The sequence below is a fragment of the Stenotrophomonas sp. YJH_SMC_119 genome (genome assembly GCF_059368315.1).
Map to the genome: position 1 here is coordinate 54878 of NZ_JCAFRP010000009.1, position 57151 is coordinate 112028.

At 67.9% G+C, this 57151-nt stretch carries 51 protein-coding genes (1 of these 51 only partly in view); 21 read left to right on the plus strand and 30 right to left on the minus strand.

The window, feature by feature from the left end; translation table 11 throughout:
- Positions 1-79: 79 nt before the first annotated feature.
- The 5 genes from AC5P6S_RS14500 to AC5P6S_RS14520 all read right to left on the minus strand — a co-directional run bounded on the left by AC5P6S_RS14500 (position 80) and on the right by AC5P6S_RS14520 (position 3164).
- Positions 80-1105 (minus strand): NAD(P)H-dependent glycerol-3-phosphate dehydrogenase, encoded by a 1026-nt coding sequence (locus tag AC5P6S_RS14500; RefSeq protein ID WP_005407597.1) that lies wholly within the window; start codon positions 1103-1105, stop codon positions 80-82.
- 20 nt (positions 1106-1125) lie between these two features.
- Positions 1126-1644 carry a protein-export chaperone SecB gene (gene secB / locus AC5P6S_RS14505; protein WP_004153553.1) on the minus strand — a complete coding sequence of 173 codons (519 nt, stop codon included), beginning with the start codon at positions 1642-1644 and terminating at the stop codon, positions 1126-1128.
- Between the two features lie 99 nt (positions 1645-1743).
- Positions 1744-2181, minus strand: a complete 438-nt coding sequence (locus AC5P6S_RS14510) for a rhodanese-like domain-containing protein (RefSeq protein ID WP_060380899.1) — start codon at positions 2179-2181, stop codon at positions 1744-1746.
- A 57-nt stretch (positions 2182-2238) separates the two neighbouring features.
- Positions 2239-2664: a hypothetical protein gene (locus AC5P6S_RS14515; protein ID WP_005407594.1), complete on the minus strand. Its 426-nt coding sequence runs from the start codon at positions 2662-2664 to the stop codon at positions 2239-2241.
- Positions 2665-2696: 32 nt separating this feature from the next.
- Positions 2697-3164, minus strand: a complete 468-nt coding sequence (locus AC5P6S_RS14520; RefSeq protein ID WP_005407593.1) for a YiiD C-terminal domain-containing protein — start codon at positions 3162-3164, stop codon at positions 2697-2699.
- 35 nt (positions 3165-3199) lie between these two features.
- On the opposite strand from AC5P6S_RS14520, the gene AC5P6S_RS14525 reads away from it, so the two are divergent.
- From AC5P6S_RS14525 to AC5P6S_RS14535, 3 genes are all read left to right on the plus strand, one after another.
- Positions 3200-4009, plus strand: a complete 810-nt coding sequence (locus tag AC5P6S_RS14525; protein ID WP_065183497.1) for a uroporphyrinogen-III synthase — start codon at positions 3200-3202, stop codon at positions 4007-4009.
- A 104-nt stretch (positions 4010-4113) separates the two neighbouring features.
- Positions 4114-5091, plus strand: a complete 978-nt coding sequence (locus tag AC5P6S_RS14530) for a uroporphyrinogen-III C-methyltransferase (protein ID WP_012478740.1) — start codon at positions 4114-4116, stop codon at positions 5089-5091.
- Positions 5092-5097: 6 nt separating this feature from the next.
- The gene (locus AC5P6S_RS14535) at positions 5098-6393 is read left to right on the plus strand and encodes a heme biosynthesis HemY N-terminal domain-containing protein (RefSeq protein ID WP_065183496.1); all 1296 of its coding nucleotides are present in this window, start codon (positions 5098-5100) and stop codon (positions 6391-6393) included.
- Positions 6394-6498: 105 nt separating this feature from the next.
- Here AC5P6S_RS14535 and AC5P6S_RS14540 read toward each other — a convergent pair whose 3' ends face one another.
- A complete protein-coding gene (locus tag AC5P6S_RS14540; RefSeq protein WP_012478738.1) occupies positions 6499-7794 on the minus strand; it encodes an acetyl-CoA C-acetyltransferase in 1296 nt (431 codons plus the stop codon).
- Positions 7795-7887: 93 nt separating this feature from the next.
- Between AC5P6S_RS14540 and AC5P6S_RS14545 the strand changes: the two genes are divergently transcribed.
- The gene (locus AC5P6S_RS14545; RefSeq protein ID WP_005407588.1) at positions 7888-8775 is read left to right on the plus strand and encodes a hypothetical protein; all 888 of its coding nucleotides are present in this window, start codon (positions 7888-7890) and stop codon (positions 8773-8775) included.
- Positions 8776-9268: 493 nt separating this feature from the next.
- Here AC5P6S_RS14545 and AC5P6S_RS14550 read toward each other — a convergent pair whose 3' ends face one another.
- The 11 genes from AC5P6S_RS14550 to glnA all read right to left on the minus strand — a co-directional run bounded on the left by AC5P6S_RS14550 (position 9269) and on the right by glnA (position 21563).
- A complete protein-coding gene (locus tag AC5P6S_RS14550) occupies positions 9269-9895 on the minus strand; it encodes a superoxide dismutase family protein (RefSeq protein ID WP_005411864.1) in 627 nt (208 codons plus the stop codon).
- 31 nt (positions 9896-9926) lie between these two features.
- On the minus strand, positions 9927-10496 hold the full coding sequence (locus tag AC5P6S_RS14555; RefSeq protein ID WP_012478734.1) for a superoxide dismutase family protein: 570 nt from the start codon (positions 10494-10496) through the stop codon (positions 9927-9929).
- A 93-nt stretch (positions 10497-10589) separates the two neighbouring features.
- Positions 10590-12038, minus strand: coding sequence for a nitrogen regulation protein NR(I) (ntrC, locus tag AC5P6S_RS14560; RefSeq protein ID WP_005411863.1), 1449 nt, complete (start codon positions 12036-12038; stop codon positions 10590-10592).
- A complete protein-coding gene (locus tag AC5P6S_RS14565) occupies positions 12031-13092 on the minus strand; it encodes a two-component system sensor histidine kinase NtrB (protein WP_049459769.1) in 1062 nt (353 codons plus the stop codon). Before AC5P6S_RS14565 ends, ntrC begins: the two co-directional genes overlap by 8 nt.
- A 170-nt stretch (positions 13093-13262) precedes the next feature.
- Positions 13263-15308 carry a TonB-dependent receptor gene (locus AC5P6S_RS14570; RefSeq protein ID WP_495204647.1) on the minus strand — a complete coding sequence of 682 codons (2046 nt, stop codon included), beginning with the start codon at positions 15306-15308 and terminating at the stop codon, positions 13263-13265.
- A gap of 104 nt (positions 15309-15412) precedes the next feature.
- A complete protein-coding gene (locus tag AC5P6S_RS14575; RefSeq protein WP_005411860.1) occupies positions 15413-15727 on the minus strand; it encodes a hypothetical protein in 315 nt (104 codons plus the stop codon).
- 108 nt (positions 15728-15835) lie between these two features.
- A complete protein-coding gene (gene mltA, locus AC5P6S_RS14580; protein WP_495204648.1) occupies positions 15836-17002 on the minus strand; it encodes a murein transglycosylase A in 1167 nt (388 codons plus the stop codon).
- A gap of 67 nt (positions 17003-17069) precedes the next feature.
- The gene (locus AC5P6S_RS14585; protein WP_060380146.1) at positions 17070-17816 is read right to left on the minus strand and encodes an N-acetylmuramoyl-L-alanine amidase; all 747 of its coding nucleotides are present in this window, start codon (positions 17814-17816) and stop codon (positions 17070-17072) included.
- Positions 17817-18039: 223 nt separating this feature from the next.
- Positions 18040-19470 carry an ammonium transporter gene (gene amt / locus AC5P6S_RS14590; RefSeq protein ID WP_495204649.1) on the minus strand — a complete coding sequence of 477 codons (1431 nt, stop codon included), beginning with the start codon at positions 19468-19470 and terminating at the stop codon, positions 18040-18042.
- Positions 19471-19491: 21 nt separating this feature from the next.
- Positions 19492-19830, minus strand: a complete 339-nt coding sequence (locus AC5P6S_RS14595) for a P-II family nitrogen regulator (RefSeq protein ID WP_004134334.1) — start codon at positions 19828-19830, stop codon at positions 19492-19494.
- A 323-nt stretch (positions 19831-20153) separates the two neighbouring features.
- A complete protein-coding gene (gene glnA / locus AC5P6S_RS14600) occupies positions 20154-21563 on the minus strand; it encodes a type I glutamate--ammonia ligase (protein WP_005407550.1) in 1410 nt (469 codons plus the stop codon).
- Between the two features lie 223 nt (positions 21564-21786).
- Here glnA and AC5P6S_RS14605 point away from each other — a divergent pair, with 223 nt between their 5' ends.
- The 3 genes from AC5P6S_RS14605 (at position 21787) to AC5P6S_RS14615 (ending at position 24092) form a co-directional block, all read left to right on the plus strand.
- Positions 21787-22581: an undecaprenyl-diphosphate phosphatase gene (locus AC5P6S_RS14605; protein ID WP_024956253.1), complete on the plus strand. Its 795-nt coding sequence runs from the start codon at positions 21787-21789 to the stop codon at positions 22579-22581.
- Between the two features lie 73 nt (positions 22582-22654).
- Positions 22655-23482 carry an META and DUF4377 domain-containing protein gene (locus AC5P6S_RS14610; RefSeq protein ID WP_065183492.1) on the plus strand — a complete coding sequence of 276 codons (828 nt, stop codon included), beginning with the start codon at positions 22655-22657 and terminating at the stop codon, positions 23480-23482.
- 142 nt (positions 23483-23624) lie between these two features.
- The gene (locus tag AC5P6S_RS14615; RefSeq protein ID WP_111197143.1) at positions 23625-24092 is read left to right on the plus strand and encodes an META domain-containing protein; all 468 of its coding nucleotides are present in this window, start codon (positions 23625-23627) and stop codon (positions 24090-24092) included.
- 85 nt (positions 24093-24177) lie between these two features.
- On the opposite strand, the gene AC5P6S_RS14620 is transcribed toward AC5P6S_RS14615, so the two are convergent.
- The 9 genes from AC5P6S_RS14620 to AC5P6S_RS14660 all read right to left on the minus strand — a co-directional run bounded on the left by AC5P6S_RS14620 (position 24178) and on the right by AC5P6S_RS14660 (position 33146).
- Positions 24178-24789 (minus strand): YbhB/YbcL family Raf kinase inhibitor-like protein, encoded by a 612-nt coding sequence (locus AC5P6S_RS14620; RefSeq protein ID WP_005407546.1) that lies wholly within the window; start codon positions 24787-24789, stop codon positions 24178-24180.
- Between the two features lie 10 nt (positions 24790-24799).
- Positions 24800-26869 (minus strand): tetratricopeptide repeat protein, encoded by a 2070-nt coding sequence (locus AC5P6S_RS14625; RefSeq protein ID WP_012478722.1) that lies wholly within the window; start codon positions 26867-26869, stop codon positions 24800-24802.
- Positions 26870-26925: 56 nt separating this feature from the next.
- Positions 26926-27915, minus strand: coding sequence for a YheT family hydrolase (locus AC5P6S_RS14630; protein ID WP_024956257.1), 990 nt, complete (start codon positions 27913-27915; stop codon positions 26926-26928).
- Positions 27916-27967: 52 nt separating this feature from the next.
- Positions 27968-28759, minus strand: coding sequence for a lysophospholipid acyltransferase family protein (locus tag AC5P6S_RS14635; protein ID WP_024956258.1), 792 nt, complete (start codon positions 28757-28759; stop codon positions 27968-27970).
- Positions 28760-28878: 119 nt separating this feature from the next.
- On the minus strand, positions 28879-29313 hold the full coding sequence (locus tag AC5P6S_RS14640; protein WP_005407542.1) for a hotdog fold thioesterase: 435 nt from the start codon (positions 29311-29313) through the stop codon (positions 28879-28881).
- 10 nt (positions 29314-29323) lie between these two features.
- Positions 29324-31372, minus strand: coding sequence for a phospholipase D family protein (locus tag AC5P6S_RS14645; RefSeq protein ID WP_099472833.1), 2049 nt, complete (start codon positions 31370-31372; stop codon positions 29324-29326).
- On the minus strand, positions 31369-31986 hold the full coding sequence (locus tag AC5P6S_RS14650; protein ID WP_005407540.1) for a YceI family protein: 618 nt from the start codon (positions 31984-31986) through the stop codon (positions 31369-31371). The genes AC5P6S_RS14645 and AC5P6S_RS14650 overlap by 4 nt, the downstream gene beginning before the upstream one ends.
- A 4-nt stretch (positions 31987-31990) precedes the next feature.
- A complete protein-coding gene (locus AC5P6S_RS14655) occupies positions 31991-32467 on the minus strand; it encodes a SixA phosphatase family protein (protein WP_005407539.1) in 477 nt (158 codons plus the stop codon).
- Positions 32468-32516: 49 nt separating this feature from the next.
- Positions 32517-33146 (minus strand): nucleotide-binding protein, encoded by a 630-nt coding sequence (locus AC5P6S_RS14660; RefSeq protein WP_049419310.1) that lies wholly within the window; start codon positions 33144-33146, stop codon positions 32517-32519.
- A gap of 123 nt (positions 33147-33269) precedes the next feature.
- On the opposite strand from AC5P6S_RS14660, the gene AC5P6S_RS14665 reads away from it, so the two are divergent.
- On the plus strand, positions 33270-34754 hold the full coding sequence (locus AC5P6S_RS14665) for an AAA family ATPase (protein WP_005411847.1): 1485 nt from the start codon (positions 33270-33272) through the stop codon (positions 34752-34754).
- Positions 34755-34874: 120 nt separating this feature from the next.
- Here the strand turns inward: AC5P6S_RS14665 and AC5P6S_RS14670 are convergent, their stop codons facing one another.
- The gene (locus AC5P6S_RS14670; RefSeq protein WP_005407536.1) at positions 34875-35510 is read right to left on the minus strand and encodes a tetratricopeptide repeat protein; all 636 of its coding nucleotides are present in this window, start codon (positions 35508-35510) and stop codon (positions 34875-34877) included.
- Between the two features lie 171 nt (positions 35511-35681).
- On the opposite strand from AC5P6S_RS14670, the gene AC5P6S_RS14675 reads away from it, so the two are divergent.
- From AC5P6S_RS14675 to AC5P6S_RS14685, 3 genes are all read left to right on the plus strand, one after another.
- Positions 35682-39368, plus strand: a complete 3687-nt coding sequence (locus AC5P6S_RS14675) for an indolepyruvate ferredoxin oxidoreductase family protein (protein ID WP_100443437.1) — start codon at positions 35682-35684, stop codon at positions 39366-39368.
- Positions 39369-39529: 161 nt separating this feature from the next.
- The gene (locus AC5P6S_RS14680; RefSeq protein ID WP_005407534.1) at positions 39530-39787 is read left to right on the plus strand and encodes a helix-turn-helix domain-containing protein; all 258 of its coding nucleotides are present in this window, start codon (positions 39530-39532) and stop codon (positions 39785-39787) included.
- Between the two features lie 3 nt (positions 39788-39790).
- On the plus strand, positions 39791-41113 hold the full coding sequence (locus AC5P6S_RS14685) for a type II toxin-antitoxin system HipA family toxin (RefSeq protein WP_111189290.1): 1323 nt from the start codon (positions 39791-39793) through the stop codon (positions 41111-41113).
- Here AC5P6S_RS14685 and AC5P6S_RS14690 read toward each other — a convergent pair whose 3' ends face one another.
- Complete coding sequence (locus AC5P6S_RS14690; RefSeq protein WP_012478716.1) at positions 41114-41728, minus strand: DUF938 domain-containing protein; 615 nt, start codon at positions 41726-41728, stop codon at positions 41114-41116.
- 687 nt (positions 41729-42415) lie between these two features.
- Here AC5P6S_RS14690 and AC5P6S_RS14695 point away from each other — a divergent pair.
- The 9 genes from AC5P6S_RS14695 to AC5P6S_RS14735 are packed head-to-tail and all read left to right on the plus strand — an operon-like array spanning position 42416 to position 54764.
- Entirely contained in the window at positions 42416-44047 is a 1632-nt protein-coding gene (locus AC5P6S_RS14695) for a TldD/PmbA family protein (RefSeq protein WP_012478715.1), read from the plus strand.
- Positions 44048-44077: 30 nt separating this feature from the next.
- Positions 44078-45712 (plus strand): TldD/PmbA family protein, encoded by a 1635-nt coding sequence (locus tag AC5P6S_RS14700; protein WP_005407530.1) that lies wholly within the window; start codon positions 44078-44080, stop codon positions 45710-45712.
- 21 nt (positions 45713-45733) lie between these two features.
- Positions 45734-47068, plus strand: a complete 1335-nt coding sequence (locus AC5P6S_RS14705) for a TldD/PmbA family protein (protein ID WP_005407529.1) — start codon at positions 45734-45736, stop codon at positions 47066-47068.
- Positions 47068-47775 (plus strand): DUF4159 domain-containing protein, encoded by a 708-nt coding sequence (locus AC5P6S_RS14710; protein ID WP_005411842.1) that lies wholly within the window; start codon positions 47068-47070, stop codon positions 47773-47775. Before AC5P6S_RS14705 ends, AC5P6S_RS14710 begins: the two co-directional genes overlap by 1 nt.
- 16 nt (positions 47776-47791) lie before the next feature.
- On the plus strand, positions 47792-48775 hold the full coding sequence (locus AC5P6S_RS14715) for an AAA family ATPase (RefSeq protein ID WP_065183489.1): 984 nt from the start codon (positions 47792-47794) through the stop codon (positions 48773-48775).
- Positions 48776-48782: 7 nt separating this feature from the next.
- Positions 48783-49679: a DUF58 domain-containing protein gene (locus AC5P6S_RS14720; protein WP_495204650.1), complete on the plus strand. Its 897-nt coding sequence runs from the start codon at positions 48783-48785 to the stop codon at positions 49677-49679.
- Positions 49676-50797, plus strand: a complete 1122-nt coding sequence (locus tag AC5P6S_RS14725) for a BatA domain-containing protein (RefSeq protein WP_495204651.1) — start codon at positions 49676-49678, stop codon at positions 50795-50797. The genes AC5P6S_RS14720 and AC5P6S_RS14725 overlap by 4 nt, the downstream gene beginning before the upstream one ends.
- A complete protein-coding gene (locus tag AC5P6S_RS14730) occupies positions 50794-52959 on the plus strand; it encodes a hypothetical protein (protein ID WP_495204652.1) in 2166 nt (721 codons plus the stop codon). Before AC5P6S_RS14725 ends, AC5P6S_RS14730 begins: the two co-directional genes overlap by 4 nt.
- The gene (locus tag AC5P6S_RS14735; RefSeq protein ID WP_414498361.1) at positions 52956-54764 is read left to right on the plus strand and encodes a hypothetical protein; all 1809 of its coding nucleotides are present in this window, start codon (positions 52956-52958) and stop codon (positions 54762-54764) included. Before AC5P6S_RS14730 ends, AC5P6S_RS14735 begins: the two co-directional genes overlap by 4 nt.
- A 59-nt stretch (positions 54765-54823) precedes the next feature.
- On the opposite strand, the gene AC5P6S_RS14740 is transcribed toward AC5P6S_RS14735, so the two are convergent.
- Together AC5P6S_RS14740 and AC5P6S_RS14745 are read right to left on the minus strand one after the other, a co-directional pair.
- Positions 54824-55498: a hypothetical protein gene (locus AC5P6S_RS14740; RefSeq protein ID WP_414498362.1), complete on the minus strand. Its 675-nt coding sequence runs from the start codon at positions 55496-55498 to the stop codon at positions 54824-54826.
- Positions 55499-55538: 40 nt separating this feature from the next.
- On the minus strand, positions 55539-56057 hold the full coding sequence (locus tag AC5P6S_RS14745) for a hypothetical protein (RefSeq protein WP_062606887.1): 519 nt from the start codon (positions 56055-56057) through the stop codon (positions 55539-55541).
- A 211-nt stretch (positions 56058-56268) separates the two neighbouring features.
- Between AC5P6S_RS14745 and AC5P6S_RS14750 the strand changes: the two genes are divergently transcribed.
- Positions 56269-57151, plus strand: the 5' portion of a protein-coding gene (locus tag AC5P6S_RS14750; protein WP_414498363.1) for a DEAD/DEAH box helicase. Its footprint extends 1607 nt past the window's final position; the window shows 883 of its 2490 coding nt (coding positions 1-883); its start codon is at positions 56269-56271; its stop codon lies beyond the right edge, outside the window.

Consider the following 57151-nt stretch of genomic DNA (forward strand, 5'->3'; position numbering starts at 1 on the left):
GGGGTCCGTCGTAGATCCACGCCATGTGTGGATGGCACGGGCACAAAAAAACCCCGGCACGTAGCCGGGGTTTTTCGATTCACTTGAACAGCGTGTCCGGGTATTCCGGTTTCTGTTCCCGCGCCAGCAATGCGCGCAGGCCTTCTTCCGGCGTCTGCTCACCATGCAGCACGGCACGCACGCGGTCGGAGATCGGCAGGTCGATGCCATGGCGGCGCGCCTGTCGCATCACTTCGTCGGCGGTCTGCACCGATTCGACCACCTGGCCGATTTCGCGCACGGCATCCTGCAGCGTCTGGCCACGGCCCAGGGCCAGGCCCAGGCGGCGGTTGCGCGACAGGTCGCCGGTACAGGTCAGCACCAGATCGCCCAGGCCCGCCAGGCCCATCAGCGTTTCCGGCTTGGCACCGATGGCAGCGGCCAGGCGCAGCATCTCGTTGAGGCCACGGGTGATCAGGCCGGCACGGGCGTTGAGGCCCAGCTGCATGCCATCGGCCACGCCGGTGGCCACGGCCAGCACGTTCTTCATCGCGCCGCCCAGCTCGGCACCGACCATGTCGTCGCCGGTATAGGCGCGGAACGCCGGGCCATGCATCGCCTCGGCCACCGTCTGCGCGAACTCGGGCACGTCGCCGTGCACGGTGATCGCGGTCGGCAGGCCCTGGGTGACTTCCTTGGCGAACGACGGCCCGGTGACGACGGCCAGCGGCACGTCCTCACCCAGCACTTCGCGCGCCACTTCATGCAGGAAGCGGCCCGAACCGGGTTCGAAGCCCTTGGTGGCCCAGGCCACGCCGGCACCGGCCGGGCGCAGCGGCGCCAGCGCACGCACGGTTTCGCCGAAGGCATGCGAGGGGGTCACCACCAGGATCCAGGCCGCGCCCTCCACCGCCGACGCCAGGTCGGTGGTGGCACGCAGGCTGTCCGGCAGCGGGATGCCCGGCAGGTAACGCGGGTTCTCGTGGCGCTGGTCGATGGCTTCGACCACGGCAGCATCGCGCCCCCACAGCACGGTCGGATGACCGTGCCGTGCGAGCAGGCTGGCCAGCGCGGTTCCCCAGGAACCGGCGCCAAGCACGGCGATCTTGTCAGCGGTAGTGCTCATCCGTGACGTCGCGGCAGGAATCAGGCGTTGCCAGCCGGCTCGGAGTCAGCCAGCGACGGTGCGTCGCCCTGCTCCTGGCGCTGGCGCAGGGTTTCTGCGTACAGGCCTTCGAAGTTGATCGGCTGCAGGAAGAACGGCGGGAAGCCGCCGGCCTGGATCAGGTCGCTGACCAGCTGGCGCACGTACGGGAACAGGATATTCGGGCACTGGGTGCCGAGCAGCACGTCGATCGACTGCGGGTCCAGGCCGACCAGGCCGAACACGCCGGCCTGCTTCACTTCGGCCACGTAGGCGGTGCGCTCACCGGCCTGGCAGGTCAGGGTCACGGCCAGCACGACTTCGAAGGCGTTCTCACCCAGGCGCTGCACCTGCTGGTTCAGGTTCAGCTGCAGCTCCGGCTGCACCTGGTCATTGAAGATGGTCGGGGCGTTCGGCGACTCGAAGGAGACGTCCTTGACGTAGATCTTCTCGACGGTGAAAGCGGGGCCGGTGGCGGCATCGACCGGCGCAGCAGCGCCGTTGGTGATCTCTTCGGACATTTCCAGTAACTCCAATGAATGCAATGAAAACGATGGTCGAATTACTGCGATGGGGGCGGGATCAGGCCCATACAAGGCCGGATCCGCCACCTGCGGCAATCAGTTGCGGCCCTTGACCAGCGGCAGCTCGGCCTGCTGCCAGGCGGGAATGCCGCCGTCGAGCACGTAGACCTTCTCGAAGCCGGCCTTCTTCAGCGCCTTGGCGGCGGTTTCCGAGGCGTTGCCGCTGCGGCACACCAGCACCACCGGCGACTGCTTGGCGTGGGCCACCAGCTTGTTGTCCGGGCCGAAGGCACTGGCCTGGGCGTTGCGGCTGCCGGCAATGTGGCCCTTCTCGAAGTCACCGCTGGCCGACAGGTCGACCACCACCGTGCCGCCCGCGTTCATCAGCTGGGTCAGTTCGGCGGGCTTGATGCCCTTGAAGCCCCGGAACAGGCGGCGGATCTCGGTGACGATGATGGCCACGGTCAGGCCGACCAGGGCCGCGGACAGCATCGGGTTTCGGCCTGCAAAGGCCAGCAACTCTTCGTAATTCACTCAGGTCACGGGTCGATTAAGCGGGCGCCGATTGTCGCACAAGCCGGACGCGGCCCGTCACTGCCCCTTCCACAGGTCCGGCAGGCCGGCGGTCTGCCACCAGCGCTTGGCCTCCGGATCCCAGCGCCAGCGCTCGACCACCATCACGGTGCGTTCGGCCTGGGTGTTCTGGTTGATCACCCCGATTTCGACCCGGCGCTCGACCAGGCCGCCTTCCAGCGCCGCGCTGCTGCGCTCGCGGTAGGACGACACGCGCAGCTGCGCGTAGCGGTTGAGCTCGAACTCGGTAGGCGGCTTTTCCTTGCGCAGCTTGGGGTCCAGATAGCCGATGGCATCGTCCATGCTGCCCCAGCGGATGGTGGCGCCGTAGGCGATCTGGGTCTCTTCCAGCAGCTTGCGCTGCTTGCGGCTCAGGTCGTCGGCCGAAGCCACGGCGCTGACCAGCAGCAGGGAACACATCAGGAACTGGATGAGGCGGCGCATCGGTGGTTTCCCCAGAACGTCAGCCTGCCATCCTACCCTTTGGCGAAGGCAACAAAGCGACCGCTGAACTCTGCGGCAGGCTTGCCATCGGCACCGGGCTGGGTGGCGATGATGCTGATGCGGGCCTTGCGGCGCTGGCGGAAGGTGTTCAGGAAGGCGTCCCAGCCGGTGGCCTCGGCCGCTTCGGCGTGGGCGTGCAGGTCTTCGTAGACCGGCGCCAGGTAGCGCAGGTTGCTGTCGGCCACGTAGACCTCGGCATCGTGGCCGGCCAGGCGCAGGCGCAGGCTGACCAGCGCCCAGCCGGACAGGGTCAGCACCGAGGCCAGGCTGCCACCGAAGGCGTTGCCCTTGTCGTTGACATTGGCGGCCAGCGGCGCGGTGATGCGCAGCACGCCATCGGCATAGCCGTCGAGCTGGATCTGCATGGCGCGGACCGCCGGCATGCAGTCCAGCACGTCCTGCAGGGCGGCCAGCGAGGAAGTCAGAGCATCAACGGACATCGGAGCAGAGACCACGACAACGAAGGGCCCGCATAATGCAGGCAATGGCCGACCATACGATACCCACTGGCGCCGCCGGTTCCGAGCCGGGCTGGACCTTCATTTCGCTGCGACCGCAGGGCCAGAATTCCGCGCTGCGCCGCGCCGTTGCTGGGCTGGGCGGGCATGTGGTGGCCCTGCCACCCTGGCGCCTGCAGCGCTTGAACGGCATGCCAGTGGTGCGTCAGCTGCAACGCGCGCTGAACTGCGATCGGGTGGTGTTCACCAGCCCGGCCGCCGTGACCGCGGCCGCCACCCTGCTGCCACTGGCCGAGGCGCAACGCAGCCCGTGGCTGACCGTGGGCGAAGGCACCGCGCGCGCGCTGCGGGCGCAGGGCGTCGGCGAGGTGCATGCACCGCAGCGGATGGACAGCGAGGGCCTGCTGGCGCTGCCGGTGCTGGCCGAGGCGCGGGGCCTGCGCATCGGACTGGTCACCGCGCCCGGCGGACGCGGGCTGATTGCTGCACACCTGCAGGCCGCAGGCGCCACGATCGAACGTGCCGATGTCTACCAGCGCCGCCTGCTGCGCCTGTCGCCCCGCACGCTGGTTCGATTGGCGCATTCAGCGCAGCCGTGGGTGCTGGCGGTGAGCAGTGGTGAGGCGTTGCTGCATTTCTGGCAGCAGCTTCCGCCGGCATTGCAGCAACGCCTGCAGGCCCAGGCCACCGTCGTCGTGGCCAGCGAACGGCTGGGCGATCAGGCGCATGCACTGGGGCTGCAGCGCGTGGTGCGCGCGGCCGGGCCCACCACGGCACAGCTGGTGGCCGCTGCACACGCCACGCTCACCGTCCCGGCAGCGACCTGAACAGGGACGTGGGTCACGCTTGCCGCTGTGGTCGGCAACAGTGATGCTGTGCACAACGCGGCCTGCCGGATCCTGACCGGCGACGTTGCCGACAAGGAAGCCCCATGAACGAGACTCCGCCCGTTTCCCCGCCCCGTCGACCCGTGCGCTGGCTGCTGCCGCTGGCCGGGGTGGTCGTGCTTGGCGTGGGCGGCTATGCCGGCTGGTACGTCTGGCAGCAGCAACAGCACGAACAGGAAGCGCAGGCACAGACCATGGCCGTGCAGCTGCAGGGCCTGGAGGCGACGCTGGATGCACTGCGCCGCGACCAGCGCGCGACCAGCCAGCGGCTGCAGGATGCGGCGACCACCAACCGCGTGCTGCGCGACGAGATGCTGGGCCTTTCGCAGCGCAGTGCGCTGCTGGAAGAGAACCTGGCCAAGCTGGCCGACAGCGCCAACCAGGGCCGCCAGGCGGTACAGCGCGATGAGGCCGAACTGCTGCTGACCCAGGCGGCGCAACGGCTGAATTATGCCGACGATGTGGAAGGCGCGCGCCGCCTGTATGCACAGGCCGCCACCGCGCTGGCCGATCTGCCCGACAGCGATGGCCTGAACCTGCGCCAGGCATTGGTGCAGGAGCGCGATGCACTCGATGCGCTGGGCGCCGGCCCGCGCGTGCAGTCGCTGCAGCGGCTGGATGCCTTGGCCAGGGCATTGCAGGGGCTGCCGTCGCAGGTGACCGGCAACGCTGCAACCGACACCGCAAAACCGTGGTGGCAATCGACGCTGGCCCCGTTCGTGGACATCACCCCGAGCCGCCAGAATGGCCCGCTGACCGCCGCCGAACGTCGCAATGCCGACGACGCCCTGCAGCTGGAACTGACCCTGGCGCGCGCCGCGATCGAACGCGGCGACCGCACGGGCCGCGATACCGCACTGGAACGCGTAGAGCACTGGGCACAGCGGCGTTGGCCGGATTCACCGGCCCTGCGCGCGCAACGTGCTGAACTGAAGGCCTTGCGCGAGCTTCCGCTGCAGGCCAGCAACACCGTGCTTGGCAGCACCCTGCAGCAACTGCGCACCCAGACCGACCGGAGGTAATCCCGCATGAAACCCCTGCAATCCCTGGTTGTGCTGTTGCTGGCGGTGGCCATCGGCGTGGTGGCCGCGCAATGGCTGGGCGCCGATGACCTCAACCGTTTCGGTGAAGTGACCCTGCGCTACGGCGGTTACGACTACCACAGCAACCTGCCGAAGGTGGCGCTGTTGTCGGTGATCGCAGTGCTGGTGCTGTGGCTGGTGTGGAGCCTGATTGCCGCACCGTTCCGCGCCTGGGGCCGCTACCGCCGCAAGCAGGGCCGGGTGCGCCTGATCGACGGCCTGCAGGCCTACGAGCACGGCCAGTGGCAGCGTGCCGAGAAGCTGCTGGATGGCGCTGCCAAGGACCCGGAAGTGAGTGCGGTGGCGCTGGCCAATGCCGTGCGCAGCGCACAGGCACGTGCTGACGGCCCCGCCGGTGAAGCGCTGTTGCAGCGTCTTGGCGAGAGCGATGCCACCCTGCAGGCGCTGCTGCGCGCCGAACAGCTGCTGGCGCGCGATCTGCCGGTGGATGCGATCAACGCATTGGACGTGGCGGCGATCCAGCCGCTGCCGCCGCGCGGCCTGTGGCTGCGTACCGAAGCGCTGGCGCGTGCCGGCCGCGCACACGAGGCCTATGGCCAGCTGGGCGCGCTGCGCCAGAGCAAGGTACTGCCGGCCGAATCGAACAGCGAACTGGAAGCCCGCCTGGCCGCACAGGCGCTGCTGGAAGCGGCCGATGTCAACGCATTGGCCGCACAGTGGGAAGCCACGCCGAAGGCGTTGCGGCCGACCCCGGACGTGGTGGGCGCCTATGCCAGCCGTGCGGTGGCCCTGAACTGGGATGAGCCGGCGCTGCTGGCGCTGGAACAGGCGTTGGACCAGCGCTGGGACGACGAACTGGTGGCGCTGTACGGCCGCCTGCCGGCCGAGCGCCTGGCAACCCGCCAGGCCAACCTGGCGCGCTGGCGCAATGTGCATGATGGCTCGGCCGCACTGCATCTGGCGCAGGGCCGCGTCGCCCTGGCCCAGCAGCAGTGGGATGCCGCCGATACGTTCCTGCACGAGGCCATCGCCGCCGGCGCCGGTGCCCCGGCGTGGGAGGCACTGGGTGAACTGTTCGCGCAGCGTGGCGAGCACGCGCTGGCCGCGCAGTGCCTGGCCAATGCGCTGCGACTGCAGCGCGGCGAGGACAGCGTGGCGCTGGTGCGCGGCAGCGAGGCGCCACTGCGTGCCACGGTGGAAGAGCAGCCGATCGCGGTGCAGCCCCCGGTGTATGACGCCAACGAAGAGCGCGACGAGTTCGGCAACCCGCGGTTGCCGTGAAGCATGCCGACCAACGGTCGGCACCCACCGGACAAAAAAACGCCGCCCACAGGGCGGCGTTTTCGTACCAGCGCTGCCGGCCAGCGGCCGGCACTACCGTGATGCTCAGCGTTCGACGATCGCCACCACGCCCATGCCGCCGGCGGTGCAGATCGACACCAGCGCGCGGCCACCGCCGCGTTCGGCCAGCTGCTTGGCTGCGGTAGCAATCACACGTGCACCGGTGGCGGCGAACGGGTGGCCGGTGGCCAGCGACGAGCCCAGCAGGTTGATCTTGTCCGGGTCGATGCGGCCCATCGGTGCATCCAGGCCCAGGCGGTTGCGGCAGTAATCCTCGCTCTCCCACGCACGCAGGGTGCACAGCACCTGTGCAGCGAAGGCCTCGTGGATCTCGTAGATGTCGAAGTCCTGCAGGGTCAGGCCGTTGCGCTTGAGCATCTCCGGCACGGCCACGGTCGGTGCCATCAGCAGGCCTTCGCCATGCACGAAGTCCACCGCAGAGACGTGCGCATCGCGCAGGTACGCCTGCGGCTCATGGCCGTGCGCACGCGCCCACTCTTCACTGGCCAGCAGCACCGCGGCGGCGCCATCGGTCAGCGGCGTGGAGTTGGCGGCGGTCAGGGTGCCACGGCCGGAGACCTTGTCGAAGGCCGGCTTCAGCGTGGCCAGCTTTTCCAGCGAGGTATCCGGACGCAGGATGTTGTCGCGCTCGACGCCACGGAACGGTGCGATCAGATCGTTGAAGAAACCGCGCTCATAGGCAGCGGCCAGCTTCTTGTGCGAGGACACCGCCCACTCGTCCTGCGAGTCGCGCGAGATGTTCCATTCCTTGGCCATGTCCTCGCAGTGGTCGCCCATGCTCTTGCCGGTGCGCGGCTCGGCCACGCCCGGGAACTCGGGCTTGAGCTCGGAGAACTTGAAGCCGGAAGTGAGCGCGCGGATCTTGTCGCCAGTGCTCTTGGCGCGGTTGGCGGCCAGCAGGCGCGCGCGCAGCTTCTTGCCGTAGACGATCGGCACGTCGGAGGTGGTGTCCGAACCGCCGCCGATGCCCGATTCAATCTGGCCCAGCGCGATCTTGTTGGCGACAGTGATGATGCTGTCCAGCGAGGTGCCACAGGCGCGCTGCAGGGTGATGCCCGGGGTCAGCGGCGACAGGCCGGACGACAGCGTGGCTTCACGGCCCAGGTTCCAGTCGCTGGAGTGCTTGATCACCGCACCCATCGCCACTTCACCCAGCTGCTGGCCGTGCAGGCCGAACCGTTCGACCAGCGCGCCCAGCGTACGGACCGACATGCCGAGGTTGCCGACATCCGAATACGCGGTGTTCTGGCGGCAGAACGGAATGCGGACGCCACCGAGGATGGCGACGGGACGAGCGTTGGGCATGGAGATACCTGGCATGGATGAGGGTGTCTGCAACATGGCCTGCACGGCGGAGCAGGCATAATGGAGCCAAGTGTAGCTGCCGCCCTGTGATGGGCCAACCGTGGAACCATGAGCAAACCCGACCCCGCGATGAATGCCCTTGGCGTGCTGGCCCTGGAACTGGCCGGCGGTGAAATCCCCCGCCAGGCGGTACTCAGCGCCGAACAGGCCGGTGAACTGGCCGATCGCGTCGGCCGCGACCTGTCCAAGCTGGTGCCGCAGGTGGCCGAGCTGGACCTGGTGTTCGCCGCCGCCCATTTCGACCCGGCCGAAGTGCTGCGCCCGGGCTGGCCGATCCACCGCCGCCTGGAAGAACTGCAGATGCGTGCCCCGGGCCGCAACCAGGGCCCGCGCCTGCTGGCCTTTGGTACCGACGCCCAGGGCGACGTGCCGCTACCGTTCCAGGCCGACGCCAGCCTGGTGGGCGGCGGCCTGCGCGTGGTGCCGTTCCTGCTGACCGGCAGCGACGTGGCGACGACCAATGCGGTGGCCGAGGCGCTGGAAGACACGCTGCTGGCCAACGGCATGGCCCATGCCGACACCGCGTTGATGGCGCAGAACACCTTCGGTGCCCGCATCGAGCACGCGCGCTATTTCACTGTGAATGATCTGGCCGCGATGATGTCGATGCAGTACGACAACCAGGGCCTGGCTGCGCTGTGGCCGCTGATCGAGACCGCGATCATGGCCCCCGGTGAAGACGAATGGCTCAACGCCGCGCCCGAGCCGCTGCTGCGTTACACGCATGGCGAAGCACGCATGGCGCTGTTCGATCCGGCCGGCTGGTGCGCGCACTACGATCACGGCAAGAACGATTGCGACCGCCTGAAGGGCATCTACGAGCAGTTCCTGATGCGCCAGCGGCAGATGGCCGCGGTGCTGGAAGCGCATGGCGTGCCGGTACTGTTCGTGCACTGCGAGGCCGGCCAGGACGCGCGCGAGCTGCTGGCGCGCTGAAGGCGGGTAGTGCCGGCCGCTGGCCGGCAACATCCGGATCTACGATTGCCGGCCAGCGGCCGGCACTACCGATCAGGAAAAACGCCGGCTTGCGCCGGCGTTTTCCGTTTCAGCAGAAATAGCCGCAGTGCTGTTCGTGCACTGCGAGGCCGGCCAGGACGCGCGCGAACTGCTGGCGCGCTGAAGACGGGTAGTGCCGGCCGCTGGCCGGCAACCTCCGCATTTGCGATTGCCGGCCAGCGGCCGGCACTACCGATCAGGAAAAGCGCCGGCTTGCGCCGGCGTTTTCCGTTTCAGCAGAAATGGCCGCAGTGCTGTTCGTGCACTGCGAGGCCGGGCAGGACGCGCGCGAACTGCTGGCGCGCTGAAGACGGGTAGTGCCGGCCGCTGGCCGGCAACATCCGGATCCGCGATTGCCGGCCAGCGGCCGGCACTACCGATCATGAGAAACGCCGGCTTGCGCCGGCGTTTTCCATTTCCAGCAAAAGCGCGCTTACGGCGCCTTCTGGATCACCGCACACGCCAGGCGCGCGCCGGCGTTGCCGGTCGGCTGGGTCTTGTAGTCATCCGCATCGGCGTGGACGATCAGGCCACGGCCGATGATGTCGAAGTCATCACCCTTGCCGATGTTGACGTTGCTCGACACCGGGCCGTCGATGGTGGCCACGCCCTTGTCGTCGGCCTTGATGTTGGGCATGTCGCCGCCGTGGTGCGGATCGGTGGCGACATTGCCGTGATCCTGCTTGCCCGGGTTGAAGTGGCCACCGGCACTCATGCCGTCCGGGGCGCTGCAGTCGCCCTTCTCGTGAATGTGGAAGCCGTGCTCGCTGCCCGGCTTCAGGCCGCTGATCTGGCCGGTCACGTGGACCTTGCCATCGACCACCTTGAAGGTGACGCTGCCCTTGGTCTCGTTGCCCTGGGTCGGTGCCAGCTCGGCGCTGGCCGTAGCATCGGCAGCCGGTGCAGCCGCCGGGGCCGGCGTTGCAGCCGGTTCGGTGGTAGCACCGTCGGCCGGCGCGGCCGGCGGGGTTTCAGCCTGCGGCGCGGCCGGCTGCTGGTTGCAGGCCGCCAGGCCCAGCGCAGCAATGGCTGCGAACAGCGAAGTGTGGATCAAGCGCATGGAATCTCTCCCTGGATGATGCCTGCAGTGATCAGCGGACAACCCGGATCACGCCACAGGCGATGCGGACGCCGGCATTGCCGGCGGGCTGGCTGCGATAGTCGTCGGCGTTGGCATGCACGACCAGTGCACGTCCGGCGATATCGGTGGCGGCGCCTCCGCCAAGGGTAACGCCCTTGAGGTGGATATCGACGTTGGCGCGGCCCTGGGCGTCGGCACGCAGATTGTCCATGTCGCCCAGGTGGTGCTTGCCGGTGCCGGCGCGGCCATGCGCAGCGCCACCGGGATTGAAGTGATTGCCGGCACTGCTGGCATCCACCGCACTGCAGTCGCCGCGCTCGTGGATGTGGAAGCCGGCCTGCTGCATCGGCTGCAGGCCACCGATCAGGCCGGTGATGTGGATACCGCCGGGCTCCACCATCAGTGCGATGCGGCCACTGACAATGCTGGCCGAGGCCGGCGCAATATTGGCCTCGCCCTGCTTCGCTGCGCTGACCACGGTCGGCGGCGGCGGAGTAGGTTCGGTCTTTTTCGGCGCGCTGCCGCAGGCAGACAGCAGCACGGCGGCGGACAACGGCAGGATGGCAAAGGACAGACGCATCAAGGACTCCTTGCAGATGACACTAAGCGTTGCATCGTCCATGAACGATCAACAGTTCGGCAAGCGGGCGCGAGGATCGCGTGCAGGGGCCGTTCAATGGCCCCCGCGGCGGCGTCCGGCGCCCAGCTTGCGGGTAAGGGTATTGCGGCCAAGGCCGAGGCGGGCCGCGGCTTCGGCACGGCGGCCGTGGGTGATCTGCAGCGCGGCCTCCAGCAGGGCATGGTCGACCCGCTCGCGCACCTGCGCGTGCAGCCCTTCCACGCCTTCGGCCAGCTGACGGCGTGCCCATTCGGCCAGCAGCGCTTCCCACTGCCCTGGATCGGCGCTGGTGGTGCTGCTGCGACGACCGCGCGTACGGTTGAGCGCGGTATCGACGTCGGCCACGCCGATGGTGTCGGCGGCCGCCAACGCCGCCATCCGCCAGCACACGTTTTCCAGTTCGCGCACGTTGCCCGGCCAGTCGTGTTCGCGCAGCGCCTGCAGTGCGGCCGCGGTCAGGCGCTTCGGCGGCGTATCCAGCTTGCGCGCGGCGGCGGCCAGGAACGTACTGGCCAGCTGTGCGATGTCCTCGCGGCGCTCGCGCAGCGGTGGCAGCTGCAGGCGCACCACGTCGAGGCGGTGCAGCAGGTCGGCGCGGAACTTTCCTTGTGCAACCAGCCCTTCCAGGTCCTGGTGGGTGGCGGCGACCACGCGCACGTCGACACGGATCAGTTCACGGCCACCGACGCGGAAGAACTCGCCCTGCGCCAGCACGCGCAGCAGCCGGGTCTGCAACGGCAGCGGCATGTCGCCGATCTCATCCAGGAACAGTGTGCCGCCATCGGCCTGCTCGAAGCGGCCGATATGGCGGCGCTGCGCGCCGGTGAAGGCGCCGGCTTCGTGGCCGAACAACTCGCTTTCCAGCAGCTCGGACGGGATTGCAGCGGTATTGAGCGCGACGAAGGGCCCCTGCGCGCGCGGTGATTCGCGATGCAGCGCATTGGCCACCAGCTCCTTGCCGGTGCCGGTCTCGCCGGTGATCAGCACCGCCAGCGGTGCCTGCGCCAGGCGACCGATGGCGCGGAACAGCGCGCGCATCGGCGGGGTATCGCCCACCAGTTGCGGCGGTTGGTCGCTATGCGCTTCGGCCGCAGGTGTGGCCGCTGCCAATGCCGGTGCGACGGCCGGCAGCACCCGTTGCGCCAGTGCCACCGCATCGTCCAGATCGAACGGCTTGGACAGGAATTCATGCGCACCACCGCGGAACGCGCCGGCCGTGCTGGCTACATCGGTATAGGCCGACATCACCACCACCGGCAGCTGCGGCAGCGCGGCCTTGAGCTTGTCCAGCAGCACCAGGCCATCGTCGCCGGGCATGCGCACATCGGTGAACAGCAGCGCCGGTGGCGGGCCTTCGCTCAACGCCTGCAGGGCGGGTGCGGCGCTGTCGAAATCGAGGACCTGGTAGCCCGCCTCGCGCAGCGCGGTGCACAGCACGAAGCGCACGGCCCGATCGTCATCGACCACCCAGATGCGCTGCGGGGACGAAGAAGACTCAGACATCGCGCGGGGCCTCCTCGGCCGGGGCGGCGCCGCTGACGATCGGCAGCAGCAGAGTGAACACGGTATGGCCCGGGCGCGAGCGGTAGGTCAGCGTGCCGCGATGCTCGCGCGCCACCTGCTGGGCCAGCGCCAGGCCCAGGCCAGTGCCTTCGGCACGGCCACTGACCAAGGGCAGGAACAGGTGTTCAGCCAGTTCCTCCGGCACGCCACGGCCGTCGTCGGCGATTTCCAGGCGCAACGCCAGCGTGTGCAGCTGCTCGGCGATGCGCACGCCATGCTCCACGCGGGTACGCAGGGTGATGTTGCCGGCGCCGGCCTGGATCGCGTTGCGCACCAGGTTCCAGACCGCCTGGGTGAGGCGGTCGGCGTCACCATGGAATTCGGGGATGCTGGGGTCGTAGTCACGCTGCAGGCGCACCGCCCAGCCGGCTTCGCTCTCGGCCAGGCGCAGCACGCGTTCCAGCGCGGCATGGATGTTCAGTTCGGCATGCGGCGCGGCCGGGGCCGGCGACAGCAGCTGGTCGAGCAGGCCGTTGAGGCGCTCGATCTCCGAACCGATCAGTTCGATCAGCTCACGTTCGCTGGCGTCGCGCTGCGCCGCACGCCGGGCAAGCAGCTGGGCCGCGCCCTTCAGCCCGGCCAGCGGGTTGCGCAGCTCGTGGGCCAGGCCCTTCAGCGCCGCACTGAGCGCGCTGGGCAGCGCCTGGGTGGGATCGAGTCCTGGGAACTCATCAACCGGATGCGCCTCCAGCAGCCAGCCGCCATCGTCGCGGCGGCTCATCCAGCCCTCGGCGAAGCGCGGCGCCTCGCCGGGCACCGCCAGCGCCAGCCGGTTCAGGCGCAGGCTGTCGCGCTCGTCGCGGGCCAGGAAATGGGCCAACGCCTCGCCCTGCACTTCCAGGGCGGCCAATGGCCGACCCAGCAGGCGCCGGACGCTGACACCCAGCCAGCGGGCGAAGGCCGGATTGCAGCCGGCAATGCAGCCATCGGCCCCGGCCCAGGCCAGCGGCGTGCCCAGGGCATCGAGGGACGGCGGGGGAGAGGGGTCGGACATTGCACCAATGTAGTGCAAAACGCTGGTGTGGGGTCAGAGCCCTTTCCGCGCGGAAAGGGATCTGACCCCTTGCGCTGCGGGGTCCGGGGTCGGATCCCTTTCCGTGAGGAAAGGGCTCTGACCCCTGCCGCAGGTCGAGCAAGCTCGACCACTACCAGATGCGTGGCCGGTTACAGCTTCATGTTCAGGCCGACGAACACGCTGCGGCCCGGGGCCGGCGAGAACATCGGGCGGGCGCTGTCCCAGAAGAAGCTGTCGTACCAGACGTAGGCGTACTGGCGGCCGGTGACGTTCTTCAGCTGCAGGTCCACGCTGAAACGCGGGGTGAGCTGATAGGCAGCACTGAGGTCGAGCACGGCGAAGCCACCGAACTTGCCGGCCACGTTGCGTTCTTCCAGATAGTAATCGCCCTGTGCACGCGCCTGCAGGCCCAGCCGCAGCGCATCAGCGGCGCGGTAATCCACACCCAGATTGCTGATATGGCGCGGGGTGGCAGCCACTTTGCGGCCCTGCAGGGAAATGCCGGCATCGCGGTCGTCGCGGGTGATCTTCGCTTCCTGGTAGGCGTGCGAGGCCCAGACCGTCCAGTCGTCGCCCAGTTGCAGGCTCAGCTGCGCATCCACCCCGCGTCGGCGGGTCTTGCCCAAGGTGACCGTGGTGCCGGTGGCCGGCATGTTGGATACCTCGTTTTCCGCGTCCTGCTGCCACACCGCCAGGCGCGCCTGGGCGCCATGGAACGGCTGGAACTTCAGGCCCAGCTCCATGCCGGTATTGGTGGACGGCTGCAGCGGCGCCTGCCCCGGGGTGAGATAGGCCGGTGCGGTGGAGCCGGTCAGCACCTGGAAGGTGCGGCCCCAGTTGGCATAGACGTGGGTGGTCTGGCCCAGGCTGTGGATGACGCTCAGCTTGGGCTGACCGATGGTGCCGTAGTCCTGCAGGCGTCCGCGGACGCCGTTCATCAGGTGCGTGCTGCCACTGAAGCGATCGATACGATAGGCCGGCACGATCTTCCACGCCTCGGCGGGCCGGTAGATGGCCTGCACGTAGGCGCCCCAGTTGTCGAAGCTGTGGCGGTCGTCGTTCTGCACGCGCGCCGGCGGCTGGCTGTAATCGGTCGGTTCGGCGTAGGCGTAGCGCTCGCGGATATAGCCGTTGTCCTGCTGCTCGTAGTTCAAGCCGCCTTCGACGGTAAGCGCGGGGCTGGCCTGCCAGGTCAGCGTGCTGAACAGGCCAGTCTGGCGCTCATCCCACACGCGGCGCTGACGCGGCAGGTTGCCGGTGGGCAGGTCGCTGAAGGTCACGCGGCGGTCGTCTTCATAGCGGTTGTAGTAGAGCCGCGTGCCGAAGGTGAGTGCGTCGGACAGCTTCAGGTCGACGTGCGCGGCGATCTGCCGCATGTCGCGGTCATCGCCATCATTGCCGTTGCGCAGCTCGCTGCCACGGCGGTGCGTGCGCAGTTCCCCGGCGGTCATGAAGCCGGGTTCGTCGGCCTCATGGTGATAGGCGCGCGCGGTCAGGCCCACGCGCAGCCCTTCGTCCAGCGTGCCGAAGAACCACTTGCCGCCCAGCGAGTACTTCCTGGAGGTGTCGTGGTCGCGATAACCATCGCTGGCCTGGGTGCCGACGAAATAGTTCTGCGCGAAGCCATTGGCTTCGCGGCCAACCGCCAGCTGTGCATCACGGGTGTTGTAGCTGCCGTAGGCCAGGCGCGCATCGGTGTAGCTGCCGCCTTGGCGCGTACCGAAGTTCACGTTGCCACCGATGTTGTGCAGCCCATAGCGCGGGTCGTTGGTCCCGCGCACCACTTCGATGTAGCTGATGTCCAGCGGGAACAGCATGTCGATGAAGCGCTGGTTGCCGCTGTTGACGTTGCTGGGGATGCCGTCGATGAGGGTCTTGATGGCGTTGAGGTAGCCCTCGCCGTTGAAGGCGCGGAAGCTGACCTTGCCCGATTCGGCACCCTGCCGGGTTTCGGTGAGCTGGATGCCGGGCATCTGCCCAAGCAGTTCCCAGCTTTGCGAAACGTTGCGGTTTTCGATCTGGTCTGCACCCAGCACGTCCACCGAGGTCAGCACCTGGTGCGCACTGAGCTGGCCTTCGCCGTGCTGGTGCACCTGCACCTTGCCGAGGGTGAGCGCGGCGTCGGCCGACTGCGCGAAGGCTTCAGGGGCGAACGGTGCGGCCGCCAGGGCGGCCACAAGCGTGGAGGTCTTCATGGGAAGGAGGCAGTTGCGGTGAAATGTAATCATATAACATTTCACATGCCCGCTTCTGCAGCGTCGAGCAAGGCTCGGCGCTACAAGGGCGGATGCCGGGGGGATTACACCGGGTAACCGGTCGCTTCCCGTGCCTTCTTCCAGGCGGCTTCGAATTCACGCGCGGAGATTTCGTCGTCCTCGTCGAAATCCAGGAACGACACCGGCTGGTCGGCCAGCAGGAAACGGTCATCGCTGTGGGCGTGCTCGTCGGCCCAGACCATCTTGGTGCCGTAGATTTCCACCTGCCGCACGATCTTGTCGCCGCGCGCTTCCATCAGCACGTTGCCCTTGCCCAGGCCCGATTCGGCCCAGTGCTTGTAGTACTTCTTTGCGGCGGATTTCGCGCCGGGTTTTGCGTTGTGCTTTGCGTAGGTCATTGCAGGGGTCCTGGCCGCAGGCGCGGCCGGAAAGTTCGGAATGGCGCCATTATCAGGCATCCGGGGCCAGAGCCCTTTCCTTTGGAGAGGGATCCGCCCCCTGCTGGTTCAGTTCGGCAGGGGCACGCCCTTCGGCCACAGCATCCAGATGTTGCCCTTCTGCTTCATGTCGCCGGCCAGCTTGCCGGCGGCATCGCCACTGCCCCAGTACAGGTCGGCGCGCACCTCGCCGGCGATGGCGCCGCCGGTGTCCTGCGCAGCCACCGGGCGTACCACGGGCGTGCCATCGGGGCGCGTGGTCGACAGCCACAGCAGGCTGCCCAGTGGCACCACGGTACGGTCCACCGCCACGCTGTAGCCCGCGGTGAGCGGCACGTTCAGTGAACCGCGGGGGCCTTCCGGGCTGTCCGGATTGCGCACGAAGAACACGTAGCTGGGATTGCTGCGCAGCAGTTCCGGCACGCGCGCGGGATTGGCCCGGGCCCAGGCGCGGATCGCGTCCATGGTGACGTCTTCCTTCTTCAGCTGGCCCTGGTCCACCAGCCAACGGCCGATCGCGCGGTAGGGGTGGCCGTTCTGTTCCGCATAGGCCAGCCGCACCTGCTTGCCATCGGCCAGGCGCACGCGGCCGGAGCCCTGGATCTGCAGCAGCTGCAGGTCCATCGGATCGGTCAGCCAGGCCAGCACCGGCGCCTTGGCGCCCTTGGCCGCGATGGTACCGGCGTCGTCATAGGGCTTGAGCACCTTGCCTTCGACGCGCCCACGCAGGCGCTTGCCCTTCAGTTCCGGGTAGAGGCTGTCCAGCTGCACCACCACCAGATCATCCGGCGTGCCGTAGACCGGCACCGTCGCCTTGTCGGTGCGGGTCAGGCTGCCGGGGTAGATCGGCTCGTAGTAGCCGGTGATCAATCCGTCGGCCTGATGGCCACCGGCACGCAGCGCATAGGCATCGAGGTCGCGCTGCAGGAACTGGCGGATCGCGGCCGGGTCCTTGTCTGACACCGCTACGGCGGTGGCGCAGGGTTTGGCCCAGACCGCATCGTTCTTCAGGCGGGTGCAGCTGCTGCGCCAGGCAACGAAACCGGCCTGCAGATCGCTGTCGGAGACGGGTGGCAGCGCGCTCCATGCAGCCTTGGCATAGGTCGCTGCAGGCGGCATGGTGGGCGTGGGCGCTTCAGACCCGGTGCGGGGGGCGGTGGTGGCGCAACCGGCGAGCACGGCCGCTGCCAGCAGGATGCAGTGCCTGCGCTTGACGAAGGTGGCGGAATCGATCATGCCGCCATGGTGGAGGGCGGGCCGCTGGGCGGCAACCCGGCGCGGGGTCAAGCGTTCATGCGCGGGGTCACGGCGTCTGCAGCAGCAGCGAGTACAGGATGCGCGCGTCTTCGGCATCCAGCGTCTTCGGCAGGTCGTCGCGGCCACGGAAACGGCGGTGGAAGGCGGCGACGGTGGCCTCGCGGTTGTCCAGCGGATAGCCAAAGCGGGCCAGCGCATTCCACGCGTCGAAACCCTCTGGCGCAGCACCGTCGGCCGCGCGCGGCCACACGCCAAAGCCGGCCTCGGCCAGCTGCTGCCAGGGGAAGAAGCGGCTCGGATCCTGCTTGCGCGTCGGCGCCAGGTCGGCGTGGCCGATCACCTGGCGCGGCGGGATGTTCAGGCGCGAGGTGAGGTCGCGCAGCAGCACGATCAGCGATTCGATCTGCGCCGCACTGAACGGGCTGCGGCCATCGTTGTCGAGCTCGATGCCGATCGAGGCCGAATTGAGATCGGTGATGGTGCCCCAGCGCCCGGCGCCGGCGTGCCAGGCACGGCGCTCATCGGCGACCAGCTGGTAACGATGGCCGTCGGCACCGACCAGGTAATGTGCACTGACCGGTCCACCGCTGTTGGCCGTGCGCAGCGTATGCAGGCTCTGCTGCACCGACTTCTGCTCGGTGTGGTGGATGACGATGATGACAGGCGTGCGCGCGTTCTGGTTGGGTGATGGCACCCAGGTGGCGAGCGGGTTGCGGGTTTCCTGCGGCGCGGAGGCACAGGCAGCCAGCAGCAGGCAGGCCGAGAGCATCAGGACAGTGCGGATCGGGTGCATGGCCTGATTGTGCGCGATCAGGCGCGATGATGCATGTCACAAGGAAGATTCGGTAGGTCCACGCCAGGCGTGGATGCGCCACTCCGGCTGTGCCACCAACGGTCGGCACCCACCAGAGCAGACCCCGTGCCAAGCAAGCTTGGTACCTACCAGAACGAGGACAGTGGAAGTGCCGACCAACGGTCGGCACCCACAACATCAATGCAATAGCTCTGCCGCTACTTCAGGCCTCGTAGGCAGTTTCGCCGTGCGAAGTCACATCCAAGCCGGTGCGTTCGGCCTCTTCGGTCACGCGCAGGCCGACCACGACCTTGACCACCAGCAAGATGACCGCGGTCACCACCGCCGACCACACCACGGTGAGGCCGACGCTGACCACCTGCACCCACACCTGGTGGGCGATATCCAGACCGGCCTTGGTACCACCCAGCGACTGTGCACTGAACACACCGGTGAGAATCGCGCCGACGATGCCGCCGACACCATGCACACCGAACACGTCGGCAGTGTCGTCCACCTTCAGCAGGCGCTTGAGGCCGGTCACGCCCCAGACGCAGACCACGCCGGCGACGAAGCCGATGATGATCGCGCCGAGTGGGCCGACCGTGCCACATGCCGGGGTGATGCCGACCAGGCCGGCCACCGCACCCGAAGCAGCGCCCAGTGCCGATGGCTTGCCCTTGCTGATTGCTTCCACCAGCGTCCAGCCGAGCACGGCGGCGGCGGTGGCCAGCACGGTGTTGAGGAAGGCCAGCGAGGCCACGGTATCGGCTGCGGCAGCGGAACCGGCATTGAAGCCGAACCAGCCCACCCACAGCAGCATCGCGCCGATGTAGGTGAACGGCACGTTGTGCGGCTTCAGCGCGGTCTGGCCGTAGCCCAGGCGCTTGCCGACAAACCAGGCAGCCACCAGGCCAGCAACGCCCGCATTGATGTGGACCACGGTGCCGCCGGCGAAATCGATCGCGCCCAGCTCACCCAGGTAGCCGCCCCCCCAGACGATGTGGGCCATCGGGATGTAGCTGAGGGTGAACCACAGCGCCGAGAACAGCAGCACCGCGCGGAACTTGATGCGCTCGGCGAAGGCACCGACGATCAGCGCGGTAGTGATACCGGCAAAGGTCGACTGGAACGCGACGAACAGATAGTCCGGCAGGCCCTTGATCGGTGTGTTGCCGACCGACTCGGGGGTGAAGCCCTTGAGGAAGGCGAACTCGGTGAACGACCCGAAGAACGGATTGCCCGCGCTGAACACCGCGCTGTAGCCGTAGGCCACCCACAGCAGCAGCACCAGCGAGAACACCACCAGGATCTGGCTGAGCACCGACAGCACGTTCTTCGAACGCACCAGGCCGCCGTAGAACAGGGCCAGGCCCGGCACGACCATCAGCAGCACCAGCAGGGTGGAGGTGAGCATCCAGGCCACGTCGCCATGATCATAGGCGGCGGCCGCTTCGGCCACGGCCGGCGCAGCGGCTGCAGCTGCAGTGTCCTGCAGCGGTTCAACGGCCACGCTTTCGCTCGGCAGTGGCGACACCTGCGCCTGGGCGTGGGCATTGCCCGGCCAGGCACCCGCGGCCAGCGCACTCAGCAGCATCAACAGCCACACGACATGGAACCGGGCTTGCCACCCGGTGAGAAGGCGCATCTTCATGGGGGAGTCTCCGGAAAGGGGTTACAGCGCGTCGGCACCGATTTCGCCGGTGCGGATGCGGATGACCTGTTCGACGGCGGTGACGAAGATCTTGCCGTCACCGATCTTGCCGGTGCCTGCCGACGATTGGATCGCTTCGATCACCGCATCGGCACGCTCGTCGGTGACTACGGTTTCGATCTTGATCTTGGGCAGGAAATCGACGACGTACTCGGCGCCGCGATACAGCTCGGTGTGGCCCTTCTGGCGGCCGAAGCCTTTCACTTCGGTCACGGTAATGCCCGACACGCCTGCGTCGGACAAGGCCTCGCGGACCTCGTCGAGCTTGAACGGCCGGATGATGGCGGAGATCAGTTTCATGCGCATGTCCCGATGGTGGATGGGGCCAGCGCGCCAGCGCGCGTTGGCATCAGGCAACCAGCGGCCATCACTGTGATGGCCGTGGCTGTTGCACCGGACACGTACAGGGCCGGGACGGCCGTGCCTCTCTCCTTGCACGACCGACGCGGGAGGGAGGGCGGCCCTGGTCGTGTATCCGGTCTCTCTCTTGCCCCTGGATCAGGGGTCAGAGCCCATTCGTAAACGAACTGGATCCGACCCCGATCTGACCGCGGCTCCCCAGCCGCGAAAACGGAAGCGATGGCGGCGGGTGGGAGGGGGAAGCCCACCGCCATCGCATCCGGTCAGCTGGCGTAGTACAGCTGGTACTCCAGCGGGTGGGTGGCCGCGCGGAACTTGGTCACTTCCTGCATCTTCAGCGCGATGTAGCCGTCGATGAAGTCATCGCTCATCACGCCACCGGCCTTCAGGAACTCGCGGTCCTTGTCCAGCGCTTCCAGCGCCTGGTCCAGCGAGGAGCAGACCTGCGGGATCAGCTTCTCTTCTTCCGGCGGCAGGTCGTACAGGTCCTTGTCGCTCGGTGCGCCCGGGTCGATCTGGTTCTTGATGCCGTCCAGGCCGGCCATCATCAGCGCGGTGAAGGTGAGGTAGCCGGACTGGATCGGGTCCGGGAAGCGCATTTCGATACGGCGCGCCTTCGGGTTGGAGACCCACGGAATGCGGCACGATGCCGAACGGTTGCGGGCCGAATAGGCCAGCATCACCGGCGCTTCGAAGCCCGGCACCAGGCGCTTGTAGCTGTTGGTGCCCGAGTTGGCGAAGGCATTGATGGCCTTGGCGTGCTTGAAGATGCCGCCGATGTACCACAGCGCCAGCTGGCTCAGGCCGCCGTAGCCGTCACCGGAGAACAGGTTGGTGCCGCCCTTGGACAGCGACTGGTGCACGTGCATGCCGCTGCCGTTGTCGCCGACGATCGGCTTGGGCATGAAGGTGACGGTCTTGCCGTTGCGGTGCGCGACGTTCTTGATCACGTACTTCATGCGCAGCAGTTCGTCGGCCTTCTGCACCAGGGTGCTGAACTTGGTGCCGATCTCGCACTGGCCGGCGGTGGCCACTTCGTGGTGCTGCACTTCCACTTCGATGCCGACCTGTTCCAGGGTCTTGCACATCTCGGCGCGCAGGTCGTGCAGGGTGTCGGTCGGCGGAACCGGGAAATAGCCACCCTTCACGCCCGGACGGTAACCGCTGTTGGCGCCGTCGTACTTGGCGCCGCTGTTCCAGGCGGCTTCTTCGGAATCGACCTTGAAGAAAGTGTTGCCCATTTCATTGGCGAAACGGACCGAGTCGAAGATGAAGAATTCCGGCTCCGGGCCGAAGAACGCGGTTTCGGCAATGCCGGAGGACTTCAGGTAGGCCTCGGCGCGCTTGGCGATGCCGCGCGGGCAACGGCCATACGGCTGCATGGTGGCCGGGTCGAGGATGTCGCAGCTGATCACGATGGTCGGATCGGCGTAGAACGGGTCGACGTAGGCGCTGGCGGTATCCGGCAGCAGCACCATGTCCGACTCGTTGATGCCCTTCCAGCCGGCGATCGAGCTGCCATCGAACATCTTGCCTTCTTCGAACAGCGACGGTTCGACGATGCTGACCGGGAAGGTCACGTGCTGCTCGACACCACGCATGTCGACAAAGCGCAGATCGACGAATTCGATCTGGTTGTCCTTGATCAGCTTCTCAACGTTTTCCACGGACATCGGTACGACCTCGGATGGGGATGAATGCCTGCTGAGGTAGAGCAACGACCGTGCCAACTTTTCAGATGCCGCAAGTCATTGATTTCATGAAGGCCGCCCCGTGCGGGTGCAGAACGCGGCGCACCAAACGAGTGCACCAACCACCAGACGCACCCGTTTGGTGCAGCGCGGATCGTCTATCCTCTCGCCCTTCTTCCTTCCGCCGCGCGTGCACGCACCGTCCATGTCCGACCTGCTCTCCGCCCTGCTGCTGGGCATCCTCGAAGGCTTGACCGAGTTCCTGCCGATCTCCAGCACCGGCCACCTGCTCATCGCCCAGCACTGGCTGGGTGCCCGTTCGGACTTCTTCAACATCGTCATCCAGGCCGGCGCCATCGTGGCCGTGGTACTGGTGTTCCGCCAGCGCCTGCTGCAGCTGGCCACCGGCTTCAACCAGCGCGGGAACCGCGAGTACGTGTTCAAGCTGGGCGCGGCGTTCCTGGTCACCGCGGTGGTCGGCCTGGTGGTACGCAAGGCCGGCTGGTCGCTGCCGGAAACGGTCAGCCCGGTGGCCTGGGCGCTGATCATCGGTGGCGTCTGGATGCTGCTGGTGGAGGCCTACACCGCGCGCCTGCCCGACCGCGACCAGGTGACCTGGACGGTGGCGATCGGCGTCGGCCTGGCGCAGGTCGTGGCCGGCGTGTTCCCCGGCACCTCGCGCTCGGCCTCGGCCATCTTCCTGGCCATGCTGCTGGGCCTGAGCCGCCGCGCGGCCGCCGCCGAGTTCGTGTTCCTGGTCGGCATTCCCACCATGTTCGCCGCCAGCGCCTACACCTTCCTGGAAATGGCCAAGGCTGGGCAGCTGGGCAGCGAGAACTGGACCGACGTGGGCGTGGCCTTCCTTGCCGCGGCCGTCACCGGCTTCGTCGTAGTGAAGTGGCTGATGGGCTACATCAAGTCGCACAGGTTCACCGCCTTCGCCATCTACCGCATCGCGCTGGGCGCGGCACTGCTGCTGTGGCTGCCTTCCGGCAGCTGAACAGCACCGGGGCATGGCAACCCCGTTGCCGGCCCTACCCCGTTTCCCCCACGGTTCCCCAAGGAGAATCACCATGAACCGCAAGCTCACCCTGCTCCTCCCGCTGGCCCTGATGGCCGCCTGCAGCCAGACCCCGGCACCGGCCGGCACCGGCGGCGACGACGTGGCCCCGGCCGCGGCCAAGGCAGCAGACCAGCAGACGCTGGCGCACCTGGATGCGCAGCGCCTGCAGAGCCAGCACTGGCTGCTGCAGCAGGCCACCGGCGCCGACGGCAAGCGCATCGACGCGCTGTTCGCCCGCGAGGACAAGCCGGTCACCCTGGACTTCGCTGATGGCCGCCTGTCGGTCAGCAACGCCTGCAACCACATGGGTGGCGGCTACACCCTGGCCGACGGCAAGCTGACGGTCAGTGCGATGGCCTCGACCATGATGGCCTGCAACGACAAGGCGCTGATGGCGCTGGACGAGGCCGTGTCGAGCCGCCTGCAGGGCGAGCTGAAGGCCGAGCAGGATGCCGATGGCAAGCTGACGCTGACCAACGCCAAGGGCGACGTGCTGGTGTTCAACCCGGAACCGACCGCTGAAACCCGCTACGGCGGCGCCGGCGAAACCGTGTTCCTGGAAGTGGCTGCGAAGACCGAGAAGTGCTCGCACCCGCTGATCCCGGACTACCAGTGCCTGCAGGTGCGCGAAGTGAAGTTCGACGACAAGGGCCTGAAGCAGGGCGAGCCGGGCAAGTTCGAGAACTTCTACGGCAACATCGAGGGTTACACCCACGAAGACGGCGTGCGCAACGTGGTGCGCGTGAAGCGCTACGAGGTGAAGAACCCGCCGGCCGATGCGCCGTCGCAGGCGTACGTGCTGGACATGGTGGTCGAGTCGGCCATCGAGAAGAAATAAAACGATGGAAGGGCGGCCGAGAGGCCGCCCTTCTTCATGGTCGGTAGGGCCGGCCGCTGGCCGGCTGCCCTGCGCCGCACTGCCAACACACGGATGCTGCCGGCCAGCGGCCGGCACTACCCGGATGCATCGGGAGATCGGCATGAAGCACGTCCCCGTCCTCATCATTGCTGCGCTGCTGGTCATGTCCGCGAATGTGGCCGCTGCCAGCACGCCCAGCACCGATCAGCTTGAAGCACACCTGTGGCAACTGGTGCGTGCCACCAACGCGCAAGGAAAGCGCATCGACGCGTTGTTCGTCCGCGGTCGCGCGCCCTACACACTGCGCTTCCAGTCCGGTTTCATGAGCGAGTTGAACCTGTGCAACCACGTCAGCAACGAGTACCGGCTGCAGGGCAACCTGCTGATCCTGCGCAACAGCGTGCAGACCACAGCGCTATGCGTCGATCAGAGACTGCCCACGCAGCAGAAGCTCGCCGGAAAGCTGATGCACGGCGAAGGCTCGGCACCGACGCTTGCGCTTGACGACTGCGGCGCGCTGGTGCTGCGCAACGCGAGAGGCGACACCGCAGGGTTCGAACCGGTGGCGCTGCAAGCGGATGGAAGGTAGAGCCGGCCGCTGGCCGGCATCTTCCCTGTGTTGCCGCCGTTGCCTGCGGCAGCCGGCCCGCGGCCGGCTCTACCCTGTGTGCTGCTCAGCCCAGCGCCGGGTTCAACGTGTAGGTGCCGTGCAGTGCGGCTTCGGCCAGCACGTGGCCGTGCATGGCGCGGTACGCATCGGCGGCGGTGAAGCGCTGCGGCAGGTCCAGCGACGCCACGTCCAGCGCGAATACCCGGAAGAAATAGCGGTGCATGCGCTCGTCGTTGAACGGCGGATATGGGCCGTCATAGCCCAGGTAATCACCGGCCATGTCCGGGTTGCCCGCGAACCAGCCGGTGAAGTCGTTCAGGCCCTGGCGGCTGCCGGCCGGGCCGGCGGGTGCGGGCTTGCCCTTCACCACGAAGCCGTCGCTGCAGCTGCCAGCGGCGATCTCCTGCACCGTGGCCGGGATATCGGCCATCACCCAGTGCACGAAATCGCAGCGCGGCTGGTCGCGCGGCACGCTCATGTCGCTGCGGCCAACCGTCTCCGGCACGGTCGGTACGTCCGGGTCCACGCATACCAGCAGGAACGAACGGGTGCCGGCCGGCGCCCCGCTCCAGGCCAGGTGCGGGTTGCGGTCCGGGGCGAAACCGTTGGCGTCGCCCGCGGCGAACTCACGATCGATCGGTGCGCCGTTGGTCAGGCTGTGGCTGGTCAACTGCATCGGACTCTCCTCACTCTTCCGGGTAACCCAGGCGCACCGCAACCGGGGTGAGCTGGGCGAAGGCGGCGCTCATCACGTCGCGGTAGTTGCGCCAGTGGCCGGCCGGCAGGCGCGGGGCTCCCAGCTGTGCCGCCGGCGGCATCGGCCGCTCGAACAGGCGGCCCAGCAGTTCGGCCATCGCCTGCGGATCGTTGCCGATCTGGTCGATGCGCAGCAGCACGTGCGGGTACAGGTCGTCCTCATGCAGCGTGGCGATCTGGGTCAGCGCGCGGGTCAGCCATTCACTGGCTTCGGCCAGCGACGTCATCGCCAGCGGCGCGGCGGCACCGTAGGCCACCCAGTCCAGCAGCATGTCGCGCGGGTCGCGCAGCACCAGCACCAGGCGGCCCTGCGGCAGCTGCGGGCGCAGCGCCCACAGCAGGGCGTTGTCCCACCACAGCAGCCAGTCGATCACGGTGTCGCTCTGCAGGCCACGTGCCGGCAGCTGTTCACGCCAGCGCTGCACCAGCCGCTCCGGCGTCAGCACGCCTGAGGCCAGGTCCTGCAGCGTGTTGTAGTTCTGGAACGCATCATCGGGCGGCGTGTTGGTGTAGCGGTCGCTGCGCAGCACCGGGCTGGCAGCAGCCAGGCCGGTCGCCACCCGCTCAACGCCCGAACCCGGCGGGCCCCAGAGGAAGATCGGCGCGGAGCTGGCATCGCCGTCGATGCTGCCCTTGTCCGGCCAGCTCGGCGGGGACTTGGCCTGTGGCGGCAGTGGCAAGCGCTGCGGCGCCTGGTCAGCCTGCAGCGACAGCCAGGTGCGCAGGGCGTCCTGCGGCTGCCCGGCGCGGTCCTGGATCTCGCCCATCCACGTCCGCAGGTCGGCGCGATGCTCTTCCGGCGCCAGCTCGATCAGCGCCTGCACGCGGGCCACGGCGGCGGCGGGATCGCGCTGCAGCAGGCCTTCGACCAGCCGGGTCTCGCCGCTGACGCGGCCCGGTTCCAGGCTGACGATGCGTTCGGCGATCGCTTCGGCCTGAGCATGTTCGCCGGCCATGTCATGCAGGCGCAGGCGCGCCTCCAGGGCCGGCAGATGCGCGGGCATCGCCGCCATCCAGCGCTCGACCGCGGTCACGGCGCTTTCACTGCCCACCTGCTCGATGGCCAGGCGTGCCAGCCACACATCGTGCAGCTGGTCATCGGTATCCAGTACCGCATCCAGGCGCGCACGTGCTTCATCCTCGCGCCCCAGGCGCTGCCATGACATCAACAGCAGCTGCAGCACCTGGCGGTCTTCCGGCTGCGTCTCCAGCAGCGGCAGCAGGTAGTCCAGGGCCTGCAGCGGCTGGCCATTGCGCAGCGACAGTTCACCCGCCAGGCGGCGCATCGACGGTACGTCCATCTCCGGCTGCTGCAGGGCCACCTGCATCGCTTCGGCGGCGGCCGGTACGTTGCCCTGGCGCAGTGCCAGCTGCACCACCAGCCCATGCAGCGAGGACAGCGACGGATTGAGTTCCAGCACGCGGCGGAACGACTGCTCTGCAAACGCCAGCATGTCCTTGCCCAGGTAGGCAAAGCCCAGTGCGTACAGCACGCGGGTATCGTCCGGCAGTGCCTTGCTGGCAGCCGACAGCAGCGCCAGTGCACGGTCGGCGTCACCGCGGCGCAGTGCAACCATGCCGTCGATGGTCAGCAGTTCCGGATGGTCCGGCTCCACGCGCGCGGCCAGGGTGGAGATGCGCTGCGCTTCGTCGAAGTCATTGCGGCCGATTGCCAGGTGCGCCTGCATCAGATAGGCGGAGAACGAGTTCGGATCGAGGCCGGTGGTGCGCACCAGTGCTTCGTCGGCACCCTCGAACTGGCGCAGTGCCAGCAGCAGGCCGGCATGCTGCAGGTGCAGCTGGGCATCGTCCGGGGCCAGCCGCAGCGCCTGCTGCAGGGCCTCCATCGCCTCCTCGGCGTTGCCCTGCTGCTGCAGCGCAAGCGCCAGCCAGCGGTGGGCGTTGGCCTGGCCGGGTTCGTCACGGGTCCACGCCTGGGCCAGCTGCACGGCCTGGTCGGCCTGGTTCTGGCGCAACGCTTGGATGATCTGGTCTTGCATGGCAGTCCGGTTCAAGTGCAAACCCGCATTGTAGCGGGCTGCGCGCTGTCGCCGGTTCAGGCCTGCAGGACCCGCTGCAGGCGCTGGGCGACCCAGCGCTCGGAGAAGCCGTCGCCGCGCCAGTTTTCGATGAACCCGCAGTGGCCGCCCCAGCAGGCGGTTTCCAGGCGCGCCTGGCCCGGCAGCTGCCAGTTGCTGAAGGTCGCGTACGGAATCACCGGATCATCCTGCGCCATCAGGATGTCGGCCGGTACCTGCAGGCTCGACAGGCGGTCGCCGGCGATCGAGTAGCCGTCGAAATAGGCCTGCAGCGAACCGAAGCTGGTGTGGCGCTCGACCAGCCAGGCGGTCAGCGCGCGGATGTCCAGCTTCAACACGCGGTCGTCGCAGTCGCTCAGCTCGGGGAACAGATCGCGCTTGCGGCGCAGCGAGCCGGCCCATTTGCGGCGGAAGTACCAGTCGTACATCGCCGGGCCGTTCTCGATGCTCTCCATCGTCAGCGCCGGGTCCAGCACCGGGCACACCGAGGCGACGCGCAGCAGCGGCACGCCGGCCGCCGGCGCGCGCAGGGCCAGGCGCAGCACGAAGTTGCCACCCAGCGAATAACCGGCGGCCACCAGCGGCAGCTGCGGCCAGCGCTGGGCGATATCGCCCGCGGCGTGCACCACTTCATCGATGAGATTGGAGTGGAAGATGCCGGGGTTCAGGTGATGGGTGTTGCCGTGGTCGCGGAAGTTCAGCCGCACCACGTCGAAGCCCTGCTCGATCATGCGCGCGGCGGCCATGCGCATGTAGCTGGATTCGGCACTGCCTTCCCAGCCATGCAGCAGCAGCGCGATGCCCTTGGGCTCGCGGCCTTCGACATGGCTGTGCCAGCCCTGCAGGCGCACGCCATCACCACCATCGAGGATCAGCTCTTCGCTGACCGCACCAGTGGCCGCCAGCAGCAGCAGGCCGCGCTGCAGGCGCATGCGGCTGGAGCTGAGCATCGACTGCAGGTGCGGATTGCGCAGCCAGCGCGGCGGCTGATAGTCAGCCGCATGCAGCGTCGGCGTACCGGCGTCCAGGACAGGTGGCGGGATCAGGGCCACCGCAGCCTCACCCGGCGCTCATGGCCGCCACGATGCGCGCGCGCGAGGTTTCCGCGATGCGCCGACGGCCTTCCAGGTCCTGTGCACCGATCGGCGCCAGGAAGTGCACTTCCGCACGTCGCGCCGGCTCGCCGAGCAGGCGCAGGAAATTGGCAAAGAAGCTCTCGTTCGGACCGAACGCGACGATGGTCTGCGCGTCGCCCTTCGCCCCGTACACCAGGGCCACCGGCTGCACCGGCACGCCGGTCTCGACCGCGGCCTGGAAGATGCGGGCGTGGAACGGGCCCACTTCGTGACCGCCGCGGGTCCGCCCTTCCGGGAACACGCCCACGGCCTTGCCCTCGCGCAGGCGGTCGGCCATCACCTGCATCACGCCACCGAGCGATTCGGTGTTGCCACGCTGGTGGAAGATGGTCTGGCCGCGCGCGGCCAGCCAACCCACCAGCGGCCAGCTGGCGATCTCGCGCTTGGCGACGAAGCCCATCATGCGCTGGCTGTGCAGGATGCAGATATCCACCCAGCTGACATGGTTGGCCACGAACAGCACGGCACCGGGCAGCGGCGCGCCGACCTGCACCAGGCGGAAGCCGAAGATCCACATCAGCCCGCCCTGCCACCAGTTGACCACCTTGGCGCCGAAGGTCGCCTCGCCCACGCGCAGTTCGCCCCACGGCGGAAGCATGCCGATCAGGATGAGCGGCAGGAACACGATGATGTGGACCAACAGCAGCGGTACGCGGTACAGGTAACGGCACACACGCGCCACGCCGCCACGGGGGGCCGGAGTGGGGGAAGTCATCCGCGCACGATACCGGAGGGCCGTCATCGCTGCCAGCCGATTTAGGCCATAACCGCCATCGACCGGGGCAATCGGCGGGGAACGCTGGGTTCCGCTGCCGTCAACGAGCCCAGGGGGGCTCAGCCGTGACCGGCAGCCACCACCGCCAGGGTCAGCCGCGAGATGCATACCAGGCGGCCCTGCTCGTCCTCGATGCGGATCTCCCACAGCTGGGTGCTGCGGCCGACGTGCAGCGCGCGGGCGGTGCCGGTGACCGTGCCCGAGCGCACGGCACGCACGTGGTTGGCATTGATCTCCAGGCCCACGCAGACCTGCTTGCCGGTATCCACGCACAGGTTGCCGGCGCTGCTGCCCAGGGTCTCGGCCAGCACCACGGAGGCACCGCCGTGCAGGATGCCGTAGGGCTGGCGGGTGCGCTCATCCACCGGCATGGTGGCCTGCAGCCAGTCCTCGCCGGCGGCACTGAAGACGATGCCCAGGGATTCAATCGCCGTGTTGCGGCTGAGCGCGTTGAGCTGCTCGATGGAAACGGCTTCGCGGAACACCTGGGCCATGCGGGTACCTTCAGAGGATGGGAACGAGACCGGCGCCGAATGCGGTCAGCATGCGCACCAGCAGCCACTTCGGGCCGACGTTGACTTCGGGGAAGTCGCCGACGGCGACGTAGCAGCGATGGAAATCAGGATCCTGCCGCGGCAGCGGCTGCGGGCACTCCGGGCCGGGCTTGAACTCGTAGTCGGTGGCGTAGCGCCAGGGCCAGAAATCAAGGATGGGCAGCGCTTCGGAGGCCTTGCCGACGCTGTAGTTCAGCCCCGACAGCACCGGTGGCTTGGCCCGTGGCGCCACCGTCCAGGAGTTCTGTGGGTGGGTGTCACGCAGGATGCTCTGCGCCAGTTCCTCGGCAAAAACCGGGTCGTCGATGATCACCGCGCCTTCGGTGTTGTAGTTCTCGCTGCGCGGATCGAAGTTGTGGGTGCCGACCACGCCGATGCGGCGGTCGACCACCAGCGACTTGGCGTGCAGGCCCATGCGCGCGCCCTTGCGGGTGACCGGCAACGGCTTGTTGACCGCCTTGCTGCCCAGGAACGACGGCCGCGTCTCGGTGCGCAGCAGGCGCGTTTCCACCTCGCTGCCGGCGGCGCGACGGCGTGCGCGTGCGTTGTCGTAGGCACCATCGCTGTGGCGATTCAACGGGCCCTGCCTGCTGCCGGCATCCGAACCACTGCTGCTGCCACCGCGTGCGTTGCTGCCGGCAGCACTGCCACCGATCAGCGGATTGCGACCGCCCTCGTCTCCCCCCCCGGGCGCAGCGATCGGGTCGGGCAGCAGGTTGCGGTAGTCAACCGGCGCGTCCAGCGGGAACGGCTTGTATTCGAAGATGTTGAAGCCCAGTTCGCGCATGTTGCGCCGCTTGTACTTGTACGACAACGCATACACGATCGGGTTGTCGGTCGCCGCCAGGCTGTTGCTGGACACCACCACGCGCGGTGGCTGCGGGCGCTTGCGCAGTTCACGGAACAGCTTCTGCGCCGGCTTGGACAGCACCAGGTACGGCGTCTGCAGGATCACTTCCTTCTGCGCACTGGCGATCAGCGCATCCAGCTGGGGCTCGGTCACATGCTGGCCGGCCAGCGGTGCATCGGCCTTCTCGCGGCGATGCTTGCGTGGCAGGTCGGCCACGTAGCGCACCGAAGCCACCGGTAGCGCGGTATCGACGAAGGAACGGGTGACGAACTCGGTGTCGTTGGCTTCGGCACTGACCCGCTGTACCCGTTCCGGGCGGCGGAAGCTGGCCGGCGGCAGCGTTGGCACGCCCTCGCGCAGCAACGTGCGGCCCACGTCGTTGAGGCGCTCGGCCGGCACGCTGCGGTGTGCGCGCCAGAACGCGTCGAAGTTGGCCGCCATCGCACGTGCTTCCGGGCCGGCGATGAGTACATCGCGGTCGCGGAAGTTGTACTCGCGGTCCCAGTCGTAATAGTCGTCCTGGTAGTTGCGGCCACCGACCACGCCGATCGCATCGTCGATCACCAGCAGCTTGTTGTGCATGCGCTGGTTGAACCGGCGGAAGCAGCACAGCACGCTGCCGGCATAGTCGAAGTAGTTCAGCCGGGCCTTGCCGAAGGTCGGGTTGTAGACCCGCAGCTGGAAGTTCTGGTGGGCGCCGGACAGGGCGCCGAGGATCTGCAGGTCGGAGATCGCCGAGAGCTGGTCGATCAGCAGCCGCACCTTCACCCCGCGCCGCGATGCGGCCAGCAGTTCGTCGATGACCAGACGGGCGCTGTCGTCCTTGTCGAAGATGTAGGTCTGCAGGTCGATGCTGCGGGTGGCGCTGCGCAGCAGGTTCAGGCGTGCGACCAGGGCGCCCTCGCCCTCATCGAGCAGGGTGGCGTAGTGGCGCGGTCGTTCCGGGGTGGATTCGGTGAACGCCCGGCCGGCCAGCGCCCGCAGCGGCGAATCCTGTGCACAGCGGTCTGCACGCTGGCAGTCGACCACGGTCGAACGTGCCTGCACGGCGATCGCCTCGGCGCGGTCGCGCTCGGCATTCGACAGCGATGCACAACCGCTGCCCAGCAACACGGTTGCCAGCGCCAGTACACGCAGCAGGAGGTTCACGGTTTCGGCGCCTCGCTCAGGCGCGCACGCAATACGAAAGTCACTCGGTCACTCAAGGCAAGCTGCCAGCTGTCCATGCCATACCGGCCTCGCTGCACGGTACCGCGGCTGACGACGTCGCAATCATAGCCGGGTCGGGCGCACTCCGCCTTCTCGACCTTCAGTGTCTCGGGGTGGCTGATCCCGCGCAGGGTCAGCCGGCCGTTGATGTCGCCACCGCTCTCCACGGTTTCCGGCCAGTACGGCAGCGAGTCGAACTCGACCACCGGATGGCGGCCGGCATCGAAGAACTCCTCGCCGCGCATCCACCCGGTATAGCGCGCCTTGCCGGGGATCTCGACCGAGCGCGTGAACATCTTCAGGTGCACCTGGTGGCGGCCGTCGGAGAGGATCTCGATGCGCCCTTCGAAGTGCGGGAACAGGCCTTCGATACGCTGCCCGAAACGGGTGCGCACCTCGAAGCCGATCTGCGAACGCTGGGTATCCAGGCGCATTACCCGGTGCGCTTCGGCGACCACCGGTGGCAGGGTGGTCGGCGTGGGCACGGCCGCCCAGGCCGGGCCGAGTGCCAGCAGCGCGGGCAGCAGATAGCGGCTGCGCCGCGCCAGGCTCATCGGATCACGGCCACCAGAATGCGTTCAGGCTGGCCACGCCTGGCTCGATCGAGGCCTCGCGCGGGAAGCCGAGCACGGCGATGCCGGCCGGCGGCATGCCGCGGTAGTCGCTGCTGGTGCCCTCGGTCATCAACGCCACCAGCCGCTCCAGGCCCGGGTTGTGGCCGACGATCAGCACCCGGTCGAGATCACGGCGGTCGTCCACCAATGCCGCCAGGGTGCCGGGGGTGGCTTCGTAGATGCGGTCTTCCAGGCGCTTTTCCACGTAACCGATGGTGCCGAGCACGGCTTCCAGGGTTTCGCGGGTACGCCGCGCCGGTGAGCACAGCACGCAGTCCGGCAGCAGGTTGTTCTCCTTCAGCCACTTGCCGGCGGCTTCGGCTTCGGCGAGCCCCACCGGCGACAACGGCCGGTCGAGGTCGGCCTGGCCGGGGGTAGCCGGTTCGGCATGGGCATGGCGCAGCAGGATCAGTTCACGCATCGCGGGTTTCCATGAAGAAGAGGATGCAGCAGAAAGAGTGACGCAGGCATCAAAGCTTGAGCCAGGACAGCAGCGGCTCCCAGTCGGCCTGATGCTCCCGCACCTGGGCCGAGCGGTAGTCGAACAGGCTGCGGCCGAGGCCGGTCATGACCACGTAGCTCTGGCTGTCACGCAGCTGCGCGACCACCGGGTACGGCCATTCGGCCAGCATCTGCAACGCCTGCTGCGAGGTCTGGGTCCAGGGCTTGGTGCGGTTGAGGACCAGCCCCACCGGCAGCTTGCGGCTGTGCACCCGCGGGTTCTGGGCCAGGCTGTTGAGGAAGCCGACGATGGCTTCGATGTCGAGCGCCGAGGGCAGCACCGGCACCACCACCGCGTCGGCAGCGTCAAGGAAATGGGGGATATCGTCGGCCAATGCACCCGCCGGTGCATCGATGATGACGGTTTCGGTGCCATCGGGCAGCTTCTGCGCCCACTGCTTCTTCCGATGCACATCAATGGGGAGCACCGCGCTTTCCAGCCCGGCCCGCCGTTGCGCCCAGCGGGTGCTGGAGCCCTGAGGGTCGGCGTCGGCGATCACCGTGGCCCTGCCCTGCAATGCCGCGTACGCGGCCAGGTGGGTGGCGACGGTGGTCTTGCCCACCCCGCCCTTGGAACCGGCCACCAGGATCGTCTTCATGCCAGCCTCGCTTCCGGGTACGTGCCCCGAGCGTACACCGGCGGTGGTGACGGGAGGTAGCACCGCGCTGAACCTGCGGCCATCGCCTTTGCTATCGTGGCGCCCCCGAAGGATCGAACCGGCATGAGCGAGCTGCAGGACCTGAGCGCACTGATCCGCGCCAACACCCCCCTGATCGTGATCGAGACCCAGGACGAGGGTCGCATCGTCGACCTGTTCCGGCAGACGCTGATGCACGTCTGGCGGGCGCTGCACCGGTGGTCGATCACCGAGGGCCTGCGCCGCATCGACCTGGACAGCGAAGATCCGCCGGCCGGGCCACCCGACGCCAGCGCGGCCCTGCAGATGATCCGCCAGGCCGGGCAGCGCGGGGTCTACCTGCTGCTCGATTTCCACCCCTACCTGGGCTATGCCAGCCACCAGCGCGCCCTGCGCGACCTGATCCAGCGCCGCCACAGCGAACCGCACGTGCTGGTGCTGATCGGCGCCAAGGTCGAACTGCCGGCCGAGCTGGAAGCGCTGGCGGTCCGCTTCAACCCGCGCCTGCCCGATGCCAACGCCCTGCTGAAGATGCTGCGCGAGGAGGCCGATGCCTACGCCCGCGAACACGGCGGCCGCCGCGTCGAAGTCGACAGCGAGGCGGTGAAGAAGATCCTGAAGAACCTGCAGGGCCTGAGCCTGGTCGACGCCCGGCGCATCGCCCGGCAGCTGATCTACGCCGACGGCGCGCTGCGCGACGACGACCTGCCGCAGCTGGCACGGCTGAAGTTCGAGCTGCTCAACCGCAGCGGCCACCTGTTCTTCGAGCATGACAGCGCGCGGTTCGGCGACGTGGCCGGCGCCAACCGGCTCAAGCGCTGGATCAACCAGCGGCGTGTGGCGTTCATCGCTGGCTCGGCACCGGCCGGGCTGGACCCACCGCGCGGCATGCTGCTGCTGGGCGTGCAGGGTTGCGGCAAGTCGATGCTGGCCAAGGCCACCGCCGCCGGTTTCGGCGTACCGCTGCTGCGCCTGGACGTGGGCGCGCTGTACAACAAGTACCACGGCGAGACCGAGGCCAACCTGCGCCAGGCCTTGGCCTCGGCCGAGCAGCTGGCGCCCTGCGTGCTGTGGATGGATGAAATCGAGAAGGGCCTGGCCAGCGGTGGCGAGGACGGTGGCGTGTCACGCCGCGTGCTGGGCCATCTGCTGACCTGGATGGCCGAGCGCAAGGCACCGGTGTTCATCGTGGCCACTGCCAACCAGGTGCACGAGCTGCCTGCCGAGCTGCTGCGCAAGGGCCGCTTCGACGAGATCTTCTTCGTTGACCTGCCTTCGCCGGAGGTGCGCGTGGAACTGCTGCGGCTGCACCTGGGTCGGCGCCAGCTCAATGCCGACGACTTCGCGCTGCCAGCGCTGGCGGCCGCGGCGAATGGTTTCTCAGGTGCGGAGATCGAGCAGGCGATCGTGGCCGGGCTGTATGCGGCGCACGCCGAAGGGCGGCCGCTGGATACCGAGCTGCTGATGAACGAGATCCGTGCGACGCGACCGCTGTCGGTACTGATGGCCGAGCAGGTCGAGGCGCTGCGGGCGTGGGCGTCGGGGCGAACGGTTTCCGCGGACGATTGAGGTTTCCCGCGAACGGCGCAGCCCCTCGTGGCGGCTGGTTGGCTGTGAACATCAAAAGCCACGCTTGGCCGGGCGGGGTGGATTCGCGGGGGACGCCGTGAACCCGGCCGAACCCCTCCCTCAGGGCCACGCAGGCGGGGCCGCCGCCCAGGCCTGCTGCACTTCGGCCAACGACGCGCGCTCATCCTCGCGCCACTGCGGCAGCAGCTGCGCGTAATTGGCACTGGTGCTCCATTGCGACGGCTCGGTACGCACTGCTGCGGCATACCACTGCACGGCCTCCTGCTTCTGCCCCATCCGCCATAGGGCCAGCGCGTACGTGGGTGGCACCCAGCTGGGCTTGCTGCGCGCATTGCCGGCCGACGACAACCATTGCTCCAGCGCCGCCTCCGGCTTGCCCTGGCGCAGCAGGTCCCAGCCATAGTTCCAACGCACGCTGCGGCCCGCGCTGCTCTGTGCCGGCGCCTCCTTCAGGGCCTCGCCATACAGCTGGTCGGCCAGCTCGGCACGGCCCTGGGTGCTGGCCACCGAAGCCAGCTGCACGGTGGCTTCCACCGCGCGCCGGCCGCGCTCGCGCAGCCTCACCAGCTGGGTGACCAGCTCATCGCCTTCGCCCTGCATCGCCACCATCGGTGCCGCCGCCAGGTCGCTGTCGAAGTAGAACTCCTGTGGTGCCGGCATGGCCGGCGCGGCCCACGCCGTGGCCGCTCCCGAGGCCAGCAGCACGCTGGCCAGGATCTTTCCTGGAACTGACATCCCTTCTCCCCAGGCTGCACAACCGCAGCCTCCCTCTCTCGCCCCGATCCTAACCCCAGCAGCGGCGCGGGCGCGAGTGCCGGGCCCACCACGGCCCCGCTGCTACAATTCGCGCCTTTCCCGCCGCGTGCCTGCACGCGGCCGGTGCCAGCCGATCCTACCGGGCCAGCCATGACCAGTACCGCGCAACTCACCTCGCCCTCTTCCGCCGACCTGCTCGACCGTGATTACACGCTCGACCACAAGTACACCCGCAACGAGGGGCGGATCTACCTGAGTGGCGTGCAGGCACTGGTGCGGCTGCCGCTGATGCAGCGCCTGCGCGATGCCGCCGAAGGCATCGACAGCGCTGGCTTCGTCAGTGGCTACCGTGGCAGCCCGCTGGGTGGCTTCGACCTGGAACTGTGGCGCGCGCGCAAGCATCTGGAAGCGGCCAAGGTGAAGTTCACCCCCGGCCTGAACGAGGACCTGGGCGCCACCATGGTATGGGGCACCCAGCAGACCAACCTGTTCCCCGGCGCCAACGTGCAGGGCGTGTTCGGCATGTGGTACGGCAAGGGACCGGGCGTGGACCGCTGCGGCGACGTGTTCAAGCATGCCAATGCGGCCGGCACCTCGCGCTATGGTGGCGTGCTGGCACTGGCCGCCGATGACCATGCCTGCCGCAGTTCGACCCTGCCGCATGGCAGCGAGGACGAGTTCGTCAGCGCGATGATGCCGGTGCTGAACCCGGCCGGCGTGCAGGACATCCTCGACATGGGCCTGCTGGGCTGGGCGATGAGCCGCTATACCGGCCGCTGGGTCGGCTTCAAGACGATCGCCGAGACGGTGGAATCGTCGGCGTCGGTGCAGGTCGATCCGATGGCGCGCCGCATCGTGCTGCCGGAAGACTTCGAGATGCCGTCGGGTGGCCTCAACATCCGCTGGCCGGACCCGCCGCTGGACCAGGAAATGCGCCTGCACCGCTATGCGGTGAAGGCCGCGCAGGCCTTTGCCCGCGCCAACGGCATCGACAAGGTGGTGATGGATGCGCCGCGCGCGCGGCTGGGCATCGTCACCACCGGCAAGAGCTACCTGGACGTGCTGCAGGCGCTGGAGTACCTGGGCCTGGACGAAGCCGCGTGCGCCGACATCGGCATCCGCGTGTACAAGGTCGGCATGACCTGGCCGCTGGAACCGCAGGGCATCGCGCGCTTCGCGCAGGGCCTGGAAGACATCATCGTGGTGGAGGAGAAGCGTGCCTTCATCGAGCGCCAGATGAAGGAACAGTTCTTCAACTGGCCGGCCAGCTGGGGCCAGCGCCCGTCCATCGTCGGCAAGTACGACGAGAGTGGCGAATGGATCCTGCCGTCCACCGGCGAACTGACCCCGGCCACCATCGCCGGCGTGATCGGCCGCCGCATCCAGAAGTTCTTCAACAACGAATCCATTGAACAACGCCTGCAGTGGATGCAGCAGAAGGAAGCCGAGCTTGCGTTGCCGCGCGCCAGCTTCCCGCGCGTGCCGCACTACTGCTCCGGTTGCCCGCACAACACCTCCACCCAGGTGCCGGAAGGCTCGCGGGCACTGGCCGGCATCGGTTGCCATTACATGGTGACCTGGATGGACCGCAGCACCGACACCTTCACCCACATGGGCGGCGAAGGCGTGACCTGGGCCGGGCAGGCGCCGTTCACCGATACCCCGCACGTGTTCCAGAACCTGGGCGACGGCACCTATTTCCACAGCGGCTCGCTGGCGATCCGCCAGGCGGTCGCGGCCGGCGTCAACATCACCTACAAGATCCTCTACAACGACGCGGTGGCGATGACCGGCGGCCAGCCGGTGGACGGCCCGCTGAGCGTGCCCGACATCGCACGGCAGATGCGCGCCGAAGGCATCCACACCATCGTGGTGCTGTCGGACAACATCGGCAAGTGGACCGGCCAGCGCGAGCACTTCCCCAGCGACGTGGAGTTCCACGACCGCAGCGAACTGGAGGAGGTGCAGAAGCGCCTGCGCGAAGTGAAGGGTGTTTCGATCCTGATCTACGAACAGACCTGCGCCACCGAGAAGCGTCGCCGCCGCAAGCGCAGCAAGCTGGAAGATCCGCAGAAGCGGGTGCTGATCAATTCGCTGGTCTGCGAGGGTTGCGGCGACTGCGGCAAGAAGAGCTTCTGCGTGTCGGTGCTGCCGAAGGAAACCGAGTTCGGGCGCAAGCGCGAGATCGACCAGTCCAACTGCAACAAGGACTATTCGTGCGTGAACGGGTTCTGCCCGAGCTTCGTCACCGTACACGGTGGCCAGCCGCGCAAGGGCAGCAAGCGCGATGCCTCCACGCTGCTGGACAACCTGCCGGCACCAACCATCCGCGGCACGCTGGAACAACCCTGGAACATCCTGATCACCGGCGTCGGCGGTACCGGCGTGGTGACCATCGGTGCACTGCTGGGCATGGCCGGCCACCTGGAAGGCAAGGGCGCGACTGTGCTCGACCAGACCGGCCTGGCGCAGAAGGGTGGCGCGGTGACCACGCACATCCGCATCGCACGCCGCCCGGATGACATCCACGCCGTGCGCATCGCCGCCGGTGAAGCCGACCTGGTGCTGGGCTGCGACATGGTGGTGGTCAACGACTACTGGGCGCTTTCGAAGGTGCGCGCCGGCCGTTCGCAGGTGGTGCTGAACACCTACGAAGCGATGCCGGGCACGTTCACCACCCGTCCGGACATGCAGTTCCCCGCCGCCGACATCATCGCCGGTGTGCGCGTAGCCCTGGGCGGCCAGGAGCCGCTGCTGCTCGATGCCACCCAGCTGGCCACCGCGCTGCTGGGCGATGCCATCGCCGCCAACCTGTTCATCCTCGGCTACGCCTGGCAGCAGGGCCTGGTGCCGCTGTCGTTCGAGTCGCTGATGCGCGCCATCGAACTCAATGGCGCCGCCGTGGCGATGAACCAGCAGGCCTTCGCCTGGGGCCGCCTGGCCGTGGTCGACCCGCAGGCCGTGCAGCAGGCCGCCGGCCTGGTGCGCAACCGCCACACCGATACCGAGTCCACCCCCGGCCCGCTGCACCCGCTGCCGCCGGGCGAGTGGGAAGGCAATGAATGGGGTGCGACCGCGGCACCGCGCAACACCGGCGACGAACGCGAACTGCGTGGCCTGCCCTCGCACGGTGGCGACGTGGCATTCCTGCCGCTGGACGATGCACGCCTGTCGCGCTCGCTGGACGAAATGATCGAGCGTCGCGCCGCCTTCCTGGTCGATTACCAGGACGCAGCCTACGCCAACCGCTACCGCAGCCTGGTCGAGCGCGTGCGCGCCACCGAGGCCGAGCGCATCGGCGGTTCCACCGCGTTGACCGAGACGGTAGCCCGCTACCTGTTCAAGCTGATGGCCTACAAGGACGAGTACGAAGTAGCCCGCCTGTACACCAGCGGTGACTTCCAGCGCCGCCTGCAGCAGCAGTTCGAGGGTGACTACCAGCTGCGCTTCCACCTGGCGCCGCCGCTGTTCGCAAAGAAGGATGAGCAGGGCCGCCTGCTGAAGAAGGAATACGGCCCGTGGATGTTCAAGGCCTTCGGCCTGCTGGCCAAGCTGAAGTTCCTGCGTGGCGGCCGCCTGGATGTATTCGGCCGTACTGAAGAGCGGCGCATGGAGCGCCAGCTGATCGCCGATTACGAAGCCACCGTGCAGCTGCTGCTGGATGGCCTGGAGGACGGCCGCCTGGCCCTGGCGGTGGAGATCGCCAGCGTGCCCGAGCACATCCGCGGCTTCGGCCACGTCAAGGAAGCGCACTACGAACAGGCCAAGGCGCGCGAGGCTGCCCTGCTGGCGCAGTGGCGCAACCCGAAGGCGCTGCATATCGTGCAGGTGGCTTGACGCGGCGCTGCGTCATGGAAAGGCAACCTATAGGTTGCAAAGCGATATAGCAATCGATAGGTTGCCTCCTCAGCGAGAAAGCGATAGGTTGCTTGTCGTAAAGCAACCTATCCTTTGCGTACGCGTTGGCGTACGGTCATCTTTCCTTGAGGACTGCCGGTATGGACAGGCCGCTGCACACAGTGAGGACAGCCCAACAACTTGCGCCCCTGATGCGTGCTTTCCGGCGCCAGGCGGGCCTGAGCCAGGCTCAGCTGGCGGAGCGACTCGGGATCAGCCGCCAGGCAGTGGGCGCGCTGGAACGCGACCCTGCATCGGCAAGTTTTGAACGCCTGATGCGGATCTGGGCGGTGCTGGGTCTGGAGGTCAGCCTCCAGCAACGAAGTCCCCAGGAGAACACGTCGTCATTGGAGTGGTGAGCCATGGGTACGCTGCAGGTCTGGATGAATGGTGTGGAAGTCGCACTTTGGGATGATGTCCGGAACGGGTCATCCCGGTTGTCGTATGTCAGCCAGTGGATCAGCTCGCCCCAGTCCCGACCGTTGTCGCTCTCTCTACCCCTGCTCCCAGATGGCGAGAGCCATCGGGGCAACGTCGTCAACGACTACTTCGATAACCTTCTTCCCGATAACGTCGTCATACGCAACCGGATCCGCGACCGGTTCGCCACGCGCGGCAGCGATACGTTCGATCTTCTTGAAGCCATTGGACGGGATTGTGTCGGCGCAGTGCAGCTGTTGCCGCCTGCGCATCCACCCGAAGACATCCAGCAGATCACGTGCGAGGTGTTGGACGAAGCAGGTGTCGCTACGATCCTGCGTCAGGTGACGACAGGGAACCTGCCTGGCGCACCCAGCCGTGATGATGCATTCCGCATTTCCATCGCCGGTGCGCAGGAAAAGACCGGTCTTCTGCTGCATGCTGGCAAATGGTGCATTCCTACCGGCAACACACCATCCACTCACATCTTCAAGCTGCCGCTTGGCATTGTTGGCAACATGCGGGCAGACATGCATCAGTCCGTGGAGAATGAATGGCTGTGCATGCATCTGCTTTCCGCTTTTGATATCCCCGTGGCCGAGACGCAGATGGGCCGCTTCAACGACCAACGTGCTCTCATTGTCGAGCGGTTTGACCGTCGCCTGTCTGCCGACCGCCGGTGGTGGCTGCGACTGCCACAGGAAGACATGTGTCAGGTCTTTGGTCTGCCGGCTGCCAGAAAGTATGAATCCGATGGCGGCCCCGGTATCGTTCCGATCATGGATCTGCTTCGACAGTCCGAACACCCCGAGGATCGCGCGATCTTCTTCAAGACGCAGATTCTTTTCTGGATGCTGGCCGCAACCGACGGCCATGCCAAGAATTTCAGTGTTCACCTGGAAGCCGGTGGACGCTTCCGCCTGACGCCCGTCTACGACGTGCTGTCGGTATATCCCATCCTCGGCAGGGGACCCAATCAACTCGATCCACGAAACGCACAGCTCGCCATGGCCGTACATGGCAAGAACCGCCACCGGAAACTGCACCTTGTGCGACGGCGGCACTGGAATGAAACCGCGCGCGCCTGCGGCGTTGCCGATGGTGCAGAACCATGGATCAAGACATTGATCGCGGCCGTCGAGCCCGCCATCCAGCAGGTCACCCGTCAGCTCCCGGATGACTTCCCCTCAAACGTGTCCGAACCGATTTTCAACGGACTTCGTGCTGCGGCAGCACGCCTTTCCAGCATGGCCCCCGAGGCTTGATCACCCCAACCGCCACAGCAGGAGGCGGTTGTTGGCCGGCATCGCCACGTCGCGCAGGCGGGTGAAGCCGTTGTCCTCGGCCAGCGCCTGCACGGCTTCCACATCGCGTATGCCGCTGCGCGGGTCACGTGCCTTCAGCCACGCATCGAACTGCGCGTTGCTGTCGCTGGTGTAGCGGCCGCCGTAGTTGAACGGGCCGTAGACCGCCAGCAGCGCACCGTGGCGCAGCAGCGGTGGCAGCGCGGCAAACAACGCCTGCACGTGCTCCCAGCCCATGATGTGCAGGGTATTGGCAGTGAACGCCGCATCGAACGTGCTGCCCTGTGGCAGGCTGAGCCCGGGCGCCGGTGGCAGTTCCACCTGCAGCGCCGCCGGCGGCAGCAGGTTCAGCAGCGCGGCCTCTGCACGCCAGGCTTCGATGCCGGGCAGATGGTCCGGATGATCACTGGGCTGCCAGCGCAGCCACGGCCAGCGCTCGGCGAAGAAGGCCGCATGCTGGCCGGTGCCACTGCCGATCTCCAGCACCCGACGGCGGTCGCCCATCCACGGGTCGAGTGCGGTGGCGATGGGCTCGCGGTTGCGCTCGCAGGCTTCTGAATACGGCTTGCTCGACATCAGGACGGGGTCCAGGCGGGGTCGGCCCCATTGTGCACGAGGGGGTGTTGCTCGGCAGGGCTTGCAGCCCTGCACCTGCTTCAAGCCACAGCAACGGCAACAGCCACGTCAAATTCAAAAGCGGGCTTTCCGTGGGATGGCGGGGTGGGTCCGATTGAGGGGGACGCTGCAAGTACGTCCATGTAAGCTCGGTCGCCGCATCCATGCGGCTCACGCCCCCTCAACCGGACCCACCCGCCTTCGACAGATTTCCGCGATCTGCCGGAACGGCGTACGGCCTTGGTGGGTGCCGACCGTTGGTCGGCACGGATGAGTTCATTCGATATCTGACAGATGTGCCGACCAACGGTCGGCACCCACCAACAGCCACCGGCCAGCTGTCAGAGGTGGGGCGGTGTGGGTGGGCAGGACCGTTGGCGCCATGGATGGCGCCATCGAGCCCCCAGGGACGGGTTTACGGCGTGTCCTGCCCACCCACACCGCCCCGCCATCCCACGGAATGCCGCTCTGGCTCTGGCTTTGGCCGTTGCCGTTGCTCTGAGCAGGTGCAGGGCGCAGCCCTGCCGAAACACCCCCAACCATGACTGCAGTCACTTGTCCCCACGCCCCGCGCTGGCGAAAGTCGAGGAGTTGACGTGATCGGTCCGGCCCATTGCCAACCGCACGCAAGCGAGAGAGAGAAACGCTGTGCAACGACGTGAGTTCCTGGCTTTTTCCGGTCTGGGCCTGGCGGGCCTGCTGCTGCCGCATTCCCGTGCCATCGCCGCCGAGCAGCTGCTCGCCCCGGTCGATACCGCCCAGCGCAGGCGCCTGGCGGACGTGGCGCTGGCCGCCGCACGCACCGCCAAGGCCAGCTACTGCGATGTCCGCATCGGCCGCTATCTCAACCAGTCGGTCATCACACGCGAGCATCAGGTCGGCAATGTGACCAACCGCGAATCGTCCGGCGTGGGCGTGCGGGTGATCGTCAACGGTGCCTGGGGCTTCGCTGCAACCCATCAGCAGACCGAGGCCGCCGTGCGCGCTGCGGTCGAGCAGGCGGCGGCGATCGCCCGTGCCAACGCCAGCATCCAGACCCGGCCGGTGCAGCTGGCGCCAACGCCGTCGGTCGGCGAGGTGCACTGGAAGACCCCGATCCGCAGGAACGCGATGGCGGTGCCGATCCAGGACAAGGTCGAGCTGCTGCTGGCACTCAATGCCGCTGCGCTGAATGCGGGCGCCGACTACATCAATTCCACCCTGTTCCTGGTCAACGAGCAGAAGTACTTCGCCTCCAGCGACGGCTCGTTCATCGACCAGGACATCCATCGCATCTGGCTGCCGTTCACCGCCACCGCCATCGACAAGGCCAGCGGCAGGTTCCGCACCCGCGCCGGCCTGTCCTCGCCGATGGGCATGGGCTACGAGTTCCTCGATGGCGATGCGCGCGGCAAGGTGCAGCTGCCCGGCGGCATCACCGCTTACCGCGATTCCTACGACCCGGTCGAGGACGCCATCGCAGCTGCCCGCCACGCGCGCGAGAAATTGAAGGCGCCGTCGGTGAAGCCCGGCAAGTACGACCTGGTGCTGGACCCGTCCAACCTGTTCCTGACCATCCACGAGAACGTCGGCCACCCGCTGGAGCTGGACCGCGTGCTCGGCTACGAAGCCAACTACGCCGGCACCAGCTTCGCCACGCTGGACAAGCGCGATGCCGGTTTCCGCTGGGGCAGCGACATCGTCACCTTCTTCGCCGACAAGACCCAGCCGGGTAGCCTCGGTGCGGTCGGCTACGACGACGAAGGCGTCAAGACGCAGCGTTGGGACCTGGTGCGCGACGGCATCCTGGTTGACTACCAGGCCACCCGCGACGAGGCCCATATCCTCGGCCGCGATGCATCGCATGGCTGCAGCTATGCCGATTCCTGGTCCAGCGTGCAGTTCCAGCGCATGGCCAATGTCTCACTGGCACCGGGCAAGCAGCCGCTCAGCGTCGAGGACATGATCAAGGACGTGGAGAACGGCATCTGGATCCACGGCCGCGGTTCGTATTCGATCGACCAGCAGCGCTACAACGCGCAGTTCGGCGGCCAGCTGTACTACCAGATCAAGGACGGAAAGATCGCCGGCATGGTCGAGGATGCGGCCTACCAGATCCGAACGCCGGAATTCTGGAATGCCTGCACCGCCATCTGCGATGAACGCGACTTCCGCCTGGGCGGTTCGTTCTTCGACGGCAAGGGCCAGCCCGGCCAGGTCTCGGCGGTCTCGCACGGTTCGTCCACCACCCGCTTCAACGGCATCAACATCATCAACACCGCGCGCAGTCTCGGCGCTTGAGCCACCCATCCTTCGACATGGAGAGCAGCCTTGCAAAGACGTGACTTCCTGGCCCTGACCGGGCTTACCGCGGGCGGGCTGATCGTGCCCTCCTTCTTCGGCAAGGTGATCGCCGCCGAACAGCTGCAGAGCTCGCTGGACCTGGGGCTGAAGAAGCGCCTGGCCGATGCGGCGCTGGCCGCCGCCCGCCAGGCCGGTGCCACCTACTGCGACGTGCGCATCGGCCGCTACCTGCGGCAGTTCGTGATCACCCGCGAGGACAAGGTGCAGAACGTGGTGAACACCGAGTCCACCGGCGTGGGCATCCGCGTGATCGTCAACGGTGCCTGGGGCTTTGCCGCCACCAATGCGCTGGGTACGGCCGATGTGGCCAAGGCCGCGCAGCAGGCGGCGGCGATCGCCAAGGCCAACGCCGGCGTGCAGACCGCGCCGGTGCAGCTGGCCAAGGCGCCGGGCGTCGGTGAGGTGAGTTGGCGCACGCCGATCCGCAAGAACGCGATGGAGGTGCCGATCAAGGACAAGGTCGGCCTGCTGCTGGACGTCAACGCTGCGGCGATGGGTGCCGGTGCCAGTTTCGTCAATTCGATGCTGTTCCTGGTCAACGAGCAGAAGTACTTCGCCTCCACGGACGGTTCCTACATCGACCAGGACGTGCACCGTATCTGGGCGCCGATGACGGTCACCGCCATCGACAAGTCCAGCGGCAAGTTCCGCACCCGTTCGGGCCTGTCCTCGCCGATGGGCCTGGGCTACGAGTACCTGGATGGCGCCGCCGCAGGCAAGGTGGTCGGCCCCAATGGCGTGGTCAACTACAGTTCTTCCTACGACATGAAGGAAGACGCCATCGCCGCTGCCAGGCAGGCGCAGGAAAAGCTGAAGGCACCGTCGGTGAAGCCGGGCAAGTACGACCTGGTGCTCGACCCGTCGCATACCTGGCTGACCATCCACGAATCGATCGGTCACCCGCTGGAGCTGGACCGCGTGCTTGGCTACGAGGCCAACTACGCCGGCACCAGCTTCGCCACCCTGGACAAGCGCGAACAGCATTTCCAGTACGGCAGCGAACTGGTCAACATCTTCGCCGACAAGACCCAGCCGGGCAGCCTCGGCGCGGTGGCGTACGACGATGAAGGCGTGAAGTGCAAGCGCTGGGACCTGATCAGCAACGGCAAGCTGGTGGACTACCAGACCATCCGCGACCAGGCCCACATCCTCGGCAAGACCGAATCCGACGGCTGCTGCTATGCCGACTCGTGGTCCAGCGTGCAGTTCCAGCGCATGGCCAACGTGTCGATGGCACCGGGCAAGAAGCCATTGAGCGTGCCGGACCTGATCAAGGACGTGGAGAACGGCATCTACATCATCGGTGATGGTTCGTTCTCGATCGACCAGCAGCGCTACAACGCGCAGTTCGGCGGCCAGCTGTTCTACGAGATCAAGAACGGCCAGATCACCCGCATGCTGGAAGACGTGGCCTACCAGATCCGCACGCCGGAGTTCTGGAACGCCTGCACCGCCGTGGCCGACGAGCGCGACTACCGCCTGGGCGGTTCGTTCTTCGACGGCAAGGGCCAGCCGGGCCAGGTCTCGGCGGTCTCGCACGGTTCGTCCACCGCGCGCTTCAACGGCATCAACGTCATCAACACCGCACGCAGCCTCGGCTGATCGGTCAGGAGCCCTTACACCATGAGTATCTTCACCGAAGCCCAGGCCAAGGCCATCCTCGACAAGGTCATCGCCCTGTCCAAGGCCGACGAATGCACCGCCGTGCTGGCCGGCGCGATCGACGGCAACATCCGTTTCGCACTGAACAATGTCTCCACCAGCGGCATCGTCGACAACACCGAACTGGCGGTCACCGTTGCCTTCGGCAAGCGCGTCGGCACGGCCTCGATCAACGAGTTCGACGATGCCGCGCTGGAACGCGTGGTGCGCCGTGCCGAAGACCTGGCCCGCCTGGCCCCGGAGAACCCGGAGTTCATGCCGGCCATCGGCAAGCAGACCTACCGCGCCAGCCCCACCTTCAGCGAATCCACTGCCGCGATCGATCCGGCTTTCCGTGCCAAGGTTGCCGCAGATTCAATCGCGCCGTGCCGTGGCCATGGCCTGATCGCCGCCGGCTTCCTCGAAGACGGCCAGGGCTTCCAGGCCACCGCCAACAGCAACGGCAACTTCGCCTACCAGCGCACCACCAACTTCAATTACACCTGCACCGTGCGCACCGAGGATGGCCGTGGTTCGGGCTGGGTCGGCCGCAACCTGAAGGATGCGGCTGACTTCAAGGCGGACCAGGACATCCGCATCGCCATGCGCAAGGCCACCGAATCGGCCGAAGCCAAAGCGCTGGAACCGGGCAAGTACACGGTGATCCTGGAGCCAGCTGCGGCGGCCGGCCTGATCAGCTTCATGATGAACTTCTTCAGCGCACGCTCGGCCGATGAAGGCCGCAGCTTCCTGTCCAAGAAGGGCGGCGGCAACAAGCTGGGCGAGCAGGTCTACGACCCGCGCGTGACCATGATCGCCGACCCGTGGCACCCGGACGCACCGGTGCTGCCCTGGGACAACGAGGGCCTGCCCCGCGAGCGCATGGCCATCATCGAGAACGGCAGGATCGCCAACCTGGACTACTCGCGCTTCTGGGCGCAGAAGCAGGGCAAGACCGCCAAGGCGTCGCCGGGCAACCTGCTGATGAGCGGTGGCGACAAGAGCACCGCCGAACTGGTTCGCGGCACCCAGAAGGGCATCCTGGTCACCCGCACCTGGTACATCCGCATGGTCGATCCGCAGACCGTGCTGCTGACCGGCCTGACCCGCGACGGCACCTTCTACATCGAGAACGGCCAGATCAAGCATCCGGTGAAGAACTTCCGCTTCAACGAATCGCCGGTGATCATGCTCAACAACATCGAAGAGCTGGGCAAGCCGGTGCGCGTGGCCGGTGATGAATCCAGCTACGTGATGATGATCCCGCCGATGAAGCTGCGCGATTTCACCTTCACTTCGCTGTCCGACGCGGTCTGATGGATCGCCGGGCCTGCCTGCGCTGGTTGGCCGCTGCCGCTTCGGCGGCGGCGCTGCCAGCCTGGGCACAGGCAGGCCCGCGCAGTTCGCGCTACGACTTCTGGTTCACCCGCCTTCAGTACGACTCCGGTGACTGGGATGTGGACGCGCGCATGCCGTCCAACCTGATCACCTCGCTGATCGACTACACCTCGCTGCGCGTGGACCCGCAGGAACACGTGGTGGCGCTGGCCGACCCACGCATGCTGGAAGCGCCGTTCTGCTACCTGGCCGGGCACACGCTGGTGGAGTTCAACGCCGCCGAGCGGCAGAACTTCGTGCGCTACGTGCGCAATGGCGGCTTCGTCTTCGTCGACGACTGCAACCACGATATCGACGGCCTGTTCGCTACCTCGTTCGAGGCGCAGATGGGTCGCCTGTTCGGGCCCAGGGCATTGCAGAAGCTGCCCAACAGCCACCCGCTGTACCGCAGTTTCTTCCGCTTCCCGGATGGCCCGCCTGCCACCAGCTTCGAACTCAACGGCTGGGGCGACGACCTGGTGCACGACTACCTGAAGGGCATCGAGGTCGACGGCCGCCTGGGCCTGCTGTACAGCAACAAGGACTACGGCTGCGAGTGGGACTACGACTGGCGCAACAAGCGCTTCCTGGCCGAAGACAACACCCGCTTCGGCGTCAACATCGTGATGTACGCGTTGAACAACTGATAGGACCTGCACGCCCATGACCTCCCCCGACCTCGATTCCCTGCTGCCGCGCCTGGATGAGCTGCGCGCCGCGCTCGCACGCGCAGTGGTGGGCCAGAACACCGTGGTCGAGCAGCTGCTGACCGGCCTGCTGGCCGGCGGCCACTGCCTGCTGGAAGGCGCACCCGGGCTCGGCAAGACCCTTCTGGTGCGCTCGCTCGGCCAGGCACTGGAGCTGCAGTTCCGGCGCGTGCAGTTCACCCCCGACCTGATGCCCAGCGACATCCTCGGCACCGAGCTGCTGGAGGAAGACCACGGCACCGGCCATCGCCACTTCCGCTTCCAGCAGGGCCCGATCTTCACCCACCTGCTGCTGGCTGACGAACTCAACCGCACCCCACCCAAGACCCAGGCCGCACTGCTGGAAGCGATGCAGGAACGCACGGTCAGCTACGCTGGTACCACCTACGCGCTGCCCGCGCCGTTCTTCGTGCTGGCCACGCAGAACCCGATCGAGCAGGCCGGAACCTACCCGCTGCCGGAAGCGCAGCTGGACCGCTTCCTGCTGCACGTGCTGGTGGATTACCCCAGCGAAGACGAGGAGCGGCAGATCCTGGAACAGACCACCGGCGGTGCCACCGACGCGGTGCCGAAGGTGATGGATGCCGACGCGGTGATCGCGCTGCAGGCCGCGGTGCGCCAGGTGCATGTCAGCCCGGATGTGCTCGCCTGGATCACCCGCCTGGTGCGCGCCAGCCGGCCCGGCGACGGTGCTCCGGCGGCGATCAACCAATGGGTGAAGTGGGGCGCCGGCCCGCGTGCCGGCCAGTCGCTGGTGCTGGCAGCGAAGGCACGCGCGCTGCTGCAGGGCCGTTTCGCCGCCACCCGCGAGGACGTGCAGGCGCTGGCCGCGCCGGTGATGCGCCATCGCCTGCTGCTGTCGTTCGCCGCCGAGGCCGAGCAGAAGCGTGCCGACGACGTGGTCGCCGCGCTGCTGCAGGCCGTGCCCTTCCCGGGTTGAGCCACGCGTGAACGCAGGTACGCCGTTGACCCTGCCGCCCGAACTGCGTGCGCGCCTGCGCATGTTGCGGCTGCGGCCGCGCCTGGCCAGCGGTGCCAGTGGCATCGGCCAGCACGCCAGCCGCAGCCGCGGTGCCGGCCTCGAATTCGCCCAGTACCGTGCCTATGAGCCTGGTGACGAACTCCGCCAGATCGACTGGAAGCTGTATGCACGCTCGGACCGCTTCTTCGTGCGCGAGTCCGAACGCGAAAGCCCGATCACGGTCTGGCTGCTGCTCGATGCCACCGCCTCGGCCGGCCAGGCGGATCGCGCGGCACCGCAGCACTCGCGTCTGGACCATATGCGCGGCGTGGCCGCGTGTCTGGTTGAGCTGGCCTTGCAGCAGGGTGACCGTTTCGGCCTGCTCGCAGTCAATGGCGATGGCCTGCAGCTGGTCCCCGCGGCGAACGGCGCACGCCAGCGTGATCGCGTGCATCTGCAACTGCATGCCCTGCAGGCGCGCGGCGCCTGGCCTGCGGCCGATCGCCTTCGGCCGCTGTGGGAGCGCGTGCGCCCGGGCGACCTGCTGCTGGCAATCGGTGATGGCTTCGACGACGCCGGCATCGTGGTGCTGGAACAACTGGCCAGCGCGCGCCGCGAAGTGGCACTGCTGCAGATCCTCACCGCCGACGAGCGCGACTTCCCATTCGACGTCGGCCACCGCTTCCGCGACCCGGAGACCGGCGAGGAACTGCTGGGCGATGGTGCGGCGATCCGCGCTGACTACCTGCAGCGCTTCGCCGACGCACGCAGCGCATTGCATGCGCGCCTGCAGGCCAACGGGATTGCCAGTGCCACCGGCTGGCTGGACCAGCCGCTGGACCAGGCGCTGCAGGCGCTGTTTGGCCGTGGGGGCGATGCATGACCCTGCTGTTCCCGCTCGGCCTGGCCGCGCTCGCCGCAGGGTTGCTGCCGCTGCTGATCCACCTGGCCCGCCGCCATCCCTACACGCCACTGGATTTCGCCGCGCTGCGCTGGCTGCGCGCGCAGATCCGGCCGCGCCAGCGCATCCGCTTCGATGACTGGCCGTTGCTGCTGGTGCGCCTGCTGTTGCTGGCCGCGCTGGCCCTGCTGCTGGCACGACCTGCGTTGACTGGCCCGACGGCGCCTCCCGCTGCATGGACCGTGGTAGCGCCGGGACTGGATGCTACGGCCCTGCGTGGAACGGCCGAGGATGGCAACTGGCACTGGCTGGCACCCGGCTTCCCCGCCATTGATCAGGCACCCCCTGCAGCCACCGCCTCCCTGCCCAGCCTGCTGCGCGAACTGGACGCGCAGCTGCCCGTTGGCACCGCATTGACCGTGCACGTTCCCGATCCCCTGCCCGGCCTGGATGGTGCCCGCCTGCAGCTGTCGCGCGACGTGCAATGGCACACGCAGCCGATACCGGTCACTGCGCAACCGAGTGCCGCGACGTCGCCGCGCCTGCGCGCGCACAGCGATGCTTCGGCCACTGCCCAGCGCTGGTTGAACGCACTGCAGCGCGCGTGGGGCGTGCAGGCACCGCTTGCTCCGCCGCCGGCGGATGCCCTGCCGGAGCGCGGCGAGATCGGCGTGTGGAGCCGCAGCGATGCACTGCCGGCGAACTGGCAGGCGTGGCTGCGCGGCGGCGGTCGTGTCATGACTGCCGGCAAGCCTGCTGCCAGCGCCAGCATCCTGCTGCGCGATGCCGAGGGCGCACCGCTGCTGTGGCAGCAACGCATCGGCCACGGCTATCTGCTGGCGCTGCCGGGTGGCTGGAATGCCGCCAGCAACCCTGCGCTGCGCGATCCGCGCCTGCCACGTGCCCTGCTGCTGGCGCTGCAGGCGCCTACGGCCCCGCGCCTGGGCGATGCACGTGACCAGGCACCGCAGCGGACCGCATTGCCTGCTGCAACACCACCGCTGCGTGAGCCCACGCCTTGGCTGTTGCTGGCCGTCGTGCTGCTGTTCGCGCTGGAACGCTGGATGGCCAGCAGCGCCCGGCGCAGGGTGGCCGCATGAACACCCTGCAGCACGCCTGGCAACGCGCACGCCGCCGCCGTGCGCTCATCACCCTGCTGTTGGGCCTGCCATGGGCGCTGGCCGCCACGGTGCTGGCCCTGCGTCTTGCAGGCTTCGATATCGCCTGCGTCGTCGGCACGGTCAGTCTGCTCGCGTGTGCGGCCTTCGCCACTGCGCGTGCCCGCCAGCTGGACCGGCAGTGGCTGCAGCGCCAGCTCGATGGCAGCGGTGCCAGCGAGGACAGTGCAGATCTGCTGTTCGCCGATGCCGCCACGCTCAATCCGCTGCAGCAGCGCCAGCGCACGCATGTGCTGGCCATGCTGGAATGCGCGATGCCGGAGCTGCGTCCACGCTGGCCGCGTGGGGCATTGGCGCTGTGCTGGATCGCAGGCCTGGCCATTGTTGTGCTGGCATTCGGCTGGCCACGTTCCAGCCCCGGCTCCGTGCCTGTCCGCACGCCGGCGCCTGGCAGCACGGCTGCCGCGGGCCCACTGCACCTGCAGTCCACCCGCATGCGCATCGACGCGCCGGCCTATACCGGCCAGGCCACGCTCACCCAGAACGCACTGGATGCCAAGGTCGCCGCCGACAGCCGGCTGTCGTGGTCGTTGCGCTTCGATCGCGCACCGGACAAGGCATGGCTGCAGTTCCACGATGGTCGCCGGTTGCCACTGAGCGAGCGCGAAGGACAATGGCAGGCGCAGGATGTGGCACGTATGCCGCTGCTGTACCGCGTGGTGAGCGAACCGGCACTGGCAGAGACCCGCCTGCATCGGCTGGATGTGGTGGCCGACCGTGCACCCAGCGTGCGCGTACTGGAGCCCACGGCCAGCCTGGTGCTGGGCACGCCGGGGCAACGGCAGTGGGCACTGCGCTTCGAGGCCAGCGACGATTACGGTGTCGCGGCGCAGGCAACGCTGTCGATCACCACTACCCAGGGCAGCGGTGAGAACATCACCTTCGTGAAGCGCAGCGTCACGCTTGCCGGCAGCGGCGAAGCCACCGCGCGGCGTTTCGCCCACACCCTTGATCTGGCTGCGCTGGGCGCGCAGCCTGGCAACGATGTGATCGCCCAGCTGGAGGTACGCGACAATCATGCACCCACGCCGCAGACCGGGCGCAGCAGCAGCGTGATCCTGCGCCTGCCCAGCGCCGAAGTCGCGCTCGGTGCAGAGCTCGAGGGCCGCATCAAGAAGACCCTGCCTGCGTACTTCCGCAGCCAGCGGCAGATCATCATCGATGCCGAAGCGCTGATCCGGCAGCGACCCAGCCTGGCCGCCGAGGACTTCGTGAAGCGCAGCGATGCGATCGGTGTCGACCAGCGCATCCTGCGCCTGCGCTACGGCCAGTTCCTGGGCGAGGAAAGCGAAGGTGCGCCGAAGCCGCCGCCGACCAGCGACCTGCCCACCAGCGATGCGCCGACCGCAGACGGCCACAACGACGATCACGAACACGACCATGGCGCGCAGGCCGGCGCGCAAGACGACCATGGCCACGATCATGGCAGTACAGCCAACGCAGATATCCCGCCGGTGTTCGGCAGCGAGACCGACGTGCTTTCCGAATACGGGCACACCCATGACCACGCCGAGGCGACCACCCTGCTCGATCCGCAGACCCGCGCCACGTTGAAGGCCGCGCTGGATCAGATGTGGTCGGCCGAAGGCGAGCTGCGCCAGGGCCGCCCGGAGCAGGCGCTGCCATTTGCCTACAAGGCGCTGGGCTTCATCAAGCAGGTGCAGCAGGCCGAGCGCATCTACCTGGCCCGGGTCGGGCCGGAGCTGCCACCCATCGATGAAAGCCGCCGGCTGGGCGGTGATCGCGCCGGACTGGCCAGTCGTGAACTGCCGTTGGCCGCGCGAACCCCGCCGGACCCGGCCATCGTTGAAGCCTGGCAACGCCTCGGTGATGACAACGGCGCACCGGATCTCGATGCGCTGGCGGCCTGGCAGCAGCGCAACGCCGCCTACCTGCCCGATGCACTCGATCTGGCTGCGGCCATCGAGCAGCTGCGCATCGAGCCCGACTGCGGCGACTGCCGCCAGCGCCTGCGCGCACAGTTGTGGCGGGCGCTGCAGCGTCCGCTGCCACAGGCGATGCGGCGCAGTGCCGCCGATGCGATGGGCCAGCGCTACCTCGACGCGCTGGAGGCGCAGCCATGAACGCCTCCGCTGTGAACCTGTGGATTGCACCGGCACTCGCTCTGATCGTGGTCATCGCCAGCGTGCGCCAGCCGCGTGCGGACACTGCGCACCCCGGCCGCCGGTGGGTCGTGATCGCACTGCAGATCATCGTCGCCACGCTGCTGTATTTCTGCCTGGCGCCCCCCACCCGCCAGCAACCCGCAGGCGGGCTGGTCGTGCTTGGCGTCGATGCGGGCAAGGCCGGCGCACTCCCGGCCAGCGAAGGCCCGCTGTTGCTGTTGCCGGAAGCTGCCGATGTGCCCGGCGCACAGCGCGTACCCGACCTGGCCACCGCGCTGCGCCAGCATCCGGCCGCCACGCTGACGCTGGTCGGTGCGGGCCTGGTCGCACGTGACCGCGACGCGGTGCTGCCGCCGGATGTGCGTTGGCAGGCTGCACCGGAGCCGCGCGGCTGGATCGCGCTGCAGCCGCCGGCCGATGTCGCACCCGGTGCCCGCTTCGACGTGCAGGCACAGGCGCGTGGCGCGGCCAAGGCGAAGGCCGAACTGCTCGACCCGGCCGACAGCGTGGTCGATCGCACGGACGTTGCCGACGACGGCCGCGTGCAGCTGAGTGGTGTCGCCCGCGCCGAAGGCCGCAGCGTGTTCCAGCTGCGCCTGCTCGATGCCGACGGCCATGTGGTGGACAGCGTACCGGTGCCGCAGCAGACCCTGCCGTCCGCACCGCTGCGCCTGCTGGTGCGCGCCGGCGCGCCGGGTCCAGAGCTGAAGTACCTGCGGCGCTGGGCAGCCGATGCAGGCATCCGTGTGCAGGTGCAGGCGGATACCGGGGCCGGACTCAGCATCGGCGATGGCGCGGTGTCGATCGATGCAGCATCGCTCACGCGCAGCGATCTGTTGCTGCTGGACGAGCGCAGCCTGGCGGCATTGAGTGCGGGCCAGCTGGCCGCCGTGCGCCAGGCGCTGCGCGATGGACTTGGCGTGCTGGTGCGCAGTGCGGGCGCACCTTCGGCCAGCGCGCGGCAACGCCTTCGCGATCTGGGCCTGCCAGTGCAGGGTGATGGCAGCAGCCACCCCCTCGAACTTCCAGGCGATGGCGAAAGCGCGGTCCTCGCCGCACGCCGTGGCCCGCTCGCCGCTGACACATTGCCGACCGGCTACGGCGAAGAGGCCGACCGCAGCTCGCACAGTGCCGCGCTGCCTTCGCTGGAAGCACTGGCGTTGCAGGCGCCGGGCAGCAACGCGCTGCTGCACGATCGGGGCGGCCAGGCCGTCGGCGGCTGGCGCGCGGTCGGCAGGGGCCGCATCGGCCTGCTGCCGCTGACCGACAGCTGGCGCTGGGTGCTGGCAGGCCGCGATGACCGCCACGGCGAACTGTGGAGCGACGTGGTTGCCACGCTGGCACGCGCGCAGGGCAGCGGTGATGCGCTGTGGTCACCACAGCCCATCAGCTGGGCAGGCGAGCGGCAGGCGCTGTGCGGCGTGCAGGCGCCGCTGCAGGCCTTCAACCTGCGTGGCGACAGCGTGGCGCTGATCGCCGATGGTGCAACGTCGGCGCTGCGCTGCGCCGGCTGGTGGCCCCGTGAGGCAGGCTGGCAGCGCCTGCAGCATGGCGACAGTATCGTCTGGCGCTATGTGTTCGACCCAAAGGACGCCGCTGCACTGCATCGGCAGGCGATGATCGATGCGACCACGCAGGCGTTGGCCTCCAGCACGTCGGCGAACGCGTCGGTGATGCGGCCCGTGCCGGGCTCACGCTGGCCGTGGTGGCTGGCGTTCGTGTTGTGCGCATCGCTGCTGTGGTGGCTGGAACGGCGGCGCTGACCCGGGGTCGGATCCCTTTCGCCCGCGAAAGGGCTCTGACCCCCTCCGTCAGGCGTTCTTCAACGCGAGCCCGCGCGCCGGTACACGCCGTTGAAGCGCACGTTCATGCCACCGCATTCGCTGTTGTCGGCCACGATCAGCACCTCGCCCAGCGAATGCACGCGTACCTTGCAGGTGTCCTCGACGAACTCGACGTCGGCACCGCGCGGCGCGGCGCGCGCTTCCACCTGGCCCATGTTCGGTCCGTAGGGACGCTGCTCCGGCGTGGGGTTGGCGGAGGGCCAGTAGGCGTCCCCCTCCACATGCAGTTGCCCACCCTGCACGGTGATGCGCAGGCCGTTGTCGCCATCCTTCCAGTCGCCCGACCAGTCCTGCAGCGTTGGCACAACCACCGGCAATGGCTGCAGCTTGCTGCGGTCCACCCAGCCGGCACTGCCACCCACCCTGTTCGGGAAGAACGCGCAGCGATAAGCGCCCAGGTCGCGCCCGGTCACCACCGTATCGCCGTTGACCACATAGCTGCGCTGTCGGCAGGCCGGTTCGCCCTTGGCCGGGCAGCCGTCCATGTCGCCAAGCAGGTACAGGCGCGGTGCATCGACCACCCGCGCCAGTGCGAACCGGCTCTGTTCGGACGGGAACGCGCCATTGCGGCAGGCGCCGTCATCGGCGATGCCGGAAGCGAAGGCGGAGGCCGGCAGCAACGCGGCCAGCAGGCAGATCGAACGCAGGAACATGGCAGCACTATTGGTGGGGAAGCCGGCAGGATATACCGGGCTACTTCACCGGCGGCGCGTCGCCAGCATTCTGTTCCTGGGAGAACAGCAGCGCGCGCCGCTGCTGTTCCGCACTGAGTTCCGGCGGCGGCCGCGCCACGGCGGCCTGGATCTGCGAAGGTCCACCCGTGAGCTTGTTCACGCCCTTGGCCGCCGCCATCACACCCTTGACCACGCCCATCATGATGTAGCCGCCGCCCATGCTCACCTGCTCCGGCGATGGCGGTTCGCTCCAGTCACGGCTGAAGCGGTTGTCGCCGAACTTCACCGGGTTCTTGAAGCGGTAGAGATCCAGCGGCTCGTCTTCCGGCTTGAGCGCACGCACTTCGCCGAGGGTGGTGACGTTGTCCTGCGGCAGAGCGGTGGAGATCGGTGCGGTGGTTGCCGCCGAAGCATCCACCGGGGGAACGGGCGCAGGATCGGGCACCGCCACCGGCGTGGCCTGCTGCGCCTGCGCGATGCCGGCCAGCAGCATGCCGGCCAGGAGGGCTCCCTGCGTTCCACGTCGTGCCACAGCCATCCACCTGTTGGTTGCGTCCAGCGCCCAAGGATACGGATGCCGGCTTCAGATTTCGTTGCTGCACTGGCAGCTGTTCAGCCAGGGGAGATGCGGCGACGCCACGGGACGTGGGCACTGAACGGTTCACGCCCTCCGTGTGCGGTGTCTCACATCCTGAGACGTGAGTGTGGTGCCATGTGACCCCTCGCAATCCGTCCCGGCTCCATCTTCCATGGCCTACGAACTCGCCAAGCGCACCGCCGATGCCGAGCAGAAGCTCGCCACGCGCGACGGCCTGCCCGCCCGCGACGGCGCCCTGCTCAGCGCGCGCCTGCAGCGCCGCTACCAGGACCGCATCACCGGCAGCTTTGCCATTCCCCGCCGCGAAGGCCGCTATGCGCCCATTCCCGATTCAGTTCCGCCTGCCCTGGCCGCTGCGCTGAAGGCGCGTGGCATCGAACAGCTCTACAGCCACCAGGCCGAAGCCTGGGAGGCCAGCCAGCGCGGCGAGCACGTGGCCATCGTCACCCCCACCGCCAGCGGCAAGTCGCTGTGCTACACCCTGCCGGTGGTCAGCGCGGCAATGCAGGACAAGGCCAAGGCGCTGTACCTGTTCCCGACCAAGGCACTGGCCCAGGACCAGGTGGCCGAGCTGCTGGAACTCAACCGCGCCGGCGATCTGGGCGTAAAGGCCTTCACCTTCGATGGCGACACGCCCGGCGATGCACGACAGGCCATCCGCCTGCATGGCGACATCGTGGTGTCCAACCCGGACATGCTGCACCAGGCCATCCTGCCGCATCACACCAAGTGGGCGCAGTTCTTCGAGAACCTGCGCTACATCGTCATCGACGAGGTACACACCTACCGCGGCGTGTTCGGCAGCCACGTCACCAACGTGCTGCGCCGGCTCAAGCGCATCTGCGCGTTCTACGGCGTGCAACCGCAGTTCATCCTGTGCTCGGCCACCATCGGCAACCCACAGGCGCATGCCGAGGCGCTGATCGAGGCCCCGGTGACTGCCATCACTGAATCCGGTGCGCCCAGCGGGCCGAAACAGGTGCTGTTGTGGAACCCGCCGGTGATCAATCCGGACCTGGGCCTGCGCGCCTCGG

Bases quoted from the DNA above. Each gene is read 5' to 3' on its own strand.
- AC5P6S_RS14500 (WP_005407597.1), bottom strand. From the start codon at position 1,105: ATGAGCACTACCGCTGACAAGATCGCCGTGCTTGGCGCCGGTTCCTGG.
- secB (WP_004153553.1), bottom strand. From the start codon at position 1,644: ATGTCCGAAGAGATCACCAACGGCGCTGCTGCGCCGGTCGATGCCGCC.
- AC5P6S_RS14515 (WP_005407594.1), bottom strand. From the start codon at position 2,664: ATGCGCCGCCTCATCCAGTTCCTGATGTGTTCCCTGCTGCTGGTCAGC.
- AC5P6S_RS14520 (WP_005407593.1), bottom strand. From the start codon at position 3,164: ATGTCCGTTGATGCTCTGACTTCCTCGCTGGCCGCCCTGCAGGACGTG.
- AC5P6S_RS14525 (WP_065183497.1), top strand. From the start codon at position 3,200: ATGCAGGCAATGGCCGACCATACGATACCCACTGGCGCCGCCGGTTCC.
- AC5P6S_RS14530 (WP_012478740.1), top strand. From the start codon at position 4,114: ATGAACGAGACTCCGCCCGTTTCCCCGCCCCGTCGACCCGTGCGCTGG.
- AC5P6S_RS14535 (WP_065183496.1), top strand. From the start codon at position 5,098: ATGAAACCCCTGCAATCCCTGGTTGTGCTGTTGCTGGCGGTGGCCATC.
- AC5P6S_RS14540 (WP_012478738.1), bottom strand. From the start codon at position 7,794: ATGCCAGGTATCTCCATGCCCAACGCTCGTCCCGTCGCCATCCTCGGT.
- AC5P6S_RS14545 (WP_005407588.1), top strand. From the start codon at position 7,888: ATGAGCAAACCCGACCCCGCGATGAATGCCCTTGGCGTGCTGGCCCTG.
- AC5P6S_RS14550 (WP_005411864.1), bottom strand. From the start codon at position 9,895: ATGCGCTTGATCCACACTTCGCTGTTCGCAGCCATTGCTGCGCTGGGC.
- AC5P6S_RS14555 (WP_012478734.1), bottom strand. From the start codon at position 10,496: ATGCGTCTGTCCTTTGCCATCCTGCCGTTGTCCGCCGCCGTGCTGCTG.
- ntrC (WP_005411863.1), bottom strand. From the start codon at position 12,038: ATGTCTGAGTCTTCTTCGTCCCCGCAGCGCATCTGGGTGGTCGATGAC.
- AC5P6S_RS14565 (WP_049459769.1), bottom strand. From the start codon at position 13,092: ATGTCCGACCCCTCTCCCCCGCCGTCCCTCGATGCCCTGGGCACGCCG.
- AC5P6S_RS14570 (WP_495204647.1), bottom strand. From the start codon at position 15,308: ATGAAGACCTCCACGCTTGTGGCCGCCCTGGCGGCCGCACCGTTCGCC.
- AC5P6S_RS14575 (WP_005411860.1), bottom strand. From the start codon at position 15,727: ATGACCTACGCAAAGCACAACGCAAAACCCGGCGCGAAATCCGCCGCA.
- mltA (WP_495204648.1), bottom strand. From the start codon at position 17,002: ATGATCGATTCCGCCACCTTCGTCAAGCGCAGGCACTGCATCCTGCTG.
- AC5P6S_RS14585 (WP_060380146.1), bottom strand. From the start codon at position 17,816: ATGCACCCGATCCGCACTGTCCTGATGCTCTCGGCCTGCCTGCTGCTG.
- amt (WP_495204649.1), bottom strand. From the start codon at position 19,470: ATGAAGATGCGCCTTCTCACCGGGTGGCAAGCCCGGTTCCATGTCGTG.
- AC5P6S_RS14595 (WP_004134334.1), bottom strand. From the start codon at position 19,830: ATGAAACTGATCTCCGCCATCATCCGGCCGTTCAAGCTCGACGAGGTC.
- glnA (WP_005407550.1), bottom strand. From the start codon at position 21,563: ATGTCCGTGGAAAACGTTGAGAAGCTGATCAAGGACAACCAGATCGAA.
- AC5P6S_RS14605 (WP_024956253.1), top strand. From the start codon at position 21,787: ATGTCCGACCTGCTCTCCGCCCTGCTGCTGGGCATCCTCGAAGGCTTG.
- AC5P6S_RS14610 (WP_065183492.1), top strand. From the start codon at position 22,655: ATGAACCGCAAGCTCACCCTGCTCCTCCCGCTGGCCCTGATGGCCGCC.
- AC5P6S_RS14615 (WP_111197143.1), top strand. From the start codon at position 23,625: ATGAAGCACGTCCCCGTCCTCATCATTGCTGCGCTGCTGGTCATGTCC.
- AC5P6S_RS14620 (WP_005407546.1), bottom strand. From the start codon at position 24,789: ATGCAGTTGACCAGCCACAGCCTGACCAACGGCGCACCGATCGATCGT.
- AC5P6S_RS14625 (WP_012478722.1), bottom strand. From the start codon at position 26,869: ATGCAAGACCAGATCATCCAAGCGTTGCGCCAGAACCAGGCCGACCAG.
- AC5P6S_RS14635 (WP_024956258.1), bottom strand. From the start codon at position 28,759: ATGACTTCCCCCACTCCGGCCCCCCGTGGCGGCGTGGCGCGTGTGTGC.
- AC5P6S_RS14640 (WP_005407542.1), bottom strand. From the start codon at position 29,313: ATGGCCCAGGTGTTCCGCGAAGCCGTTTCCATCGAGCAGCTCAACGCG.
- AC5P6S_RS14650 (WP_005407540.1), bottom strand. From the start codon at position 31,986: ATGAGCCTGGCGCGGCGCAGCCGCTATCTGCTGCCCGCGCTGCTGGCA.
- AC5P6S_RS14655 (WP_005407539.1), bottom strand. From the start codon at position 32,467: ATGCGTGAACTGATCCTGCTGCGCCATGCCCATGCCGAACCGGCTACC.
- AC5P6S_RS14660 (WP_049419310.1), bottom strand. From the start codon at position 33,146: ATGAAGACGATCCTGGTGGCCGGTTCCAAGGGCGGGGTGGGCAAGACC.
- AC5P6S_RS14665 (WP_005411847.1), top strand. From the start codon at position 33,270: ATGAGCGAGCTGCAGGACCTGAGCGCACTGATCCGCGCCAACACCCCC.
- AC5P6S_RS14670 (WP_005407536.1), bottom strand. From the start codon at position 35,510: ATGTCAGTTCCAGGAAAGATCCTGGCCAGCGTGCTGCTGGCCTCGGGA.
- AC5P6S_RS14675 (WP_100443437.1), top strand. From the start codon at position 35,682: ATGACCAGTACCGCGCAACTCACCTCGCCCTCTTCCGCCGACCTGCTC.
- AC5P6S_RS14680 (WP_005407534.1), top strand. From the start codon at position 39,530: ATGGACAGGCCGCTGCACACAGTGAGGACAGCCCAACAACTTGCGCCC.
- AC5P6S_RS14685 (WP_111189290.1), top strand. From the start codon at position 39,791: ATGGGTACGCTGCAGGTCTGGATGAATGGTGTGGAAGTCGCACTTTGG.
- AC5P6S_RS14690 (WP_012478716.1), bottom strand. From the start codon at position 41,728: ATGTCGAGCAAGCCGTATTCAGAAGCCTGCGAGCGCAACCGCGAGCCC.
- AC5P6S_RS14705 (WP_005407529.1), top strand. From the start codon at position 45,734: ATGAGTATCTTCACCGAAGCCCAGGCCAAGGCCATCCTCGACAAGGTC.
- AC5P6S_RS14710 (WP_005411842.1), top strand. From the start codon at position 47,068: ATGGATCGCCGGGCCTGCCTGCGCTGGTTGGCCGCTGCCGCTTCGGCG.
- AC5P6S_RS14715 (WP_065183489.1), top strand. From the start codon at position 47,792: ATGACCTCCCCCGACCTCGATTCCCTGCTGCCGCGCCTGGATGAGCTG.
- AC5P6S_RS14725 (WP_495204651.1), top strand. From the start codon at position 49,676: ATGACCCTGCTGTTCCCGCTCGGCCTGGCCGCGCTCGCCGCAGGGTTG.
- AC5P6S_RS14730 (WP_495204652.1), top strand. From the start codon at position 50,794: ATGAACACCCTGCAGCACGCCTGGCAACGCGCACGCCGCCGCCGTGCG.
- AC5P6S_RS14735 (WP_414498361.1), top strand. From the start codon at position 52,956: ATGAACGCCTCCGCTGTGAACCTGTGGATTGCACCGGCACTCGCTCTG.
- AC5P6S_RS14740 (WP_414498362.1), bottom strand. From the start codon at position 55,498: ATGTTCCTGCGTTCGATCTGCCTGCTGGCCGCGTTGCTGCCGGCCTCC.
- AC5P6S_RS14745 (WP_062606887.1), bottom strand. From the start codon at position 56,057: ATGGCTGTGGCACGACGTGGAACGCAGGGAGCCCTCCTGGCCGGCATG.